Annotated in this window: 50 protein-coding genes, 1 tRNA gene and 3 pseudogenes (2 of these 54 cut by a window edge); 31 read left to right on the top strand and 23 right to left on the bottom strand. The window is 45.5% G+C overall.

The window, feature by feature from the left end:
• Positions 1-263 carry the start of an L-fucose:H+ symporter permease gene (gene fucP / locus F0261_RS10105; RefSeq protein WP_171337878.1) on the bottom strand. Its footprint begins 1,021 nt before the window's first position, so the window shows 263 of its 1,284 coding nt (coding positions 1-263); its start codon is at positions 261-263; its stop codon lies beyond the left edge, outside the window.
• Between the two features lie 499 nt (positions 264-762).
• On the opposite strand from fucP, the gene F0261_RS10100 reads away from it, so the two are divergent.
• Positions 763-2,082, top strand: coding sequence for a carbohydrate porin (locus tag F0261_RS10100; protein WP_171337877.1), 1,320 nt, complete (start codon positions 763-765; stop codon positions 2,080-2,082).
• Between the two features lie 211 nt (positions 2,083-2,293).
• On the top strand, positions 2,294-3,415 hold the full coding sequence (locus tag F0261_RS10095; protein WP_171337876.1) for an alkene reductase: 1,122 nt from the start codon (positions 2,294-2,296) through the stop codon (positions 3,413-3,415).
• A gap of 100 nt (positions 3,416-3,515) precedes the next feature.
• Here the strand turns inward: F0261_RS10095 and F0261_RS10090 are convergent, their stop codons facing one another.
• On the bottom strand, positions 3,516-3,962 hold the full coding sequence (locus F0261_RS10090; protein ID WP_014950566.1) for an SRPBCC domain-containing protein: 447 nt from the start codon (positions 3,960-3,962) through the stop codon (positions 3,516-3,518).
• Positions 3,963-4,163: 201 nt separating this feature from the next.
• Positions 4,164-5,975 carry a PLP-dependent aspartate aminotransferase family protein gene (locus F0261_RS10085; protein ID WP_171337875.1) on the bottom strand — a complete coding sequence of 604 codons (1,812 nt, stop codon included), beginning with the start codon at positions 5,973-5,975 and terminating at the stop codon, positions 4,164-4,166.
• 155 nt (positions 5,976-6,130) lie between these two features.
• On the opposite strand from F0261_RS10085, the gene F0261_RS10080 reads away from it, so the two are divergent.
• The gene (locus F0261_RS10080) at positions 6,131-7,123 is read left to right on the top strand and encodes a D-2-hydroxyacid dehydrogenase (protein ID WP_171337874.1); all 993 of its coding nucleotides are present in this window, start codon (positions 6,131-6,133) and stop codon (positions 7,121-7,123) included.
• A gap of 72 nt (positions 7,124-7,195) precedes the next feature.
• Here the strand turns inward: F0261_RS10080 and F0261_RS10075 are convergent, their stop codons facing one another.
• Both F0261_RS10075 and erpA read right to left on the bottom strand, forming a co-directional pair.
• Complete coding sequence (locus tag F0261_RS10075; protein ID WP_014980166.1) at positions 7,196-7,768, bottom strand: glutathione S-transferase family protein; 573 nt, start codon at positions 7,766-7,768, stop codon at positions 7,196-7,198.
• A gap of 191 nt (positions 7,769-7,959) precedes the next feature.
• Positions 7,960-8,304, bottom strand: a complete 345-nt coding sequence (gene erpA / locus F0261_RS10070; RefSeq protein WP_014950570.1) for an iron-sulfur cluster insertion protein ErpA — start codon at positions 8,302-8,304, stop codon at positions 7,960-7,962.
• A 248-nt stretch (positions 8,305-8,552) separates the two neighbouring features.
• Between erpA and F0261_RS10065 the strand changes: the two genes are divergently transcribed.
• Positions 8,553-9,386: a polyphosphate kinase 2 family protein gene (locus F0261_RS10065; RefSeq protein WP_171337873.1), complete on the top strand. Its 834-nt coding sequence runs from the start codon at positions 8,553-8,555 to the stop codon at positions 9,384-9,386.
• Positions 9,387-9,434: 48 nt separating this feature from the next.
• Here F0261_RS10065 and minE read toward each other — a convergent pair whose 3' ends face one another.
• The 5 genes from minE to F0261_RS10040 form a co-directional block, all read right to left on the bottom strand.
• Entirely contained in the window at positions 9,435-9,695 is a 261-nt protein-coding gene (gene minE / locus F0261_RS10060) for a cell division topological specificity factor MinE (RefSeq protein ID WP_014950572.1), read from the bottom strand.
• Complete coding sequence (gene minD, locus F0261_RS10055) at positions 9,695-10,504, bottom strand: septum site-determining protein MinD (protein WP_014977272.1); 810 nt, start codon at positions 10,502-10,504, stop codon at positions 9,695-9,697. The genes minE and minD overlap by 1 nt, the downstream gene beginning before the upstream one ends.
• 30 nt (positions 10,505-10,534) lie before the next feature.
• Positions 10,535-11,317, bottom strand: coding sequence for a septum site-determining protein MinC (minC, locus tag F0261_RS10050; RefSeq protein ID WP_039226158.1), 783 nt, complete (start codon positions 11,315-11,317; stop codon positions 10,535-10,537).
• 353 nt (positions 11,318-11,670) lie between these two features.
• Positions 11,671-13,044: an aspartate ammonia-lyase gene (locus F0261_RS10045; protein WP_075176833.1), complete on the bottom strand. Its 1,374-nt coding sequence runs from the start codon at positions 13,042-13,044 to the stop codon at positions 11,671-11,673.
• A 153-nt stretch (positions 13,045-13,197) separates the two neighbouring features.
• Positions 13,198-13,536: a hypothetical protein gene (locus F0261_RS10040; protein WP_171337872.1), complete on the bottom strand. Its 339-nt coding sequence runs from the start codon at positions 13,534-13,536 to the stop codon at positions 13,198-13,200.
• 190 nt (positions 13,537-13,726) lie between these two features.
• Between F0261_RS10040 and azu the strand changes: the two genes are divergently transcribed.
• Together azu and F0261_RS10030 are read left to right on the top strand one after the other, a co-directional pair.
• On the top strand, positions 13,727-14,149 hold the full coding sequence (gene azu, locus F0261_RS10035; protein ID WP_171337871.1) for an azurin: 423 nt from the start codon (positions 13,727-13,729) through the stop codon (positions 14,147-14,149).
• A gap of 129 nt (positions 14,150-14,278) precedes the next feature.
• Positions 14,279-15,514 carry a putative manganese transporter gene (locus tag F0261_RS10030; protein WP_156086867.1) on the top strand — a complete coding sequence of 412 codons (1,236 nt, stop codon included), beginning with the start codon at positions 14,279-14,281 and terminating at the stop codon, positions 15,512-15,514.
• Between the two features lie 58 nt (positions 15,515-15,572).
• On the opposite strand, the gene F0261_RS10025 is transcribed toward F0261_RS10030, so the two are convergent.
• On the bottom strand, positions 15,573-16,280 hold the full coding sequence (locus F0261_RS10025) for a DUF6776 family protein (RefSeq protein WP_171337870.1): 708 nt from the start codon (positions 16,278-16,280) through the stop codon (positions 15,573-15,575).
• 106 nt (positions 16,281-16,386) lie between these two features.
• On the opposite strand from F0261_RS10025, the gene F0261_RS10020 reads away from it, so the two are divergent.
• From F0261_RS10020 to F0261_RS10010, 3 genes are all read left to right on the top strand, one after another.
• On the top strand, positions 16,387-18,063 hold the full coding sequence (locus F0261_RS10020; protein ID WP_014980173.1) for a chloride channel protein: 1,677 nt from the start codon (positions 16,387-16,389) through the stop codon (positions 18,061-18,063).
• A 1-nt stretch (position 18,064) separates the two neighbouring features.
• Positions 18,065-18,493, top strand: coding sequence for a CopD family protein (locus F0261_RS10015; protein ID WP_014950581.1), 429 nt, complete (start codon positions 18,065-18,067; stop codon positions 18,491-18,493).
• Between the two features lie 196 nt (positions 18,494-18,689).
• Positions 18,690-18,881, top strand: a complete 192-nt coding sequence (locus tag F0261_RS10010) for a hypothetical protein (protein WP_014950582.1) — start codon at positions 18,690-18,692, stop codon at positions 18,879-18,881.
• A 60-nt stretch (positions 18,882-18,941) separates the two neighbouring features.
• On the opposite strand, the gene F0261_RS10005 is transcribed toward F0261_RS10010, so the two are convergent.
• Positions 18,942-19,643: a UPF0149 family protein gene (locus tag F0261_RS10005; RefSeq protein WP_039226366.1), complete on the bottom strand. Its 702-nt coding sequence runs from the start codon at positions 19,641-19,643 to the stop codon at positions 18,942-18,944.
• 253 nt (positions 19,644-19,896) lie between these two features.
• On the opposite strand from F0261_RS10005, the gene F0261_RS10000 reads away from it, so the two are divergent.
• A complete protein-coding gene (locus tag F0261_RS10000) occupies positions 19,897-21,093 on the top strand; it encodes an Nramp family divalent metal transporter (RefSeq protein ID WP_014980175.1) in 1,197 nt (398 codons plus the stop codon).
• A gap of 206 nt (positions 21,094-21,299) precedes the next feature.
• Here the strand turns inward: F0261_RS10000 and F0261_RS09995 are convergent, their stop codons facing one another.
• The 3 genes from F0261_RS09995 to typA all read right to left on the bottom strand — a co-directional run bounded on the left by F0261_RS09995 (position 21,300) and on the right by typA (position 25,310).
• Entirely contained in the window at positions 21,300-22,475 is a 1,176-nt protein-coding gene (locus tag F0261_RS09995) for a MalY/PatB family protein (RefSeq protein ID WP_039226147.1), read from the bottom strand.
• 263 nt (positions 22,476-22,738) lie between these two features.
• A complete protein-coding gene (locus F0261_RS09990; RefSeq protein WP_014950586.1) occupies positions 22,739-23,116 on the bottom strand; it encodes a response regulator in 378 nt (125 codons plus the stop codon).
• 361 nt (positions 23,117-23,477) lie between these two features.
• Positions 23,478-25,310 carry a translational GTPase TypA gene (typA, locus tag F0261_RS09985; RefSeq protein WP_049588246.1) on the bottom strand — a complete coding sequence of 611 codons (1,833 nt, stop codon included), beginning with the start codon at positions 25,308-25,310 and terminating at the stop codon, positions 23,478-23,480.
• A 457-nt stretch (positions 25,311-25,767) separates the two neighbouring features.
• Between typA and glnA the strand changes: the two genes are divergently transcribed.
• The 4 genes from glnA (at position 25,768) to glnG (ending at position 30,658) form a co-directional block, all read left to right on the top strand.
• Positions 25,768-27,177 carry a glutamate--ammonia ligase gene (gene glnA, locus F0261_RS09980; protein WP_014980177.1) on the top strand — a complete coding sequence of 470 codons (1,410 nt, stop codon included), beginning with the start codon at positions 25,768-25,770 and terminating at the stop codon, positions 27,175-27,177.
• Between the two features lie 248 nt (positions 27,178-27,425).
• Positions 27,426-28,043 carry a DUF4124 domain-containing protein gene (locus F0261_RS09975; RefSeq protein ID WP_216600771.1) on the top strand — a complete coding sequence of 206 codons (618 nt, stop codon included), beginning with the start codon at positions 27,426-27,428 and terminating at the stop codon, positions 28,041-28,043.
• Positions 28,044-28,173: 130 nt separating this feature from the next.
• Positions 28,174-29,259, top strand: coding sequence for a nitrogen regulation protein NR(II) (glnL, locus tag F0261_RS09970; RefSeq protein ID WP_014950590.1), 1,086 nt, complete (start codon positions 28,174-28,176; stop codon positions 29,257-29,259).
• Complete coding sequence (glnG, locus tag F0261_RS09965; RefSeq protein ID WP_014977284.1) at positions 29,249-30,658, top strand: nitrogen regulation protein NR(I); 1,410 nt, start codon at positions 29,249-29,251, stop codon at positions 30,656-30,658. The genes glnL and glnG overlap by 11 nt, the downstream gene beginning before the upstream one ends.
• Before the next feature lie 62 nt (positions 30,659-30,720).
• Here glnG and F0261_RS09960 read toward each other — a convergent pair whose 3' ends face one another.
• Complete coding sequence (locus F0261_RS09960; RefSeq protein ID WP_014950592.1) at positions 30,721-31,860, bottom strand: HD-GYP domain-containing protein; 1,140 nt, start codon at positions 31,858-31,860, stop codon at positions 30,721-30,723.
• 205 nt (positions 31,861-32,065) lie between these two features.
• On the opposite strand from F0261_RS09960, the gene F0261_RS09955 reads away from it, so the two are divergent.
• From F0261_RS09955 to F0261_RS09945, 3 genes are all read left to right on the top strand, one after another.
• Positions 32,066-32,791: a 1-acylglycerol-3-phosphate O-acyltransferase gene (locus F0261_RS09955; protein WP_014950593.1), complete on the top strand. Its 726-nt coding sequence runs from the start codon at positions 32,066-32,068 to the stop codon at positions 32,789-32,791.
• 32 nt (positions 32,792-32,823) lie between these two features.
• Positions 32,824-33,222: a ribonuclease E inhibitor RraB gene (gene rraB / locus F0261_RS09950; RefSeq protein ID WP_014980184.1), complete on the top strand. Its 399-nt coding sequence runs from the start codon at positions 32,824-32,826 to the stop codon at positions 33,220-33,222.
• Between the two features lie 116 nt (positions 33,223-33,338).
• A complete protein-coding gene (locus tag F0261_RS09945; protein WP_171337869.1) occupies positions 33,339-34,151 on the top strand; it encodes a choice-of-anchor H family protein in 813 nt (270 codons plus the stop codon).
• Between the two features lie 56 nt (positions 34,152-34,207).
• Here F0261_RS09945 and F0261_RS09940 read toward each other — a convergent pair whose 3' ends face one another.
• Positions 34,208-34,414 carry a hypothetical protein gene (locus tag F0261_RS09940; protein WP_014980186.1) on the bottom strand — a complete coding sequence of 69 codons (207 nt, stop codon included), beginning with the start codon at positions 34,412-34,414 and terminating at the stop codon, positions 34,208-34,210.
• Between the two features lie 71 nt (positions 34,415-34,485).
• Complete coding sequence (locus F0261_RS09935) at positions 34,486-35,334, bottom strand: SPFH domain-containing protein (RefSeq protein WP_014980187.1); 849 nt, start codon at positions 35,332-35,334, stop codon at positions 34,486-34,488.
• A 187-nt stretch (positions 35,335-35,521) separates the two neighbouring features.
• Here F0261_RS09935 and F0261_RS09930 point away from each other — a divergent pair, with 187 nt between their 5' ends.
• A complete protein-coding gene (locus F0261_RS09930) occupies positions 35,522-36,805 on the top strand; it encodes a PotD/PotF family extracellular solute-binding protein (RefSeq protein ID WP_171337868.1) in 1,284 nt (427 codons plus the stop codon).
• A gap of 54 nt (positions 36,806-36,859) precedes the next feature.
• On the top strand, positions 36,860-39,532 hold the full coding sequence (locus F0261_RS09925; RefSeq protein ID WP_171337867.1) for an ATP-binding protein: 2,673 nt from the start codon (positions 36,860-36,862) through the stop codon (positions 39,530-39,532).
• Between the two features lie 213 nt (positions 39,533-39,745).
• On the opposite strand, the gene F0261_RS09920 is transcribed toward F0261_RS09925, so the two are convergent.
• Genes F0261_RS09920 through pepA form a run of 3 tightly spaced genes read right to left on the bottom strand, consistent with a single transcriptional unit; the run spans position 39,746 to position 44,490 of the window.
• The gene (locus F0261_RS09920; protein WP_171337866.1) at positions 39,746-42,520 is read right to left on the bottom strand and encodes a valine--tRNA ligase; all 2,775 of its coding nucleotides are present in this window, start codon (positions 42,518-42,520) and stop codon (positions 39,746-39,748) included.
• Positions 42,521-42,555: 35 nt separating this feature from the next.
• Positions 42,556-42,978: a DNA polymerase III subunit chi gene (locus F0261_RS09915; protein WP_012519633.1), complete on the bottom strand. Its 423-nt coding sequence runs from the start codon at positions 42,976-42,978 to the stop codon at positions 42,556-42,558.
• Between the two features lie 6 nt (positions 42,979-42,984).
• Positions 42,985-44,490 (bottom strand): leucyl aminopeptidase, encoded by a 1,506-nt coding sequence (gene pepA / locus F0261_RS09910; RefSeq protein WP_014950602.1) that lies wholly within the window; start codon positions 44,488-44,490, stop codon positions 42,985-42,987.
• A 263-nt stretch (positions 44,491-44,753) separates the two neighbouring features.
• On the opposite strand from pepA, the gene lptF reads away from it, so the two are divergent.
• Both lptF and lptG read left to right on the top strand, forming a co-directional pair.
• Positions 44,754-45,854 (top strand): LPS export ABC transporter permease LptF, encoded by a 1,101-nt coding sequence (gene lptF / locus F0261_RS09905; RefSeq protein WP_049588260.1) that lies wholly within the window; start codon positions 44,754-44,756, stop codon positions 45,852-45,854.
• Positions 45,855-46,916, top strand: a complete 1,062-nt coding sequence (gene lptG / locus F0261_RS09900) for an LPS export ABC transporter permease LptG (RefSeq protein WP_168463472.1) — start codon at positions 45,855-45,857, stop codon at positions 46,914-46,916.
• 100 nt (positions 46,917-47,016) lie between these two features.
• Here lptG and F0261_RS09895 read toward each other — a convergent pair whose 3' ends face one another.
• Positions 47,017-47,601 carry an RDD family protein gene (locus F0261_RS09895; protein ID WP_171337865.1) on the bottom strand — a complete coding sequence of 195 codons (585 nt, stop codon included), beginning with the start codon at positions 47,599-47,601 and terminating at the stop codon, positions 47,017-47,019.
• Between the two features lie 174 nt (positions 47,602-47,775).
• Here F0261_RS09895 and F0261_RS09890 point away from each other — a divergent pair, with 174 nt between their 5' ends.
• The 10 genes and pseudogenes from F0261_RS09890 to F0261_RS09845 all read left to right on the top strand — a co-directional run bounded on the left by F0261_RS09890 (position 47,776) and on the right by F0261_RS09845 (position 57,314).
• Positions 47,776-49,851, top strand: coding sequence for a TonB-dependent receptor (locus tag F0261_RS09890; RefSeq protein WP_171337906.1), 2,076 nt, complete (start codon positions 47,776-47,778; stop codon positions 49,849-49,851).
• Between the two features lie 152 nt (positions 49,852-50,003).
• A complete protein-coding gene (locus tag F0261_RS09885; protein WP_069944842.1) occupies positions 50,004-50,537 on the top strand; it encodes a sigma-70 family RNA polymerase sigma factor in 534 nt (177 codons plus the stop codon).
• Positions 50,534-51,271 carry an anti-sigma factor gene (locus F0261_RS09880; protein WP_171337864.1) on the top strand — a complete coding sequence of 246 codons (738 nt, stop codon included), beginning with the start codon at positions 50,534-50,536 and terminating at the stop codon, positions 51,269-51,271. Before F0261_RS09885 ends, F0261_RS09880 begins: the two co-directional genes overlap by 4 nt.
• Before the next feature lie 153 nt (positions 51,272-51,424).
• Positions 51,425-53,017 (top strand): DUF4331 domain-containing protein, encoded by a 1,593-nt coding sequence (locus tag F0261_RS09875; RefSeq protein WP_171337863.1) that lies wholly within the window; start codon positions 51,425-51,427, stop codon positions 53,015-53,017.
• An 11-nt stretch (positions 53,018-53,028) separates the two neighbouring features.
• Positions 53,029-53,607: an Ig-like domain-containing protein gene (locus F0261_RS09870; protein ID WP_171337862.1), complete on the top strand. Its 579-nt coding sequence runs from the start codon at positions 53,029-53,031 to the stop codon at positions 53,605-53,607.
• Between the two features lie 62 nt (positions 53,608-53,669).
• Entirely contained in the window at positions 53,670-54,740 is a 1,071-nt protein-coding gene (locus tag F0261_RS09865; protein WP_171337861.1) for a hypothetical protein, read from the top strand.
• 28 nt (positions 54,741-54,768) lie between these two features.
• The gene (locus F0261_RS09860) at positions 54,769-55,866 is read left to right on the top strand and encodes a HupE/UreJ family protein (RefSeq protein WP_171337860.1); all 1,098 of its coding nucleotides are present in this window, start codon (positions 54,769-54,771) and stop codon (positions 55,864-55,866) included.
• 160 nt (positions 55,867-56,026) lie between these two features.
• Positions 56,027-56,113 (top strand) — tRNA-Leu (locus tag F0261_RS09855).
• Positions 56,114-56,180: 67 nt separating this feature from the next.
• Positions 56,181-56,354 (top strand): annotated as a pseudogene (locus F0261_RS09850) (IS5/IS1182 family transposase); the annotation flags it as partial.
• A 156-nt stretch (positions 56,355-56,510) separates the two neighbouring features.
• Positions 56,511-57,314: pseudogene (locus tag F0261_RS09845) on the top strand (cytochrome d ubiquinol oxidase subunit II).
• A 189-nt stretch (positions 57,315-57,503) separates the two neighbouring features.
• Here the strand turns inward: F0261_RS09845 and gdhA are convergent.
• Positions 57,504-57,671, bottom strand: a pseudogene (gene gdhA, locus F0261_RS09840) (NADP-specific glutamate dehydrogenase) (it continues 1,184 nt past the right edge of the window).

Below are 57,671 nucleotides of genomic sequence, written 5' to 3'. Positions count from 1 at the left end.
CAGCCCAGTCCGGTCAATACACCTGTTTTATAAGAAAAGCGCTTGTTGATAAAAGCAGCAGGAATGGCTAAGCAAAAATACGCGCCATAATAGGCAAATTGAACCAATGCCGATTGCAAAGACGACATGGTAAATATTTTACTAAATACCTTTACCAAAGGGTCTGTCATGTTCGCAGCCACACCCCATGCAGCAAAGCAAATCGTTAACAATACAAAGGGAATCAATGTGTCTTTGGAAACCAAAGGGGCGTTGTTTTTCATAAGAACGGCCTTTCGCTTGTAAAAAATTAGTTAACCAATTTAAGCATTGCTCTTTACCCCTGTCAATAAATCAATTTGATTTACTTATTTCAAATTGCGTTAAAAATTAGACTTTATATGTAGACGACCGTTAACAGAAAATGCGTGACTGTTATTAAACGGATAAAACGTCCTTTGAAAATTTCTTAATAGACAATAACATAACCAAGATAGAAAGCCTCACTGAGCGCTTTCTATTCACCTTGAAATATTGCCATCGCATCTCCCCACTATTAACGAAAAACACACAAATGTAGCAAAAGAAATAAATAAACAAGGTTGATTTAATAACAAAGGTTAGTTAGATTTCGTTCAAAATAAGCATATGTTAACGCGTTGTAACGTTAGCTAACTCTGATTTATCTCGCGTCAACAAGGAGTTAGCAACAAATGCATAGATGTCATCAGTCACACGCTCATAACAAGCTGCGGTTGATAAACATTTTTAATTGAGAGAATAATGATGAAAACACCTACAATTACCCGTCGCTTTTCTGGATGTAAGACAGGCTTGCAAACAGCGCTCCTCGCAAGCACCGCCATTGTTGCCGCCACTGCGTCAGCATCACAAAGTAAGTTTCAAGACGCGTTTGACTTTCAAGCTAGTTATACGGGTGAGTCAGCCACCAATATTGACGGTGGTGAACGCAGAGGCAGTGCCTATGCTGGTCAGCTCTTTGTAGGTGGGGAATTAGATTTAAATACGCTAGCGGGCTGGAAAGACACCAAAATCCATATTGCCATGACAAACCGACACGGCAAAAACTTAGCCGAGCACTACATTGGGAACAGTACGTCCGTACAAGAAATATTTGGCGGCCAAAATACCCGTCTTGCACGGTTTACGATTTCTTCCTCGTTTTTAGATGGCGATTTAGAACTGGAAGGTGGCCGCACAGTAGCGAATATCAGCTTTTTAGGCTCTGAACTTTGTCAGTACTTTCAAACCAATGCTGCTTGTGGGAACCCAACCTTTGTATTTAGAACCAGTAACTTTACTTGGTGGCCGGTTTCGAGTTGGGGTGGCCATGCGAAATACTGGCTTTCGCCAAAAACATATTTTCATACCGGCGTCTATGAAGATAACACCAGTCATCAAGACTTAGGCGATCACGGCTTCGATTGGGCGACTAATGAGGCTACAGGTGTTGTTGTGCCCTTCACTCTGGGCTATCAAACTACGTGGGACAATGACGAACTTCCAAGACGCTACGAAATTGGCGGTTGGTACGATGGCGCAGACTACACCGACCCAGTCTTTGATGAGGACGGCAACTATGCGGCGCAGTCAGGCAATGATTACGCTGTTAGAAACGGTCGTTCGGGTATATTCGCACGTTTTGAACAAACTGTTACTCGTCCTAACCCACTTACGAAAGAAGGGTTAACACTATTCGGTGCCGTGCTAACCGGTACTTCGGGCGAGCTGATTGAAGACTACTATATAAAAGCGGGCTTTGTATTGCGAGGCACACTGGCCTCACGCCCTGACGATACCATTGGCTTCGTATTTACCCGTCAACAGTACAGTGACGAAGCGCTAGAGGATCAGCGTATATTAAGAAGCATAAACGGCGGGGTTGGTACACCAGCAAGCAGCCAAACCATGTTAGAGCTAAGTTATGGTTATCAACTCAATGACCACGTAAGAATTCAGCCGAACGTTCACTACATTATCAACCCCGACCAATTCGCACAGCGCGACAGAGTCATGGCACTTGATGATGCGATTGTTCTGGGCCTAAGGTTCGACGTAAACCTAGCGGCTTTGATACTTTAAATCTCCCTGCAATACACTTTACAGCGCCTTCGGGCGCTTTTTTTCAAACCGATGCCATTCCCTGCCGTTGTGTTTAATTAGTTTCAAGGACAACTTTCCACAAATCCAACTTCTCGCTATCTCTGTATTCACTACTATCTTATAGCGTTTTGAGCACCAATACGCTTAGCGCTTCAACATCAATCTATTCTACGTTGAATAAGGAATAAGAATGACAGACTCAGTACTTTTTAGCTCGTTTGATTGGGCAGAGAATACATTGCAAAACCGCATGGTATTAGCCCCTATGACGAGAGGTAGAGCTGGCGCCGACCGCATACCCAATAAAATTATGGGCGATCACTATGTACAACGCGCAGATGCAGGGCTCATTATTACTGAAGCAACGGCCATTTCAGAAGAAGGCATAGGCTGGGTTGATACCCCTGGAATTTATACCGACAAAATGGTCGAGGGCTGGCGCTCGGTGGTCAATAGAGTGCACGAGGCAGGGGGAAAAATCGTTTTGCAGCTCTGGCATACTGGACGCGCATCACACAGCGATTTCCACAATGGAAATTTGCCCCTGTCTGCATCAGCAATAAAAATTGAAGGGGACGAAATTCACACGCCTAAAGGCAAGAAGCCCTACGAAGTGCCGAAGGCGATGACCTTTGACGATATAAAACGCACAGTGCAAGACTACAAAGAAGCGGCCGTTAACGCCAAGGCAGCCGGATTCGACGGTGTGGAAGTTCATGCTGCAAATGGCTATCTCATCAATCAATTTTTGGATAGCCGCAGCAATCAGCGCACCGATAATTATGGTGGTAGTGTCGATAACCGCTACCGCTTTTTGGCCGAGGTGATGGACGCAGTATTGAGCGTGTGGGATAAAGAGCACGTTGGCGTGAGATTATCGCCAAACGGGGTGTTTAACGATATGGGGGCCGATGATTTTCGTGAAACCTTTACCTTTGTTGCCCAACAGCTAAACAAATTGGAGATAGGTTATTTACACGTAATGGATGGCTTGGCCTTTGGCTTCCATGAACGAGGCGAAGCCATGACCCTTGCTGAATTTAGAGCGCTTTTCGACGGTATGATCATTGGAAACTGTGGCTACACCAAAGAAGAAGCCGAGAAACGTTTATCTGACGGCGATGGTGACATGATTGCGTTCGGAAGACCTTGGATCACGAATCCAGATCTTCCGACACGATTTAAGCATAATTACCCTCTCGAGTCCTTTGACGATCCATCATCGTGGTACGGAGGTGGCGCAGAAGGCTACAACGATTTTGAAACCTACCGAGAGAAGAGTGGGAAGGACGCGATGACTTCGCTGACCTGATTGTCTTAGGGCAGAGCCTAGCGCTCTGCCCTTTTCAAAAGCGTTATTTGAAATAACACGATGCGTAATGCTAACGCGTTCTCACTATTTAAATATGGCCTTAGTTAAACGACTTTTTCTTAGCGGCTAATACGGCAAGTTTTTCTAGACACGACATCCACGCGTAGTTGTGCTGATCGCACTCTTGCTTATTGAGAAAGCCCTGCTGAATGAGAACCAACCTGACATTCCCCTCTTCAGTCTTTTCGAAGTGAATGTCCACTGATGTCATCACCGACTCTTCCATATCATCTTCCCACGCCCAAGAGAACGACAGCTGTTCGTTCGCTAAAATAGTCACATACTCACCAGTTAATGACATTTCAATACCGCTGGGATCCATCATCTTTATGCGATAGCGACCGCCTTCCTTGAAATCACTCATGATTTGTGTGACCGAACAATCGCCCGGTGCAAACCACTCACTAAGATATTCAGGCTCGTGAAATGCTGCAAAAACAAAGGGCAATGATGCATCTAGCGTTACATCAATTTTAAACTCGTGCATAAGGCTGCCTTAGATATTCTTTGACGTTAAAGATCTGTGTCTATCTTACCTTATAACAAAAGTTAGGCGCTCTAGCGTCATTTACCTTTGCTATAAATAAAAAAATCCCGAGCCCGCGTAAGGAAAGGCCCGGGAGAAGGAGAACATCCTCAATATTTTTTATCGACAGCTCAAAGCAACTTCTTGAGCTAAAAAATGAACCTATGCACCTTTCATCAGTGAATCCATACTGGCCTTGCTGCCAAAGTGCTGTGAACTTACTCTTTCACTTACCGACAAATACAGATTGTCGATGTCGGCATTTGCCATAAACTTCTCACAAAATCCTGGAGCATGAGGCTCGATAAAATGTTTGGCGGCTAGCATAAAGTGGGCAATGAGCTGTTTAACGTTGTCGGTACCCATGGCAATACGCATAGTCGTCAGTTCTATCCCTGCTTTCTTCTGCTCGTCTGAGCTGAGCTCAGAGTGAGAGGTCAGCGCCGGGCATAAAATTATCGTATTATTCTGGCCAATACTCACTTGGTGGCTGAATGCAGGCTCTAGGGCATCGAAGAACCGCACAAATACATCGCGAGGCAGGTTTGCCGGCGCCATATCAACCGTGAATAAAGTACACGGCCAGCCGTGTGTATGCTGCTTTTCACGCAAACCGGCATTACTGTGTTCAGGCAGTGCGTGACAGTTAACGCGAATTTGATCGTGGGCATTCAAAAATGCAGTAAACACTTGCGTATTGATGACCTTGGTCATCATGCGCTGCTCTAAGGTCTTCATGCCGTTTAATACGTCAAAGGCCTTTTCAGAGTCTAAGAACGCACCTTTGATGTAGTACACATCCCAAAACATGGTCTGTGACCAATCAACACCATTTGCTGAACTGCCTTTTGGCTGGAACATACGGTGCCCTTCGCCAATAACTACGCCTGCTGTGGTAGCACCGCTACCACACAAATCTTTGGTGTAGCTGTGAATGACATAGTCGGGTCGCGCAGCTTTGTTTTTATGCTGAAGTGGCTGGTGCAGTACAGGTGTAGCAAGGGTGGAGTCCAACATTACCAACGCATCTTGTGCATGCGCTAATTCACAGATCCCAGGCACATCCAATACGTAACCATGTGGGTTACAAGGCGACTCTAAATACACGTGCATTTTCGCACCATTGCTTAAACGCGACGCATGTTCAGTTTTAGTTTGCTGCATGAACTCTGCAAAGCTCTGTGCGTCATAACCGTCAAACCACGCAATCTGTATGTCCATTCGGTTGCTGCGGGCGAAATAATCATGAAGTAGCTGGTACACTCCGCCGTACACGTTCCTCGAAACAATCAGTACATCGCCATGACTAAGAACATTTGATAAACACGCGTCAATGGCAGCCATGCCCGAGTTGAAGTTCCAGGCTAGATATTCGGCAGCGTAAGGACCCGCTTCCATATCCACAATGGCGTTAGCAAGTGAAATATTCGTTGGGTTCAACAGACGTGAATAAATTTGGTGAGTAAATTCTTTGCCTTGAAACGCGTCGTCGACCCATTCAGTACAGGCATACACATAAGTCGCTGTTCTTACCACCACGGGTGTTGCAGAAAAAAGTGCCGTGACATTGTCGAACAGTGGATAGTGCCCTTGCGAGCCATTGCCACTCGACAAACTTTGGTACGTGGCACGAAATGGGTTTTGCAACGTATCCAGTATCTTCGCAATTTGAAAAGACAGAAACTTTTTAGCGTTGAAATAAGCCAGTCTGTCTTCTTTATCAAGTCCTTGTAGCGTATTACTCGTAATATCCCATAGCTGCATAACGCTTGCTTGAGCACCATATAGGTGATGAGCGGTGTTGGCGAGTGCCCTACCGTAGTCGCTCTCAGCATTTATACCGAAATGAGATAATTGTTCCTCAACTAAAGCCTGCGTTGTTTCGGCTTGGGTCGTGTTACGCTTAGGTGAAAGCACCTTAGCGTGCGTTACATCAACATCTGTTGAGTTTTGGAATTTATTTTCTGACTGCATAGCGATTCCGTTGCAAATTGACTTCAGGTGCATGTACATGACACCAACACTGTTTACAAAAATGTAAAACTTAAATCACATTTTTAGAACAATTAGCGTTACGATTGTGCAGTCAGACAGAGGAAAGAAAAGTTTACTTTAGGAGTGTTAAGCAAATGACAGCAAGGAGTTCAAAGAGGATTGAACTGACCATTTTAAGCGATGAGGCGAATGATATTGCCGAAGCGATTCGTCAAAGAATAGCAGATAATAACGACTTCATAGGCGCTGATGGTCTCCCGCTTTTAACGCTTAAACAAATTGCTCAATGCCCTGAAGATGTAAATTCAGAAACCGTTACGGTACTGCTTGCAGACCCCGACCTTGCGTCTCGAATTATTGATACATGTTCAGCACTCACCTGGTGTCAGTCTACCTGGGCAGGCAATGCTCCCCTTCTAAATGCCGATAAGAAGAACTACATACTTACCGGACTAAAGGGAATTTTTGGTAAGCTAATGCGGGAATATGTTTTTGCTTACTTGCTTGGGCATGCCAGAAACGTAAAGGCTTTTGAGCAAAACCAGCGTGCCGCTCCGCCAATATGGGAAGCATCAAAGCGAATGCCGCTAAATGGTCAAACGCTTGGCATTGCTGGACTGGGCAGTATTGGGCAAGCATTGATCCCCGTTGCTCACGCATTGGGTATGAGCGTTGTGGGTTTAACCCGAAGCGGGCAAGCAGTGGAAGGTTCCGATGCTGTTTATACACCCGACACTATCGAAGCGTTTGCCAGAGCATGTGACCACGTGGTGAATTTAATGCCCGACACGTCATCTACGCAAAACATGCTTTCTCACGAATTTTTTAGTGCGCTGAAACCCCACAGTGTATTTATTAACGCAGGGCGAGGCAGTGCGGTTGACGACGATGCGCTCTTGCAAGCTTTAGACAACGGCGCATTGGCCCATGCAGTATTGGACGTCTTTCGTAACGAGCCTCTCGACCCAGCTCATCCATTTTGGCAGCACCCGCGTATTTCGGTGACCGCTCATACTGCCGCGGAATCTCAACCGAGCGATGTAGCTGACGTGTTTTTAGAAAATGTACTGCGTTACATCAATGGTGAATCGCTCAATTACCAGTTTGATTTTGCAAAGGGCTATTAGCGTTCAAATAGCCCTTCTCGTCATCCATTCAAGACTAAAATACAGCCTGTCTGTAGCTGGTTACGCTGACGCTTAAATTCTAGGGTCAGTTGCCGTTATCTCAATGCGATCATGGTGCTTTTCATGAAATGATAACAGCTGAGGATAATCCTTCATGCTGTGTAGCTCACGGAAAAGTACCCAGTCAATCATGCTGTACAAACAGATTTCGGGATAAGTCCAACCACTAAATCCACCCGCATCAAGCTGGTTTGACAGCGCATCTAACACAGCTTCAATTCGCTCGTTTTGAAGACGGTAATACATTTTGTCTTCGCTAATATCAAAGTCTGAACGTTTCAGCAGCATAAGCTGAACAAAGGAGTCGTTAGCTGCATCAATCAGGGTTAGTTGATTCTCTTCTTCCCAACTTAACCCTTCGTGATCAAGCTTATCGGCAAGGTAGTTATAAATAATGCGAGAGTCGAAAATCATTTGGCCGTCATCTTCAAGACAAGGCACTTTAAGCGTAGGGTTGCGAGAGGCGAGCAACTCGCGATCTTCACCTGAAAAAATTTGAAGATTAAGAAATTTATGTTCTGTAGACGCAAGTACGATGCGAATGCGGCGCACGTAGGGAGAAGTGGTGGAGCCATATAATTTCATAAACGCTGTCCTAAACCGTAGTCGTTCTATGAAATCAGTGTAGCCGGAATTTGAAAATAAAAGGAAGTGTTGAGAACAAGACAACCGACAGGCATACAAAATGATGCGATGTATGCCTATCGTATTAACATCAAGCGCTCAAAGCTGAACGTTCAACGCTTAAAAAGCGTAGTAGTGTATAGCTTAAGCCCTTAAACGCTAAAGCTTGCACCACAGCCACAGGTCGTCGTGGCATTTGGGTTTTGAACTAAAAACCGTGAACCTTCCAGACCATCTACATAATCGACAATGCCACCGACCAAGTATTGTAAGCTCATCGGGTCGACAACCATAGTTACGCTGTCTTTTTCAATGGTCATATCGCCTTCGTTCACCTTCTCATCAAACGTGAAACCATATTGGAAGCCAGAACAACCACCACCTGTTACGTATACACGTAATTTCAAATCAGGATTTTCTTCTTCTGAAACAAGGGCTTTCACTTTCGCTGCTGCAGCGTCTGAAAACTCAATTGGCAACGCCGTTTCTACAGACATACCCACCTCTACATTAACCTCGTGCTTTCGCACTTTGTGCTTGGTCGCAATTATCTAATACTTGCGGATAGTTAGCAATTATTGGGGCAAAACTTAACGATTCAAGTTACTGCACATTAACGGCATTTCTGTTAAGTGGCACGTTGAGATAGAAAAGTTAAGTAAACTAGTTAACACTAACAGATAGAAAATAGCAGTGTGGTCAACGTATCTAAAATATTGGCGATACACGAATAAAGGGGCGGCATATGAGTACAACCGACAACTCCCAATTACCTTCTTCTCCCCCAGTGCTGTTTGACGATTTCGGACAGTCTTGCTTTACGAGCAAAGAAGAATACAAAGACGCGTTAGTAAAACAGCAAGAAAAACTCTTTCACGTTCAGCAATCTTACTTTCATCAGAAAAAACGAGCACTCATTGTGTTTGAAGGATGGGATGCGTCAGGGAAAGGCGGCGTTATAAGGCGTATTACTGAGAAATTAGACCCTCGTGGCGTGAGCGTATTTCCTGTGGCAAAGCCCGCAAAAGAAGACCAAGACAAACACTTTCTCTATCGCTTTTGGCAACACATCCCCTCCCCTGGCACACTTAAAATATTTGACCGCTCACATTACGGAAGAGTGCTTGTAGAAAGAGTAGATAAACTGGTAGATGAAGAGGTATGGCAGCGCGGTTATGAAGAAATAAACGCATTTGAGAAAACGCTCAGTGACAGCGGGGTTCGTATTATCAAACTCTTTATGCATATTTCGTCAAGCGAGCAGCGGGAGCGGTTTGAAGAGCGGCTGCACAATCCTTTCAAGCGCTGGAAGTTAACCGAAGAAGACTTGCATAACCGCAAGATGCGAAACGCCTACGTAGAAGCTACAAATGACATGTTCAAGCACACCCACACGTGTTATGCGCCATGGCATGTAATTAACGGGGAGTTTAAGTGGCAAGCAAGGGTTAACGTACTTGACGCCGTTATCGCCAAACTCAGTGAAGGCGTAGATATCTCTCCGCCTCCACTTGATGAGCGTTTAATCGCGCTTGCCTCCAAACAACTAGATGTCGATGAGGATCTAATGAGCGACTAAGGTGAAAGAACGCTGGCAGGCAGCCATAACTAATTAAGCGATTAAGCCTTAGTTATTGCTGTCTGGCAAAGTGACGTTCAATTCAAGTACGCTGCAATCATCGTTATTGTCTAGCTGTACTGATACTTGATCGTCAGCAATCGTCACGTATTTGCGAATTACCTGAATAATTTCCTGCTGCATCATTGGCAAGTAATCAGGCTCTGTTCGCTTTTTACGTTCGTGTGCAACAATGATTTGTAACCGCTCTTTGGCGACCGCTGCGGTGCTTGGCTTTTGCTTCTTTTTGAGCAGGTCGAAAATTCCCATTACTTCCCTCCTAGCAGACGCTTAAAGAACCCTTTCTTTTCTGCTTCTAGGAAACGATGTGGAACAGTTTCGCCTAGCAGACGTTTTACAGCGTCAGCATAAGCTTGTCCTGCATTAGCTTCTTCGTCAAGAATAACCGGCTGACCTTGGTTAGATGCTTTCAGCACCGATTCAGACTCTGGAATAACACCCAATAGTGGAATCGCCAATATTTCTTCAACGTCTGCAACACTTAGCATTTCAGCACTTTCAACACGACTTGGGTTGTAACGGGTTAATAAAAGGTGTTCTTTAACCGGTTCGCCTTTTTCTGCGCGCATCGATTTACTTTGAAGAATACCCAAAATACGATCTGAATCACGTACAGAAGACACTTCAGGGTTAGTAACCACAATGGCTTCATCAGCGAAATACAACGCCATCTGTGCGCCTTGCTCAATCCCCGCTGGCGAATCACAGATAATAAACTCAAAGTCTTTCTTAAGCTCGTCTAATACGGCCTGCACACCATCAACGGTAAGCGCGTCTTTATCGCGAGTTTGTGATGCCGGAAGAATGAAAAGGTTTTCCGTTCTTTTGTCTTTAATTAGTGCCTGTTTAAGTGAGGCCTCTTTATTAATGACGTTTACAAAATCGTAAACAACACGGCGTTCACATCCCATGATAAGGTCAAGGTTTCGCAAGCCCACATCGAAGTCGATCACTACCGTTTTATGGCCTGCTAACGCAAGTCCCGTACTTATTGCTGCACTCGATGTAGTTTTGCCTACACCACCTTTTCCTGAGGTTACTACGATAATCTTTGCCATCTATTCTTTCCTATTAGTGCGTACAAAGCATTAAGCCAACGGCTCTATACGTAATGTTTCGTCTTCTAAATATACTTGTGCAGGTTTCTTCCAACATTCACCTTTCACGGTTTCGTGCATAATGAATTGCCCTGCAATTGAAATAAGTTCCGCGTCTAACGACTGGCAAAATACACGGGCTCCCGTATTGCCTTTTACGCCTGCCAACGCGCGGCCGCGCAGGGTGCCGTAAACATGAATATTACCATCGGCAAGCAGCTCAGCCCCCTCGCTTACAGAAGCCGTTACCACCAAGTCTCCGCCTTCGGCATAGACTTGCTGACCAGAACGTACCGGACGGTTAATTACTTTGGCAGGTTTGAGCGTGGTTGCGGCTGCAGGAGCCGGTTCACTTTTTGGCGGCGCTGAAACGGTTTGATCTTGTTGTGCGGTTTGAGACGGGTTTTCGCCGCTTCCGTTATTGTTTTCACTACCATTCGCTTTGTTCGAACGAAGTGCGCTGTCTGTAAATTTGCTTTGGCTTACATCGGCTAACCCCAAGTCATTGATGGTAGGCTTCAGCTCTGCCACCTCACCTTTCACGGCCATGGGCTGTAATTGCAATCGACGACATAGCGCCACCAGCAGCTCGAACTCTGTAGCAGATAAAGGCTTTATCAAATGTAAAATCAGTGAGGAACGGGTAAAGAACTGCGGCGCGCTCGCGACCTTCTGAGATAACTGAGCTTCAAAATTATCTGGCTCAAAATCTATTACTTCTAACACAATACTGGTGAGCGTAGTGCCCTTCATGCGAAAGCAAGTTTCTGTCATTTTTTCTTCCCGAAAAGGCGTCACTTTCCTCATAGCAATTAGCCATGACAATAAGCAAAACCTATTAGCGCTAGTGTCTGTTGCTGTCTTACGCAGCTATACAATTTATTTATTGCGTCACTGTATCAAAAATCCCGTTCGCATACAGCAACTGTATACCGGTTAAAACACGTTTTACCCTGATAATAACCTTAGAACAAGCCAAGAACGTGCCAATCGTTGAGCAGTTTTTAATCAAGCGTGGATCATGCGAGTTTTTAGTGCGTCCTGTTTGTATACAAACATCTCTTTCACCACAAAAAAAGTGCGATCACAGATCGCACTTTTTATCATCTTCGTTCTCTCACAGCGCTTTAAGGTGTGGTAAGTTTTTTCGGGTCTAGTAGTGATTCTAGCTCGCCTCTGGGGATATCTGTCATCGCTTCAGCCACATCAATAACAGGCTTGTTTTCTTTGTAGGCTGTTTTTGCTATTTCTGCGGCTTTAGCATAGCCAATAACAGGGTTGAGCGCGGTGACGAGCACGGGGTTTCTGTAAAGCGCAGCTTCAATGTTATCTTGATTTACAGTAAAGCCCTCGATCGCCTGCTCGCCGATTAGCGTCGCACTGTTGGTCATTAGCGACAGACTTGAAAGCAAATTGCTGGCAATCATTGGTAGCATTACATTTAGCTCAAAATTCCCAGACTGCCCACCTACGGTAATCGCCGTATCGTTACCTATTACCTGTGCTGAAGCCATCGCCACTGCTTCCGGAATAACCGGGTTTACCTTGCCGGGCATAATCGATGAACCTGGCTGTAGCGCAGGCAGCGCAATCTCACCTAAACCAGCCAAAGGCCCAGAATTCATCCAGCGCAAGTCATTAGCAATTTTCATGAGGGTGACGGCTAAACTTTTTGTCGCACCGGAAAGCGTCACTGCTGTGTCTTGAGAGCCAATCAATGCAAAGAAATTGTCAGCGGGCTTAAACGCAATGTCGGTCAGCTCCCCTAGCGCATCTGAAAATGTCGTAGCAAAATCCGCATGGGCGTTTACACCTGTTCCCACGGCAGTGCCTCCTTGGGCAAGGGTTTGAATAGCTGGCTGCACAGCGCGCAGGGTTTTAATCTGCTGCTTAAGCTGAGAAGCCCAAGCCAGTAAGCTTTGATCCATGCCTACAGGCATCGCATCCATGAGATGAGTGCGTCCGGTTTTGCAGTATTGCGCTACCGACTTTGCTTTAACTTCAATAGTACGAACTAAACTTTCAACGGCCGGTATAAGCTCGTTTGACAATGCAATAGCCGCGCTAACATGAATGGTGGTAGGGATCACATCATTTGAACTTTGCCCGTAATTTACATGATCATTCGGATGAACCTCTTCGCTAGAATAACGAGAGGCTAAGCGAGCAATGACCTCGTTGGCGTTCATGTTTGTGCTCGTGCCTGAACCAGTCTGAAATATATCAACGGGAAAATGCTGCATCACATCATCAAGTGCCAACAGCTCATCACAGGCTTTAACTATCGCTTGGCCGCGATCTTTATCCAGCACTTTGAGTTTCATGTTGGCTTGTGCTGCGGCTTTTTTTACTGTAATCAACGCGCGTACGAAGGCTTCGGGCATGCGCTGCCCGCTTACAGGGAAGTTTTGAATGGCACGCTGAGTTTGCGCGCCGTAGAGTGCATTTTCGGGGACCTGTAGCTCGCCCATACTGTCGCGTTCTGTGCGTGTTGCTGTCATGACTTGTATCCTTGTGTTGATATAGCTAGTTTTTCGGCGTGGTTGCCACGCTTTTATCAGAATCCTATTAGGGCTAGTGGCATTAGAAAACTAGGCCCTAGTAAGTGAATTATAAAAAATGGTGCACTAGCGCTTGCAGACCTTTGCTGTACATCAAAGATCAACAGGCTCTCTGGTGTTCATGTCTATTTTTATTCTCGCAAGCGCAATTCGATCACTCTCGTTACACGCGTAGCGCTCAGCTTTAAGTAACGGCTTGTACAAATGCTCTAAACAACTATGCCGCCATTGCTGACTGACCTGCGGATCGCACAGGGTTTCATAAAGCACCTCAACCGCATTTTTATAGATAGAAAATTTGTCTCTATCACTTGGCAATAAGTTGGCAACGAAAGTTACGCCATCTAGATAATTTCTTAAAAGCGCTGAGTTCAGCTCATTGTCGTTGTATCCAAATCGAACGTGTTGAACTGCATTTCGTATCGAAGACATGTGCATCCCTTGTGCGTGAAAAAACAAAAAAGCTCGATGTACATAAAAGCGCTTTCTTTATATACCACTCAATATAAATGATAATCGTTAGCATTTACAATGATCCAGTGCTATTCTTTTTCGTAAAGAAAATTGGATCTTCCAATTCCACCGATAGGTGAAGTTAACCAAAATTCAAAGGACATTATTTATGATCAAGAAGTTACTTGGTGGCACAGCCCTTTTTCTTATGGCCTCTGGTGCATTTGCTAACGAATGCGAAGTGACTGTGGAATCAAACGACGCCATGCAATTCAATACGTCGAACGTTGTTATCCCGGCGAGTTGTAGCGAGTTTACCGTGACTTTGAAGCACACAGGTCAGTTACCTAAACAAGCCATGGGCCATAACTGGGTGATGACAACAAAAGCCAACGGACAAGCAGTGGCAACAGACGGTATGAGTGCGGGTTTAGACAACAATTACGTTAAGCCAGACGATGAGCGTGTAATTGGCGCGACTGACATTATTGGCGGCGGTGAACAGACTTCTACGACCTTTTCTGTTGAAGGGTTAAGCAAAGATGAAGAATACATGTTTTTCTTTACTCTTTGTCACAGTCCTTTAACTTAGCCCGCTAGGCTTGCAGGACTGTTTCGCGATTAAAAGGCTTCCATTTAGACCAAAATTCGTACACCAAAGGTCAACAGCCCCTAGGCACGCCTTAAACATGGATAACAGTAGGTCGAGGGTGTAGTTGTAATGGATACGGCGTCTCACACATCAAAAAGCGCTAAGGCGGTGGTCCGGTATAAGCACTTACCTTCTTTTACTAGCGCCCTATTAAGAAACGTTTTTTTTCCTCACTTAACCAATAAGCGGCTGTTGATGCCGCTGTTTATAGCCATTCTTCTTACTTATAACAGCACCCGTGCGATTACCTTATCGGTGTTGTCAGATGCATTTTTTCAAGTGGCAGCGTTTGTATATGCATCGCTTGCGCTTTATTACGTCGCCACGTTACGCGTTTCGGCCGAAGCCATTGGTAATTATATGAAAGCGCACCCTGTACATGAGGTAGGATTATCTGCCCTACTTGGTGCTCTGCCAGGCTGCGGCGGTGCTATTATCGTTGTCACTCAGTACACGCGAGGTGTGACAAGCTTTGGAGCCGTGGTAGCAGTGCTAACCAGCACTATGGGCGATGCTGCATTTCTGTTACTCGCCCAAGCACCGTTAGATGCCTTAACCGTAATGGCCGTCAGCGTCACGGTGGGTGCAATGACGGGGCTAGTGGTCAATAAATTTCATAATTACCAGGCTCCTGAAGCCGATGGTGCGCTCCAACAATCGCAAAACTGTGATAAACCCAAAACAGTAAGCCACAAAGCCATATCACTTTCTAAAGTATTCTGGATGATTGCGAGCTTACCCTCGTTGGCGATTGCGCTTGGTTTGGCCTTTCAACTTCCCGTACACAGTTACCTTGCTATCAGTGAAAGTACACTAACGCTGATTGGTGCCGCGTTATGTATTTCGAGCCTTGGACTATGGTCTTTGTGTGGTTCGGGAAGCGGATACGCTTCGATTACGAAAGAGGATTTAATTCCGCCTCCGCCTAAATGGCAAGAGAAAGCCGCACTAGACACACAGTTTGTATTGGCATGGGTAGTACTCGCGTTTCTTATGTTCGAGCTGTCTGTTGTCTGGTTTGGGCTAGACATTGCAGGGCTGCTTCAATCCATGGGCCCCGGCTTAGTTGGCCTGGCGATCATCATCGGGTTCTTACCTGGTTGCGGTCCGCAGATATTGGTAACCAGCTTATACCTTAATGGCGCAGTTCCGTTTTCAGCACAACTTGGCAATGCAATAAGTAATGACGGCGACGCGTTGTTTCCCGCCATTGCGCTCTCACCCAAAGCAGCGCTTATTGCCACAGTGTACTCTGCTATTCCTGCATTTCTTGTGGGTTATGGCTACTGGTATTTGTTTGAATAAAGCTTTCGATGCGTTAAAAGGTTGAATTAACGGATAGGCTAGCGCTGCCCCACAGCGATTACTCTATTTCGACAGAAAGCGCTTCATTCCACGGCACGCTTATCTCATAGTTGCCTTTACGGGTTTTGTATTGATAGACCGTTGTAGAAAAAGCAATGGATTCGGGGTTTATATCTTCCTCGATAGTGAGAGTTACGTTAACGGCTTGGAAAAAGCGAAAGCGATATTTGATATCTTCTGCCAGCAGGCTCGATTCGCCCGATTTCAGCGTGAACGCTTCACCGTTTCGCTGACCGACTACGGCAATATCTAAACTGCCATTTATCACTGCTTTTTGCTGTTTAGACTGCAGCAGAACCAACCTAAGTTGATAGGTATTGTCACTTAACTTAAAAACTTCTACCCCTTCAATGGCAAAACCTTCGTCGGTTTTCTCAGGCGCCACGACGCGTTCATAGAAACTCAGTAATTCTTGTTGCGCCTCTAGTTCTTTTTTCTGTTCGCCTAACGTATTGGTAATGCTCTCCGTCTCGAGCGTGGCAAGCTCCATGGCGACTTCCAGCTGATTCACTTTGGTAGTAAGCGCATGATTTTCTTCAGACAAAATAGCAATAGTTTCTTGCTGAGCCTGTACTTTCTTGCTGTCGCCTTCGTCAATAATTCGCGCTAGCTTATAGCCGAACCCAACCATGGCAAACATAATAAGCGCCACTAACAGTGTCCACTTGTAGTTGCCTAAAACTTCTTTTAACTGATCTGTCGTCATGATATCTACATCAACAAAAAACACCGTGCGCTAAGGCGCTCTAAACATTATGAATTTTAGGTGTTTATGGTAAGCTTCTTTTTACGTTAATCTACTGTACCACAACATGCGCTTGCAGGCTTTAAGAGAGGAAGTAGCTCATCCACGCACATCCATTCAGTTGTGCATGCTGGGCATTGTAGGGGGAACCTGCGCGGCGCTTATCATTATACTGTTTCGGCTGTGCGTGGAATGGCTACAAGAAACAGGCGTTTCGTCGCTTCAGTCGGTGCTTACCTATGACTGGTTGGTTTGGCTTATCATGCCATTTACCAGTGTAGGATTAATTCTGTTTATCGCCTTTCTTACGGGCTTCAAGCACTACCGTTTAGGTATTCCCTTCGTTATTCATCGAGTGAAGTACTATTACGGTCATATTCCATTTAGAACCACCATTAACCAGTTCTTTGGGGGCATGCTAGCCCTGGCCGGCGGTTTCGTTGTCGGTCGAGAAGGCCCTTCCGTTCATTTAGGCGCGTCAGGCAGTAGTTTCTTAGGGCAATGGCTTCGCTTGCCCTACAACAGTATTCGAATACTTGCAGGCTGCGGCATTGCGGCAGGGATCTCCGCATCCTTCAACACCCCGTTTGCTGCCGTAATATTCGTGATGGAAGTGGTACTTAGGGAATACAAAATACATATTTTTGTTCCTGTCATGCTGGCTGCTGCCTGTGGCTCGGTGCTCACTCGCATTGTATTTGGAGAAGTAAACGAGCTTTCGTTTTTATCGTTTAATGCATTTAGCCAGTGGATGTATTTTTACTTGGTGCTGCTAGGCATTCTGTTGGGCATGCTGGCCGTTTTATTCAATAGCCAGCTTATGCGGGTGATGACGTGGTTCAGGCCGGTTTCCATGGTGTGGCGTTTAATACTTGCTGCGCTAATTACCGGTACCATTGGTATGTTTATACCTGAAGCCCTTGGCGCCAACTTTATCGATGTTGAGCACTTATTTGATAGCTCCCCCGGCGCGCTGCTGTTGGTTTCTACTTTGGTGTTTAAAGTTATCTTGGCGGTATTTGCTATTGGCCTCGGTATTCCAGGAGGGATCATTGGCCCAGTGATGGTTATTGGCATGCTCGCTGGCGCCGTACTTTTATTGCCACTGTCGTACTTTATTGACGTACCCGAATTTACCAACAGCTTCGCCCTGTTAGGCATAGCAGGCATGTTGACCGCAGTATTGCACGCGCCTCTTGCAGCGCTTTCCGCGGTTATGGAACTATCGTACAGCCCGCAAATTATTCTACCAGCCATGTTGGTAATTGTGCCTGCTTACGTGACTTCTACGCAGTTCTTTGGCAACCGCTCTATTTTCATACGCCAGCTTGATTATCAAAATCTCCCTTACGCTATCTCGTCTATTCGTGAAGCACTTGAGAAAACGGGCGTACTTGCAGCGATGAATACCGAGTACAAGCTATTTCACGATGCGCCGGAGCAAGCGTTAATTAACTACTTAGAAAGCGATCCAACAAAAATTGTCATTCAGAAGTTAAAATTTGAAATAGATGTGCAGTATAAGCTGGTCCAATACAATGTGAGTTTGGAACACGATGCAACAGCGTTAAACTATTACGAAATGGAAGGTATTAGCGCGCAGTCTACGCTGCACGAAGTATACGAACACCTTAAAAACTCGCGCTCTGGCGCAGTTTATATTTACGATCAGGAGCTAAACGATATTATTGGCGTAGTAACGTGGAATATCTTACAAAGCTTCTTACAAAAGGCTCATTATTAGTATGTACATTTTATGGTTTAAAGCGCTGCACATCTTTTTCATGCTGGCTTGGATGGCAGGACTTTTCTATTTACCGCGACTTTTCGTTTATCACGCGACCACGAAATCTCAAGTGGTAAAAGACGAATTTAAGGTCATGGAGCGCCGCCTGTGGTTCTTTGTTACTCCATTCGCCTTGTTAACTCTGGCATTCGGCGTTGCGCTTATTGTCAGCTATGGTGGAACTTGGTTTAAAATGTCGGGGTGGCTTCATATAAAGTTGCTGCTGCTTCTTGCTATTTACGGCTATCACTTCTATTTGTTTAAGTTAATGAAGCAATTTGCACGCGACGAAAATAGACACTCTCCGCGCTTTTATCGCTTTTTAAATGAAGCGCCGGTGCTTATCATTCTCGCCATCGTTTGCCTGGCTGTGGTAAAACCTTTATAAAAGTTTAAGCCAAACTAAATAGTAAAGGCGCACGTACAAAGTTATTGAAAAGTCAGTACTCAAGGAACCAGTACTGCTGTGTAGTGTGAGAAGTAATTTTAAGCTTGTTGTTGAGAGTGTTGTAAGCATTGCACATAGTCGCCCAGAACCTGTTGTTTCTCGGGTTTAACGAATTGTTTTTATCGGAATGCTATACATGGATGACAGTAATCAACACCTCAAGCATTTGCTCAAACAGACAGATATTGCCTTTAAGGCGCTTATGAGGGAGCCTGCTTCACGGCTTCTTAACGAGCAATACGAAAAGGCAAAACTTGAACTAGACAGCTATACCGCTTCGCTTAAACACACGTTGAATCAACGGCATCAACAACAAAGACAGCGCTAATTTTGAATTAGCGTTTTTGTTTTTTGCTTCTCCTGCAGCTCCCAGTTATCAAGTTTTCCCCTAGGTTACTTTGTTGAAGGTTTCAAATTGATTGGGTAACGCGCCTGCTAGCTCCCCTGACAACTTAGTGTAATCTGCCAGCACCGAAGGAAGCTGTTTAACAAGCATGTTTATATTACTTTCAAGCTGAGCAGCTTGTTTGTCGTTTCTGTAAGACAAAGCTAATTCAATATTAGCAAGCGTTGAGAAAAGCTTTAAACATCGAGACAGGCGAGCTTCTGCAGGTTCTGTTTTCTCAGGCTCGTTATCGTCACAGTCTTTCTTGTTCGCCTTACTTTTTTCTAAATGCTTTTCCCAATGGTTCCACGCATTTTGCCACACAGGTTCTAATTGCTTGTGCACGTGTAAAAGCCCATTTAGCCAGCTTTCGAGTTCTTTCGAAGGCCTCGTCGTTCCTTGCACCTCTATCGCAACGTTCAATTCACTAGGCATGGGCGACTTTTCCTGACGCATAAAATCCAAATGCGCCCGCAGGCCATTCATTAATGTATCAGCAAGCTTATCTACATCTTTGTCTACAAGGTGGCTGTCACTAGACTGTATGAGCCACGGCATCCACTGTTCGGGCATGGGAATTTCTGGTGCGGAGGCAACGGCAAAGATCATTCCATCTACGTAATAAGCATCCGGAAGCACATTTTCGAAACTGGGAAGCGAAACAATATCGCTGATTGTGTTTATTGGAAACCCATCTTTCACCATTACCATCCTATTTTAATTTGCGTTCTCTTTTATGAAACGGTAGTCTGCGCGGCCACTTTGTAGAGGGCATGTTTTGTAACCTTTTATCTACCCAAAACAATGGGAAATAAGGTAAAGAGTAAACAACAAACTTCTACACTGGGTACGCGACAATAGGTTTAAAACCAATCTGTTACTGTATTGGTTTAGCGGTACTGTTGCGTGCTCGCCTACCTATTGTCATGATAGCAAAACTTAACTAAGAGTCGTTGCAATGGCAAAAGATAAATCAGGATACATCATCGCGGCCGCCTTTATTGGCCCTGGAACAGTAACTACGGCAAGTCTGGCAGGTGCAAACTTTGGCTTTCACCTAGTATGGGCGCTCCTCTTCTCCATATTCGCAACCATAGTATTGCAAGACATGGCAGCGCGTTTAGGTGTGGCCAGCGGCCAAGGCCTAGCCAGTGCAATGAAAAACATGGCTTACAAGCCATGGCTAAAGAATCTTTTTATCGTGCTTATTGTCAGTGCTATCGGCATTGGCAACGCAGCCTATGAATCGGGCAACCTAACCGGCGCTGCAATCGGGCTAGACGCATTTATCAGTATAGGCATTGGCCCCTGGGCCAGTATTTTGGGCACGATCGCTATAGTTTTACTCTGGTCGGGCAGCTACAAGTGGATAGAGACAGTACTGGTTTATCTCGTCTTTATTATGGCTGGCGTATTTCTTATCACGCTGTTGGTAGCCAAACCTGATATCGCCGCGATGTTTAGTCAGTTAATGTCTCCGCGACTAGACGCTGACGCCATTACCACGGTGCTGGCGCTTATTGGTACCACCATCGTGCCTTACAACTTGTTTCTTCACGCGAGCCTAGTTGCAAAATCATCGAAAGGCCAAGATAAACAAGAAGCGGTCGTCGCGTGCCGAAACCAGTCTGCTAGAGCTATTAGTATGGGTGGGCTTATTACGCTTATCGTAATGGCAACAGCAATGATGGCGTTCTTCAATCAAGCTGCCACTATGGACGCTTCGAACATGGGCGAGCAGCTTAAACCGGTTTTAGGTGACAAAGCTCAGTGGTTTTTTGCATTAGGGTTATTCGCCGCAGGCTTAACCAGTGCTATCACTGCGCCGCTAGCAGCCGCTTATGCGGTAACAGGAGCACTAGGGCTTTCTGACGATATGCAAAGCAAGAGCTTTAAAGCGGTATGGTTTATCATCATTGTAGTGGGTGTCAGTGTTGCAGCACTTGGCTTTAAACCCCTCCCCGCCATCTTGTTTGCTCAAGCGACTAATGCTCTTTTACTGCCAATTATTGCCATATTTCTATTGGTCGTTATGAATAAAAGCACCGCACTGGGGGAATTTAGAAACACATGGAAAAGTAACCTGGCAGGCTTTCTAGTAGTGGGTACTGTGATTGGTTTAGGCCTGTATAAACTAATCGGCGTATTTAGCTAGCTGCAAAAATGGGGTCAGAGTAACTTTCTCCCTTTGTATGTCATTATAGTGTGCACTCGCAGGTAACAGTGAAATTACGTGACTAACAAAATAACTGCATATGAGAAGGGCCAAGGTAATACTTTGGCCCTTTTTAATAGAGAGCGTAATTACAAAAAGTACTCTGACCCCATTTTGGGACTGAAAAAGTACTCTGACCCCAATTTTTAGCTGGCGAGGCGTTGCAGAATATCCTGGAGCATCGCTTTGCTGCAGCCAAAGTTAATTCTGAAATGGTCCGCCTTGTGAAAATCGATGCCTGGTGACGGGCCTACGCCTTTCTCTTCGGCCCACTGCTGGACGTTCTCTACACCTAGTCCACTGGCGTCTACCCACGCAAGGAACGTCGCATCGGCTTTGAGCATTTTAAGCCCGTCAATGCTGTTTACTGTGTTAAACACCATATCTCTGTTTTCACGCAAGTAGGTAAGTTGCTGCTGATGCCACTCATCACATTGAGTGAATGCTGCTTCTGTAGCCGCTAAGCCCAATACAGTAACCCAAGGTACGATGCCCGCTGCGGCATTGGTAAATGCCTGACGCAGCTGGCGATTAGGGATGATGGCAAAAGACGTTCCCAAACCAGCAATATTAAATGTTTTACTGGCAGCCATTAGCGTAACGCTATTTTCAGCAAGGTTGGACTCGCGGCCCGCCGGTATGTGCTGCTTGCCATCTTCTAGAATAAGGTCGCAGTGGATTTCATCAGAACATAGCTTAACGTTGTTCGCGTTACAGATCTCGGCAATGCGATCTAATTCAGCTTTAGTAAGCACCGAACCTACCGGGTTCATTGGGTTACAAAGAATAAACAGCTTACATTTAGGATCAGCCGCTTCTCTTTCTAATGCTTCAAAATCTAACGTATAGCGCGCACCTTCAACACTCGAGATAGTTTCAGAACTTGTGCCGTCGTCATTTTGCACTACCGTGCCTATATCTACCCGTTCGAGACCATTTAGCTTTGGGGCAGCCAGTAGAGGCGGATAATTGGGTGTTTGAATAAGTACTTTATCACCGGGTTCACAATAGGCTTTACACGCTACGTTAAACGCTGGCACAACGCCTGGTGTCCACACTAGCCACTCGGGTTGAATTTCCCAATTATGCTTATCTTTAAGCCATCTCACTACAGCCTGAATGGCGCCTTCGTGATGTGCAGGCAGTATGTAACCCATGTTGCCATGCTCAACCTGACCCGAAATGGCGTCTAGAATTGGCTGCGCGCAACGAAACTCAGTATCGGCAACCCACGCAGGAATGATGTCTTTCCCTTTGTACTTTTGCCATTTGAACGAAAACGTGTCTTTTCTGGGAGGGGTGTTATCGAATAAGGCGCTCACATTACATCCTGTTGCATAAAAACTTATGCCACCAGTGTAGAATTTTAGCGCCTCATAAACTAGGGGCGTGAGATGAATTAACCCGAATTTTCTATATCGAAATGTACTTTAATAGAGATAAATTAACACGTTAAAGCCAAAGGTAAATTGCGCTTTGCTGTCCTAACCTGTTTTACGTTGTCATCGTTAACCACGAAGTAGATTTTTGGCTCTCATGCACACCTTTAGCGTGCGATACATAAAATGAAAAACAACCTACAGGCTTAGCTGGCCTGCGACACCGCCTCTCTCGATTTTTGAACTAGCTCTTCCATATTGAGTGGCTTAGCAAGAAAACCGGTAACCTGAAGTTTACGCGCTTCTATCACTAACTCTTTGTTAGGGTCGGCAGTAATGAGTAAAAATGGAACGTCCAACCCCGAAGACTGACAGGTTTTTAGAAGACTTAGTCCATCATAATCCGGCATTACTTGGTCACTGATGATCAAGCTGATAGATTCTGCGGTTTGTTGCAGCAAAAAATCCCTTGCAAATTTACTACGTGTAAATGGATACACGGTGGCGTCTAACTGCGTTTCCAACGCGTCAGTAATAAGGTCAAGCGTGATAGGATCATCTTCAACTACTGCTACAGAAAACACTACCCTTCCCCTTTTTGTTAGGTCATTAGCCGTAAATATTACAACGACTTAGCTCACGTGTTAAGGCATCAGTCTATTGTACCAATCCGCATAGATTAATGCTCGCTGGGTATTGATCTATGCGGACTGATTTTCCAAGCATAGAATCTCTGAACGCTTTTGACCACTAACCTTTGGTCGATATTTAAACTTTTTCTAACGTTTTAGTGATAATGCTAGAAAGCAGCTTTTTTGATGGGAAGTGACGGTGTGTAAGTTGAGACACGAGTTGAAAGATTGCAGGCCAAACTCATCGGCAAAATGGAAAAAAAATGCCAGCTGACGCTGGCATTTTCAAAATCAATGTAAGTCTTAGAAGCTATTAAGACTTAGGTGCACGTGATGCACGCTTACGCTCGTTTTCTGTAAGAAGCTTCTTACGAATACGGATAGATTCAGGCGTTACTTCTACTAGTTCGTCGTCATCGATGAACTCAAGCGCTTGCTCAAGTGACATTCTGATTGGTGGAACTAGTGTTTGCGCTTCGTCAGTACCTGATGCACGAACGTTAGTAAGCTGCTTACCTTTAAGGGCGTTTACAGTAAGGTCGTTGTCACGGCTGTGAATACCGATAACCATACCTTCGTACACTTCAACACCGTGACCGATGAATAGACGACCGCGTTCTTGAAGGTTAAACAGAGCGTTAGTTAGTGCTTTACCGTTTGCATTAGCGATTAGAACACCGTTCTTACGCTTACCGATGATACCGCCTTTGTACGGACCATAGTGATCGAACGTGTGATATAGCAAGCCAGAACCCGACGTTAACGTCATGAACTCTGTTTGGAAACCAATTAGGCCACGGCTTGGAATGATAAAGTCGATACGTACACGACCTTTACCATCTGGAGACATGTCAGTCATTTCTGCTTTACGCAGACCAAGCTGTTCCATGATTGAACCCTGGTGCTGTTCTTCACAGTCGATAGTCAGGGTTTCGTATGGTTCTTGCGTTGCGCCGTCAACTTCTTTCAGAATTACTTCTGGACGTGACACTGCAAGCTCGTAACCTTCACGACGCATGTTTTCGATAAGAATACCTAGGTGAAGTTCACCACGACCAGATACGCGGAACTTGTCCGGATCAGGCATTTCTTCAACGCGCAGTGCAACGTTGTGTACTAGTTCGTCTTTAAGGCGCTCTAGAATGTTACGTGACGTTACATACTTACCTTCTTTACCTGCAAACGGCGAGGTGTTTACCTGGAACGTCATGGTTACTGTAGGCTCGTCAACCGTAAGTGGAGGAAGTGCTTCTACAGTGTTGACGTCACAAATGGTGTCAGAGATCTTAAGTTCGCCAAGACCTGTGATTGCAATGATGTCGCCCGCGTGCGCAGATTCAACTTCGTGACGAGCAAGGCCAAGGTAGCCGTAAACTAAGCCTACTTTGCCGTTGCGCTTTTTGCCATCAGCAGTAACAACCGTTACTTGTTGATTTGGCTTAACAGAACCACGCTTAACACGACCTACGCCGATAACACCCACGTATGAGTTGTAGTCAAGCTGAGAGATCTGCATTTGGAATGCGCCGTCGATATCTGCATCAGGAGGAGAAACCTGGTCAACGATAGTTTGGAACAATGCCGTCATATCGTCTTCTTTAGTATCTGCATCTAGTGATGCCCAACCGTTAAGTGCAGACGCATAAACAACTTGGAAATCTAGCTGTTCGTCAGTTGCACCTAGGTTGTCGAATAGGTCGAAAACTTGATCCATAACCCAATCAGGACGCGCACCAGGCTTGTCGATTTTGTTGATAACAACAATTGGCTTAAGACCTTGAGCAAATGCCTTTTGCGTAACGAAACGGGTTTGTGGCATCGGGCCTTCTTGCGCATCTACAAGTAGAAGTACAGAGTCAGCCATCGACATTACACGCTCTACTTCACCACCGAAGTCAGCGTGTCCTGGAGTGTCTACGATGTTGATACGGTAGTCGTTCCAGTTAATCGCTGTGTTCTTAGCTAGGATGGTAATGCCACGTTCTTTCTCGATGTCGTTCGAGTCCATTACGCGCTCTTCTTGCTCGCCTCGAGATTCAAGGGTGCCAGACTGCTGTAACAGTTTGTCTACCAGGGTGGTCTTACCGTGGTCAACGTGGGCGATGATTGCGATGTTACGCAATTTATTAATATCAGTGGTATTCATGCTTATATAGAGCCTGTGTAAATCAACGTCTACTTCAATTCAGTGGAAAGGAGTATGCGTTAGATTTGTTGCAAAAAAATGCAGATAGAAAAATTTGCGCGGATTGTACAGAAAAACCACGACGTTTGCGCATCTTTTTTTTGATGGAAACGAGTTTTATTGGTTTTCAAACACTTGTTCAACAAATAACCAGCCCCGTTGCACCTAATTGATCATATTTGGTGGCTATACGTTACAAAGTAATCTAGGCTGATTGACGTATAAATGAGCACAAGGCGCCATATTGGTGCAATGCTGCATCAATATAGTGCAATTTAATTCAAACGGAAGTGATAGATGCCCGTCTATGCCACAGAAATCGGCACACATATAGATGGCATGATAATCGCTTTCACTTTTGCCACTGTTGGAGTGAAGCTGATCATTCCGCATTTTTACATTAAACCTGGAGGACACGATGTCAGTAGAAAAGGCATTAGAGCTGATTAAAGAAAGTGAAGCGAAGTTTGTAGATTTACGTTTTACCGATACAAAGGGTAAAGAACAACACGTATCTATTCCTGCGAGCGTTGTAGATGAAGAGTTTTTCGAAGAAGGTAAAATGTTCGATGGTTCTTCAATCGCTGGCTGGAAAGGCATCAACGAATCAGACATGGTTCTTCTTCCAGACGCAACAAGCTGCGTAGTTGACCCTTTCGCTGAGGAAACACAAGTAAACATCCGTTGTGACATCGTTGAACCTTCAACAATGGAAGGTTATGAGCGTGACCCTCGTTCAGTTGCTCGTCGTGCAGAAGAATTCCTAAAATCAACTGGCATCGGTGACACATGTTTCTTCGGCCCAGAGCCAGAGTTTTTCCTTTTTGATGACGTACGCTTCCACACTGACATGGCGGGCTCTTTCTACAAGATTGACTCTTCTGAAGCTAAGTGGAACTCTGGCGAAGAGTTTGAAGGCGGCAACATGGCACACCGCCCAGGCGTTAAAGGCGGTTACTTCCCAGTACCACCAGTGGACTCTGCGCACGATATCCGTGCTGCAATGTGCCTAGTTATGGAAGAAATGGGCCTTGTTATCGAAGCGCACCACCACGAAGTGGCAACTGCTGGCCAAAACGAAATTGCTTGCGAATTTAACACGCTAGTTAAGAAAGCTGACGAAATTCAAGTTTACAAGTATGTAGTTCACAACGTTGCACACGCATACGGACAAACCGCTACCTTTATGCCTAAGCCGCTTGTTGGCGACAATGGTTCTGGTATGCACTGCCACCAATCTATCTCTAAAGATGGCGTAAACATCTTCGCGGGTGACAAGTACGCAGGCCTTTCTGAAGAAGCACTTTACTACATCGGTGGTATTATCAAGCACGCGCGTGCAATCAACGCGTTTGCTAACGCTTCAACTAACTCATACAAGCGTCTAGTTCCTGGATTCGAAGCACCGGTAATGCTTGCATACTCTGCACGTAACCGTTCTGCGTCTATTCGTATTCCTCACGTAACTAGCGATAAAGCGCGTCGTATCGAAGTACGTTTCCCTGATCCAACAGCCAACCCATACCTAGCGTTCACCGCTATGCTTATGGCCGGTATCGACGGTATTAAGAACAAGATCCATCCTGGTGATTCAATGGATAAAGACTTGTACGACCTACCGCCAGAAGAAGCTGCTGAAATTCCAACAGTTGCAAGCTCGCTAGAAATGGCGCTTGAAGCCCTTGATAACGACCGCGACTTCCTTAAAGCAGGTGGCGTTATGACTGACGACATGATTGATGCATACATCGACCTTAAGTCTGAAGAAGTAACCAAACTTAACATGACTACTCACCCAGTTGAGTTCGACATGTACTACAGCGTGTAAATTCGCACTGTATAGCAATTTATACTAAAGCCCGCTCTGCGGGCTTTTTTTATGCGTACGATTTATCTACTATGTTTTTATAGCTATGCTAACGAATACTCTTTCATGCTACATCAACTGCGCACAGGGCTTTGCCCCGCTGCACTTGCATACATCTAAAGAGGTTATCAATAAGCCAGACGTAGCAAGCTATGTAAATTAGCCAGCTAGCCAAAACCACATTAATTAGGTAACGACACGTGCACAACATGACGCGACACATTTGCTTAATTTCGCTATTACTAAGTAGCGGCAACGGCTTACTGCCTGTGCAAGCGGAAATGCTGAGCCAACAAAGTACCCAGCAAGAAGCACAAGAAAGCGAAACCGAACAAAGCGGCAATGCAACATCAGCTGCAGCTACCTCTCCAATGACCATATACAAGGTGGTAGGTAAAGACGGCTCTGTGACTTACACTGACAAGCCGCAGCAAAACGCAGAACCCCTAGCGTTCGATGTAAAAACGCAAAACGTAGTAACCGCGGCAAAGGTTACTCCACCTCCCCCTGCGAAGCCGGCTGCCCCCAAGCCCAACTATCGCGTAGTCATTAAGTCACCTGCACCAGAAGCGACAATTCGCAATAACTTGGGAGAATTCACTATCTCTGCCGCACAACCTGGTGCACCCAAAGCGCCAATCTACCGATTAATCTTTGACGACGCCCCATTAGCTAGCAATAGTTCAGGCGTCTTTAAGCTTTCTGGTATCCATCGTGGGGCACATACTTATAAAGTTGAACTCACGAACAATACGGGCAAGACTCTTGCATCGTCTCCATTACAAACCCTTTACCTGCATCAGGCATCGGCGTTAATTAATAACTAATAGCGTGCAACCATTGTTATGTATGCGCACCATAGAGGTTCAGTGAACATTTCTTCTTGAGCTCTTTATTCGCGCAACGCATCATTGCAAGCTACAATGCACAATTATGGTGCAAAGGAGACGAGCTCGGATGCATTCCACCGAGTTAGAAACACAACAGCTAATCAATAGCCTAAATACCGCACTGGTAATGGTAGACAACAAACTTACGATCGTTTATGCCAACCACGCTGGTGAAGCTTTGTTTGAGACTGGATTAAAACAACTTATTGGACATCCACTTCAAGATTTTTTCTTGCCGGGCACAATAGAAACCACCCGACTCAAAGCTGCCATCAGAAAAGGTGAAGATTTCACCGAAAACGAAATTAAGTTGGCTTTTCGAGATAACCGCTATGTATCTGCCGACCTAACCGTTACCAACTTGCACTTCGAAGACGGCCCACGACTGCTATTTGAAGTTAAAAAGATTGACCAGCAAAAGCGAATTTCTCGAGAAACTTTACAAAACGCGCAACATTACGCAGCACGGGAATTGGTTCGCGGCCTTGCACACGAAATCAAAAATCCTCTTGGTGGTATTCGCGGTGCAGCACAGCTATTAGAAAAAGAGCTGATTGACGAGCATAAAGAATTTACAAGCATGATCATTGAGCAGTCTGATCGTCTGCGAAACTTAGTTGATCGTTTGCTTGGACCTAATTCACTACCTCGATTTGAAGAAAGCAACGTGCATCAAGCGCTTGAAAAAATACGCAGCTTAATGCGCTTTGACTCAGACAATCCCATTACCATAGTTCGCGACTATGACCCCAGCATTCCACCGCTTATGTTAGACCCTGACATGATTCAGCAAGCGGTGCTCAATATTGTGCGCAACAGCGTTCAGGCATTAACCGAGAGTCAAACCCCCAACCCACAAATTAGGTTAATTACGCGAATAGAGCGCCAAATGACAATTCAAACGAAGCGTCACGCGCTGGTAGCAAAAATAAAAATTATTGATAACGGCCCGGGTATTCCGGCTGAAGTAAAAGACACACTTTTCTACCCCATGGTCACAAGCAAGCAAAATGGCTCTGGGTTGGGTTTGTCTATTTCACAGACCCTTATAAACCACCACGGCGGCAAAATAGATGTAGATAGCTACCCTGGTCACACTGAGTTCGTAATTTACATACCAATAGATCGTAAGGAGACAGACGATGACGAATGAGTCTGTGTGGATTGTCGATGATGACAGTTCTATTCGTTGGGTGCTGCAAAAGGCCTTACAAGCAGCAGATATCAGCTGCTTAAGTTTTGAAAACCCTGAAGATTTATTGCTTCAACTTCAAAGCGGCCAAGCCCCTGAAGTCATCATTTCAGACATAAGAATGCCACAAATGGACGGCATGACGTTACTGAACGAGGTGCATGCCTCGCACCCTATGCTCCCCGTTATCATTATGACGGCGCATTCGGATTTAGACAGCGCAGTTAATGCATATCAAAAAGGCGCCTTTGAATATTTGCCAAAGCCATTTGATATCGACGAGGCAGTAACCTTAACCCAGCGGGCGCTGGCACATGCCAGAGAGCAGTCCACCGTATCTAAAGCGCAAGTTGAAGACGTAGTAACGGAAATTATTGGCGAAGCACCTGCCATGCAGGAAGTGTTTCGTGCCATAGGTCGCTTGTCTCGCTCTTCAATTAGCGTGCTAATTAACGGGCAATCAGGAACGGGTAAAGAACTTGTGGCGCACGCCCTTCATAGGCACAGCCCAAGAGCAAGTAAACCTTTCATCGCCCTTAATATGGCCGCCATTCCTGCCGACCTTGTAGAGTCAGAGCTATTTGGCCATGAGAAGGGCGCGTTTACCGGAGCCCAGGCAGCTCGCCAAGGCCGCTTCGAACAAGCCGACGGCGGTACACTGTTCTTAGATGAAATAGGCGATATGCCGTTAGATGTACAAACCCGCCTTTTACGTGTGCTTGCAGACGGCCAGTTTTATCGTGTGGGTGGTCACCAGTCAGTAAGTGTGGACGTACGCATCATCGCTGCAACTCACCAGAATTTAGAACAAAGGGTTGCTGAAGGTAAGTTTAGGGAAGATTTGTTCCACCGCTTAAACGTTATCCGAGTGCACCTTCCTTCACTTAACGAGCGCCGCGAAGATATTCCATTACTAACCCGTCACTTCTTGCGCCGAGCAGCCAAAGAACTTGATGTAGAAGCTAAAAGCATATCGAAAGACGCTGAGCGCGTAATGTCTCAGCTACCATGGCCTGGAAACGTAAGGCAGCTAGAAAACGTGTGTCGCTGGTTAACGGTAATGGCGAGTGGTCAAGAAGTGCTGCCCAGCGATCTGCCACCGGAAATTCACAGCGATAGCAGTATTGAAAAACCTAGCGCTGAATCGGGTGAGTGGCCAGATTTGTTGGCAAGCTGGACCGATAAACAGCTTCGCGACGGCCATCACAATATTCTTAACGACGCGATGCTGACGTTTGAGCGTATTATGCTTGAGCGAGCACTTCAGCACACTCATGGCCACAAACAAGATGCGGCTAAACGCTTGGGTTGGGGAAGAAATACCCTAACAAGAAAGTTAAAAGAACTGGGTGTGAACTAACCCTAATGACTACGCCGTAAGCTAGCAGGGAACTCGCTGCTAGCTTATAAGCGGCTTGCGACCTAATGTCCTTTCGTCAGTAGCGCCGTCATTCCCTGATTGAAATGCCTTACCCACTTCATACTAAACTGGCCTTTGGCGCTTCGATTTATTTCTATCACCGCCTCTTTTTTGGAAAGTACGTTATCTTCATTGTGCGCTCTTGGGTGTGTCATTGCATCGTAGGTATCAACAATGGCTAGTAACTTCGCACCTTCACATATATCGTCTTCTTTTAGCCCCAATGGATAACCTGTTCCATCAGTGCGTTCATGGTGCTGCATCACGATTTTGCGCGCCATATCCCATTGGTCTAGGTGCTCTAACAAACGGGCACTTTTATACACATGAGAGCGCATAAGATTAAATTCGATATCGCTTAGCGCATCGCCTTTGTGCAAAAGCTTCAATGGCATGAAGGCCATTCCGAAGTCATGTACATAGCTGGCTACGGCAAGCTGATCTTCGTCTATAGGGTTTTCGGCCACGTCGTTAATATACATAGCCAGTTTGGCAATGCGATCACCACGACCAGACCAGTAGTTAGAGCGGCGTTCAATGGTTTGCATTAAGTCGCGGAAAAATAGAATATCTTGCTTCTTTTCACTACTAATATCTTTAGGAATACCTGTAGCCGCTAACGTAGGGGGCTTTATCTGAACGTTTTGTGGGTCGTCTTCATCCGCAACAATATCTAACGCTGGGTTAAGTAATAAGACCGCTTCGGTAAGGCGTTTTTCATGCTCAGCAGTATTTTCAGGTGTCACACGACCGATAGCTAAAACCAGCTGATTGTGAAGATTGTCATCGTATTCGGCTTTCCCACTGGCCATTACAGCCTCTACGAAGGCTTTTACTCTGTCCATGGTAAGCAATACCAAGTCACTCATAGTACTTGTGTACGCCACCTGCCCTTTGCGCAAATAATCTAGCAAGTCCTCTACATGCTGCAAAAGCGGGATCATGGGAGAGAAGTTAACCAGGCCTAAATCACCTTTAATGGTGTGGATTGAGCGAAACAGAGCACGCTGCAATTCGTTGTCTTCCGGACGAAGCTCTAGTTCAATCAAGGTTTGTTCACTTGATTCATAGAGTTCGTTTATTTCCTCCATAAGGTCAGCAAGAATATCTTCTTCTAGGTCGTCTGGAGTAAATGTCTGCATATAGTGGTTACCGAGTTAGGTTCGATTGCGCTTTTTATTATTGTAATTGGGTATCGGCAAAATTTCCTCATACTAAAGGTGAGAAACATAGCCACTTTTGCAACTTATTGCTCAACTATACCTTCCGCACTGTAAAAACTCATCGGACAAGTGTACGCTGAAACTTCATCTATACTGCGCGCGTCAATTGTATCTAGGAGTTGTTTTGATCGCTTTATTCCGCATTCCGGCACTTTTTATCGCTTTTTTACTCATTAACATCGTTCTGCTAATTGTTTGTATCGCACGACCTTTTCACAAAGATAACGTGCATATTGCGGGTAGTATGTATTCACTTATGGCTAAGGTCGTAGGTCTCAAAATTATTATAAAGAAAGATCCTGCGGTTAAAATAAACGAGCCCTACGTCTACATCGCCAATCATCAAAACAGTTTCGACGTTATCACTATCTGTAAAGCTGCACTGCCTGGCGTGGTAACCATTGGCAAAAAGAGCTTAAAGTGGATCCCTATTTTCGGCCAAATCTATTGGTTGTCAGGCAATATCATGATTGATAGAAAGAATTCAGGTAAAGCCCGTAATACACTCGATATTGCTGCAAAACGCATTGCGAAAAAGAAAACGTCGGTATGGCTATTCCCAGAAGGTACACGAAGCTATGGCAGAGGCATATTACCTTTTAAGCAAGGTGCATTTCGCCTAGCTAAGACCACCAACGAACCGGTTGTTATGGTAACCGCCAGCAATTTGCACAATAAAGTAAAATGGAACCGTTGGAATAACGGCATTGTGCTTATTGATATTGCTGCCCCTCAGGCTTTGAGCGAGGACAAGACAATTAAAGAGTGGATGGTGCATTTTAACGATGAAATGAAACAAAAGTTTGATGCGCTTAATACACAGGTCGATGAACTGGAAAAAAGCAGGTAAACTTGCGTCAAAATTGCTAACGAGTGTTTATTATGACCCAGTTCGATGAAAGAGAAGAGTGGTACGAGTTTAACCAAGAAACTATTGATGCCCTTCTAGAAGACGGCAGCCAAGCCGATGCCGAATATACCATTGAGCACCACTTCGCCAGCACTGACTTCGACGTGCTAGAAAAGGCAGCTGTTGATGCGTTTAAAGCTGGTTTTGAAGTCACCGACGCAGAAGAGCTTATTCTTGACGATGGCGAAACCATTTTCTGCTTCGACGCGGTTGCAGAGAGAAAGCTAGATATTGAAAAACTTAATGCGGACTCTGACGCCTTGCTTAAAATTGCCGACAAGCATGATGTAACCTACGACGGTTGGGGTACTTACTTCGAGCCGCGTGAAGAAGGTGAATACGAAGAAGAAGATCACTACTTCGACGACTGATCTCTAAGGCACCCTCACCGTTTTAACTGAGAAGGCGTTAAGTTACCCTTCAGCTTTTGTTCATCTTTTTCCGTCAACAATGACACTGTCATTATCGATTGGAAAAGGATGGACAGATGAAAAAGCTACTTTTCTCACTTACTACATATTCTGCTATTGCAACAATACAGCTTGCGCTTATGTCACCTGTGCATGCCAGTACCGAAAATAGCGCACAAAACAAAAATGTTACCTCTAACGAATACCGTTACGACAAACCATTTGTTGCCGCTGAATCGCTGCTGCCTAAAACCTCAGGTGCATTGACAAGCGAAGAAACAATCTCTCAATCTGTTGATGACGTTGAGACTGATCAACAGTCCCTTCCCAAGGCGGGTAAGCATCAACAGCATTTAGCCGTGAGTAAGTCCTCTAGCGATATCGTAGTCAGCAGTATTAATGAGTTTTGGATTTATGAAAGCTGGGTAACGCTTGAGCAGGACGTTGATTACGATGGTTATCACTCTACGTTTTCGATTGAGTTTGACGCCGACACCATTTTCACTCGCGCGCCAGTATACGCGGTCCTGTATTTGGGAAAAAACGACGTGTACGAGTCGATTCACGTGTCGTCTGAATTTTACATCTACTCAGAAGACTCAACAGATACCTTTACTATTGAAAGCACATTAGTTTCTGGCTATCCGGCCGGTGAGTACGACATTCTATTAGAGCTTTATGATGCAGATACCGAAATGCTTGTGGCGTATACCGATGCCTATGATGACAGTGCACTCGCCTATCTTCCCCTTGAAAGTGAAAATAATGAATATGTGGTTGAAGATACGGTAGTCATAGTAGAAGAGCATGGCGGAGCATGGTCTTTACTCCCACTGTGTCTATTAGGTGGCATTGTACTTGTTAGACGCAGAATCAAGCGGAATATCTAAGCCTTAGCTAGTGACGATCGTATCGAAAAGATAGCTGATACCCTGCTATTTCGCGTTCAGTTATCTTTTTGATTGGAGTCTATTTCTTCAACCTCTACTACAACTTTTTCTACCAGCTTCACTCTTCCCTGCTTCACTAGCGCTTGTCTTAATACATACTCTATTTGCGCATTTACACTGCGCAAGTCATCGGCAGCCCATCGCTCCATGGCGGCAAGTACATTTTCATTTATCCTAAGTGGATACGCTTTTTTCTTTGCCAAAATCACAAACCTTATGTGCCGCAGTGCATCGCTGCGGCACTACAATTTCAAACTTAAATTAAAAAAACGAGCTAGTAGATTGTACCTGTATTAATAACCGGTTGCGTCGACTTATCACCACAAAGCACAACTAATAAATTACTGATCATCGTCGCTTTACGCTCTTCATCAAGCTCTACTACACCCTTTTCATTTAATCGCTGAAGTGCCATTTCTACCGTTCCCACAGCACCATCTACAATTTGCTTCCGGGCAGCCACAATAGCTGATGCCTGTTGACGCTGTAGCATGGCACTAGCGATTTCTTGCGCGTAGGCAAGGTGGCTGATACGAGACTCCAAAATTGTGATCCCAGCTTTCGCAAGGCGAGCCTGGATCTCTTCTTGTAAACGCGCTGATATCTCTATCGGGTGGCTACGAAGTGCAACTTCCGCTTGCTCGTCGTCACGAGGATCGTAAGGAAAGCTACTTGCCATATTGCGGATTGCGGACTCACTTTGAATTCGCACAAAACTTTCGTAATCGTCTACGTCAAACATTGCTTCAGCAGTATCGCTCACTTTCCACACGACAATAGAGGCGATTTCAATGGGGTTTCCTTGATTGTCGTTAACTTTAATTCTGGCACTTTCAAAGTTTCTTATGCGCAAAGAAATATTAGCTCTACGGAACAAAGGAATTGTCCAGCGTAATCCAACATCAGAGACAGTACCTACATAGCTGCCGAAAAACGTCATGACCTTAGCTTGGTTGGGTTGCACCATGAAATAGCCCAACCACAAACTTCCCACTAAAACGCTTAGAATTAAACCAGCTTCGGGGTTACCCGACACTGCATAGAAAAACGTAGCAGCCTGTGCGACTAGCAAAATACAGATCATCAAATAACCGTTTACCGAAAACCCTTTCTTTTCTTTCATATCACTCACCTTTGATATCATTTTGATATCTTTATAATACAAAATTTAACTACTCGCTAATTTTGATGTGTTACCAAATATGTCAAAGCAGCGTTTTATTTTTAACTATGAGGTAACATTTTTTGGTAACTCTATGAAATAGATGCCAGAATGATGGAGGGTCATCGTTTACTATGGACGTACGTTAATGCCTTCAAACTCAGATAAAAACGTCGCTTCTTCTTTCCAGCGCCGTACCTTATTAAAGGGCGGTCTCGCTTTTGGCCTTACTGCGGGCATTACCCCTTTTTCAATCGGAAAAGAAAAACCGACGCTGCGCGTATTAGGCACTCATGTCACGCTTCAAGAAGCCATTCGTCAGCGCGCCATGGAAGACTTAGGCATTAATATTGAGTTCGAGCCGGGTGGCAGTGCAACCGTTCTTCAAAAGGCGTCGATGAACCCCACGTCATTCGACCTTTATGAGCAGTGGTCTAATAGTATTACTGTATTGTGGCGTGCTCATGCTATTCAGCCCATAGAGAAAAAACGCCTTCAGTATTGGGAAGAAATAAACGATTTAAGCAAGACCGGAAAACTTACCGAGAACGCGCGAATGGGCGCTGGCGACGCACCGCATAAAATTATTAATGTTCAGGACGACGGCACTCTGGGCGCCAACCATACTGACACAATTAGTTTTTTACCTTATGTGCACAATGTTGACTCTTTTGGCTATGACACATCAAAGTTACCCAAAGAACTGCAAGGGCAAGAAGAAAGCTGGGGCTGGCTTTTAGACAGTCGCTATTCAGGAAAAGTGGGCATAGTCAACGACCCCACTATCGGACTTTTCGATTTAGCACTTGCCGCACAAGCTAAAGGATTCATTCAATTCCAAGATATCGGTGCCATGACCGAGTATGAACTTGATGATTTGTTTAGCTTACTTATAGAGTTGACTCAGTTAAACCATTTCAATGGATTCTGGACCTCGGTCCCTGAGTCTGTTGAGTTCATGAAAAGTGGACGGGTTGCAATCGAAAGCATGTTCTCGCCTGCGGTCTCTGCACTGAACGGTCAAGATATTCCGGTTACGTTTGCAGCACCGAAAGAAGGCTACCGCGGATGGCACGGTGTAATGTGCATGTCCTCTGCCACACAAGGTAGAATAAAGGACGTGGCTTATGAGTATATGACCTGGTGGCTGTCGGGGTGGCCTGGCGCATTTATTGCCAGACAAGGCTACTATATTTCCAACCCTAAACGTTCAGCTCAATATCTTTCAGACGCCGAATGGAATTACTGGTACAAAGGGCAAGTAGCATCAGAGCCGCTAAAAGGGCCCGACGGAAATATTAGTGTTAGACAAGGCGCCCAGCGCACTGGTGGGAGTTATGAAGAGCGTTTTAGTAATGTTGCCGTATGGAATACCGTCATGCCAACCTACGAATACAGTTTGCAGAAGTGGTACGAATTCATCACTGCATAATGTTGCGTTAAGTAAAACCCATAACGTTAATGGAATAAGGCTTTTTTAGTTCACATGTTATCGTCAATTCGAATTCAGCTTATCACCGTGCTACTCGCTCTTATAGCGCTTATATTGGCACAGGGGTTTATTGCTAGAGAAAACCAAGAAGTCCTAAACAAAGGCGTGGCATCAGCGTCAAAGGCAGTAGTTGATGTTGCACTTGTTAAGGAACTTGAACGGGATGTGGTGGACTTACAGCGCAACGTGCTCATATTCAAAGAGAATGCGAGTAAATCAGCCATTACTCGCTTCAGTCGACTCATGGTGACCATTAACACCAAACTCGACAAGTTAGCCCTGGTAGACGAAGACAAGGAAATACAGGAAGACAACCATATCCTTTCAAGAATGAAGGAGCACCTTAACGCCTATCAGGAGAATTTTACTCAAGTTGTCGATGCGCGCTCTGAAAAGGATAACCTTATAGCAAGAGGCACTCTATCTGATATTACGTTACTGGAAAAGATACTGAGTGACGCTAGAACAAACGGAGATATCTCTGCTGCCTCAGAAGAACAGGCAAAGACGCTTCTTATTCGGGCAGAAAATGCGATGCTGAAATATCTGATGAAACCCGACATGGGTTTTATTCGAGCATTCAACGAAGCCGCAGATTCACTACGAAAATTAACGCTAACGAAAAATACATCTCTTCAGGAAAGAGTAGAGCGATTGTCGGAAAAAATTAAAGCCGATTTCGTTAAGCTAACCCAGATAACCCAAGGTAATTTATTCTTGGTTAACGTGGTCATGGCGGGTTCTGCCAATGAATTTCTCTATTTAAGCGGTGAGCTGGCCAAAAAAGTAACCGCAGACTCTGAAATCGCGACTCAACGCACCTACACACTGGCTGAAAGTACGCAGCGTAACGGAGAATTATTTTCTCTTTTTGCCATTCTACTCGCCCTCTCAGCCGCGCTGTTTGCCATGTTTCGAATATTGGGCCCTATTCGTTCTATCACTCAAGTTTTCAATAAACTTGCCCAAGGCGTACAAATTTCCAATATTCCTGGCAGCAGTCGAAAAGATGAGATTGGCAAGCTAGCAAAAGCGGCGCTTGTTTTTAGCGATAAAAACCGTGAGACAGAAAAACTGCTAGATGAAGCAAGAACCATGAACTCTCAGCTTGAAAGCTTAAATAAAGCGATTACTGAGGCGAAAATAAAAGCGGAGCAAGCAACCGCGTCAAAGAGTATGTTTTTAGCCAATATGAGTCATGAAATCCGCACGCCGATGAATGGCATTATCGGGCTAATAGAACTGGCGCAACAGCAAGAGCTGTCCACTACTGTTAAAGGGTATCTCGACAAGGCAGCGTATTCTGGGCAAATATTACTGAGCGTAATTAACGATATTCTCGACTTCTCAAAAATTGAAGCGGGTAAATTGAAGATTGAGGAAGTGAGCTTTTCTTTGCATTCACTGTTCGACAACCTCATTGCAGTCATTGCACTACGCGCAAAAGAAAAGAACTTATCGGTGCACTTTACGGTAAACCCAAAGATACCTCCGCAAGTAATTGGCGACCCACTGCGTATTGCCCAAATAATTATGAATATAGGCAACAATGCTGTGAAGTTCACCGAGCAAGGGCGTATAGATATTGAGTTTGATGGCAGCCTGAATGAAAAAGGGAACGTGTTAAACCTTACCATGCGAATCACCGATTCCGGCATAGGTATGAGTGCAGCCCAGCTAGATAGAATATTTAAGCCTTTCACTCAAGCAGACGGTTCAACCAATAGAAAATACGGCGGTACCGGCCTAGGCCTTGCGATTGTAAGCCAGCTTACTGAACTTATGAACGGCCGCCTTGATGCCACTTCTACTATGGGAAAAGGCAGTACGTTTGAAGTTGAACTGCCGCTGAAAGCATTTAAAAACCAACCAGGCGTGCTTGAACAAACACCTCAGCTACCTGTTGATAGCCTTTATATTACTGAAGCAGCATTGCTGCCTGCGGCTTATTGCAACCAGATACAGCTGCCGACTAAATCAACGCCATCAATAGAAGATGCCAAAAATATCGCCGCTTTACCTGAACATATCATTGTAGATATCCATGAGTTTAGTGAATTCAGACAGAATATTGCTTGGTTAAACGCCTTATTAGAAGAAGGGAAGTCGGTAGGCCTGGTAATGGAAAGTGCAGGCAGCGCGCTACAAGCTAAATATGACACGCTATGGAAAGGCCCACTTATCATGCATCCATTCACACCTGCGCAATTTGAGCGTTTTGTTCATCAGGTGATATCTAAAGATGCAAGTTATGATGGACATCATTTTAGTGAAGAAGCGGAAGCAACATCACTAGAAGGCCACGTGCTTTTAGTAGAAGACAATAATATAAATCAACTCGTCACCGGAGAAATGCTTACCAATCTTGGACTTACTTTCGATATTGCAGAAGACGGCAAGCAAGCCGTGCAAAAAGTAGAAAATGCCCCGCAGTACGACCTAATATTGATGGATGTACAAATGCCGGTGATGGACGGTTATGAGGCAACCAAACAACTCCGCGAAAAAGGCTTTACTGGCGTACCTATTATCGGCCTTTCGGCTAATGCAATGAAGGAAGATAAACAAAGCGCGATAGACGCCGGTATGAACGACTACCTCACCAAGCCAATAAAGCAAAAATCATTGATAGGCATGTTAAAACAGTACTTAGGCAAACAGCTCTAAACGCCAACGTAAAGATAGGTTCGTATACCAATTCGCATAAATAGTTACCCACTCAATAGGCGCTGGCAAGCTTCCTAGCGAAGTGTGAGAATGCAGGAACGGCTTTCGAACAAACGCGCTATGTTTAGGGCCTGTTAAATCGCTAATAAAAAAGGGCTACCTTTCGGTAACCCTTCTAATTTGTATCGATAACCCCCGTTCTAGGGGCTGCACTTAAAGCGCTTTAATGGTCTCGAACTGCTCTTTAAGTTTGGCTAGGGCTTTTTCACCCTCTTCCAACTTAGCGCGTTCCTTTTCAATTACTGCTTCTGGCGCATTACTTACGAACTTCTCGTTACCCAACTTGCCACGAGTACGAGATACGTCTTTCTCGATTTTCTCCATGGCTTTAGTAATACGGGCAAGCTCTGCGTCTTTGTCGATAAGCCCTGCCATCGGGATAAGAATTTCCATCTCACCCACAAGCGCTGTCGCGCTGGCTGGCGCTTCTTCACCGTCTTTCAATATAGTCACGGTTTCAAGCTTGGAAAGCTTATCTAGGAATGCCTTAGCCGCATCAAGACGACGCGCGTCTTCGTCGCTTACGTTTTTAAGTAGCGCATTAAGCGGTTTGTTTGGCGAGATATCCATTTCACCACGGATATTACGAATACCCACGATAAACTTCTTCACCCACTCGATATCAGCAAGTACTTTGTCATCTTGTTTCGCTGCATCAACTTCAGGGAATGCCTGAACCATAATGCTTGCGCCCTCTTCCACTTTAAGTGCACTTAGTGGCACAACGCGCTGCCAAATAGTGTCGGTGATAAATGGCATAAGCGGGTGCAACAAGCGAAGCAAGCTTTCAAGCACGTTAATAAGCGTATGACGGGTACCACGCTTTTCAGCTTCGGTGCTGGCGTCATTGTTAAGCACAGGTTTGGTAAGTTCTAGATACCAGTCACAGAACTGGTTCCAAGTGAACTCGTAAACGGTTTGCGCAGCAATGTCGAAACGGTAGTCTTCAAGCGCTTTTTCGAACTCGACCAGCGTTTGTTGGAACTTAGCCCAAATCCAGCGATCGGCCATGCTAAGGACCATTTCACCACCGTCGCGACCTGTATCGTGCTCTTCTGTGTTCATCAATACGAAACGCGATGCATTCCAAATTTTGTTACAGAAGTTGCGGTAGCCTTCAACACGGGCCATATCAAAGTTGATATCGCGGCTGGTTGACGCCATAGCCGCAAAGGTAAAGCGCAATGCGTCTGTACCGTAGGCCTGAATACCATCAGGGAACTGTTTACGGGTACGCTTGGCAATCTTTTCAGCAAGCTGAGGCTGCATCATGCCCGCAGTGCGTTTGGTCACAAGCGATTCAATATCAATACCGTCAATCAAGTCGATTGGGTCAAGCACGTTGCCCTTCGACTTTGACATTTTATCGCCGTTCTCATCGCGGATAAGACCAGTAATGTAGATGTCTTTAAACGGAATTTTGCCCGTGAACTTCTTGGTCATCATGATCATTCTGGCAACCCAGAAGAAAATGATGTCAAAGCCGGTTACTAGCACTGAAGACGGCACGAAGGTTTCTAGATCAGGCGTTTCTTCTGGCCAACCCATGGTGGCGAACGGCCATAGTGCACTTGAGAACCAGGTATCCAGTACATCGTCGTCTTGAGAAAGTGTTACGTCACTGCCAAGGCCGTGTTTTTCACGCACTTCTTCTTCGGTGCGCCCAACAAAAACGTTGCCGTTTTCGTCGTACCACGCCGGAATGCGGTGTCCCCACCACAGCTGACGTGAAATACACCAGTCTTGAATGTTGTGCATCCACTGGTAGTAAGTCTTGTTCCAGTTCTCTGGCACAAAACGAATTTCGCCGCTTTCAACCGCTTCAATCGCAGGTTTAGCAAGAGACTCAACGGCTACATACCACTGGTCAGTTAGGTATGGTTCGATAACTGCGCCAGTTCTGTCGCCACGTGGAACTTTAAGCTTGTGCGGCTCAATCTTAACCAATGCGCCTTGTGCGTCTAAATCAGCAACAATTTGCTTACGGGCGTCGAAGCGATCTAAACCGCGATACGCTTCTGGCGCTTCGTCGTTAATTTTCGCATCGTCGGTAAGAATGTTGATCATAGGCAGGTTATGACGCTTACCCATATCGTAGTCGTTGAAGTCGTGAGCAGGCGTGATTTTAACGCAGCCTGTACCGAATTCTTGGTCGACATAGTCATCGGCGATAACCGGAATTAAACGGCCAGTAATCGGTAGCTTAATCTCTTTGCCGATAAAGCCTTGGTAACGCTCGTCATCCGGGTGTACCGCAACGGCAGTGTCACCAAGCATGGTTTCTGGGCGCGTTGTCGCAACTACTAATTCACCACTACCATCTGCAAGTGGGTAGCGCATGTGCCACATGTGGCCATCTTCTTCTTCGTTCAGCACTTCAAGATCAGATACTGCAGTGTGAAGCACTGGGTCCCAGTTAACCAAACGCTTACCACGGTAAATAAGGCCTTCTTCGTGTAGCTTAACGAATACTTCAGTTACGGCTTTAGACAGGTCTTCGTCCATGGTGAACACTTCGCGAGACCAGTCAGGAGACGTACCTAGACGGCGCATTTGACCGGTGATCGTTCCGCCGCTGTGCTCTTTCCATTCCCACACTTTTTTGATGAAGTCTTCGCGACCTAAATCGTGGCGCGTCTTGCCTTGTGCGTTAAGTTGGCGTTCTACCACCATTTGGGTAGCAATACCGGCGTGGTCAGTACCCACTTGCCATAGTGTATTGTCGCCCTTCATGCGGTGATAACGGGTTAAGGCGTCCATAATGGTTTGTTGGAAACCATGGCCCATGTGAAGGCTACCGGTAACGTTTGGTGGCGGAAGCAAAATACAATAGGGGTCGCCGCTACCTGAAGCTTTAAATAAACCCGCCTCTTCCCATGACTTGTAGCATTGCTGCTCGATGGACTGCGGTTCGAAGGTTTTATCCATTACACACTCTCAAATTTAAGCTAAACGCGAATGACTTATGCAGATTTGAACTGCATGTTGCATCCAGCTTGCTGATAGTTTTTGTATCTTACCCGCGCGGCCTGTTTGGCGTTCTCGTCCACGGGTACAAAATCGATGATTTGACGATGCTGGTTGGGTGAAGGCACCATACCGGACCCCACATTAACCACCATTTGTCGTCGGGCTACCTGCTCTGGCCGCCAACAAATTTCCACCGGCGTTCCCGATTGCGGCCCTTCACCGTAAAGGTTATGGGGAACAAAGCGGTCAGCCGGCAGCTGCCACAACAATTCATCAACTTCTTCAGCCTGCGCCTGTGTATCACACAGCACGCTAATTTTTTGCTTATTAGCAAACGCTGAGGCAATGACTTCACTGGCGCGGCCTGCCACACCATTGTCACTGCTGGTAAGTTGATAAAATATCACTTGTGGCATAAATGATTAGTCCTCTAACTTGATATCAGCGCGGTTCATTAGGAACTGAGAAAGCATGGGCACTGGACGGCCTGTTGCGCCTTTGTTCTTACCACTGCGCCATGCCGTACCGGCAATATCAAGGTGAGCCCAGTTGTACTTCTTAGTGAAGCGCGACAAGAAACAACCTGCGGTAATTGAGCCTGCTGGGCGACCACCAAGGTTGGTCATGTCGGCAAACGGGCTTTCAAGCTGTTCTTGGTAATCGTCCCATAGCGGTAAACGCCATGCGCGATCTGAGCTTTGCTCTGATGCATTAAGTAGTTCGTGAGCAAGCGGGTTGTGCGTGCTCATTACAGCTGTCGCATGGTGACCAAGTGCAATAATCGCTGCGCCAGTTAGCGTGGCTACGTCAATCACTAGCTCTGGGTCGAAGCGCTCTACGTAAGTTAGCGCGTCACACAATACCAAACGGCCTTCGGCATCAGTATTTAGTACTTCAACGGTTTGACCCGACATAGTCGTTAGAATGTCACCCGGGCGGTACGCTTTGCCATCTGGCATGTTTTCACAGCCTGCCAATACGCCAATAACGTTAATGGGCAGGTTAAGCGCCGCGATAGTGTGCATAGTACCAAGTACGCCTGCAGCACCACCCATGTCGTACTTCATCTCATCCATGGCTTCGCCAGGCTTAATTGAAATACCGCCTGAATCGAACGTAAGGCCTTTACCTACAAGTACAATTGGGGCTTGATCAGCTGGGCCACCGCGATGATGCATAATACTCATCATGCTTTCGTTGTCTGAACCACGACCTACAGCCAAATACGCTTGCATACCAAGCTCGGCCATTTGGGTTTCATCAACGACTTCAGCGGTTACGCTGTCGTACTGGCTGGCAAGCTCCTGCGCTTGCTGCCACAGATACGCTGGGTTACAGATGTTTGGCGGCATGTTAGCCACGTCTTTGGTCACTTTCGCACCGCGAGCAACCGCTAAACCGTGTTCAACTGCACGTTCACCCACAGTAAGTTCACGGCGTGTTGGTACGTTAAATACAATTTTACGCAGTGGGCGACGTGGTTCGCCTTTCTTGGTTTTAAGCTGCATAAAGGTGTAAAGCGTGTCTTCAGTTGCTTCTACTGCCTGACGTACTTTCCAGTAGGTATCGCGACCTTTAACGTGAAGTTCGGTAAGGAAACATACCGCTTCCATTGAGCCTGTTTCATTCAAAGTTTGAATGGTTTTGGCAATAATGTTTTTGTACTGACGCTCGTCTAATTCGCGCTCTTTACCACAACCGACTAGAAGCACGCGCTCGCTTAGTACATTTGGCACATTGTGTAGCAACAACATTTGGCCGGCTTTACCTTCAAGGTCGCCACGGCGTAACAAGTTGCTGATATAACCTTCACTGATTTCGTCTAGCTGTTCAGCCACTGCCGTTAGGCGGCGCGGCTCGAAGACACCCACAACAATACATGCGCTGCGTTGCTTTTCAGGACTGCCACTTTTTACACTAAACTCCACGATATCACCTCGCTTTTCGTCGTTTATGGTTTGCACGATGACTAAAATCACGTAACGTTTCGCGCTGCTTTATGTTTTAATACGCAGCATAACTTTTTAGTTCGCTGCAATTTACGCTTAAAGACCTATTGAATATAGGTTAAATTTGCGTCAAAACACCATGCAAACGGTTTATGATTGCAGGCAAAACTTGTAAAAACGGTAAGTTTAAACAAAATTGTGCTTTCTTTCACTAAAATTCCTAATTTTCCGGAAGGGCTGAGATGCTGATATTCCGCTATTTACTTAAGGAAACGCTGAAATCTCAGTTAGCGATTTTCTTTATCCTAATGGCAATTTTTGTCACCTTGCGATTTGTGCGCGTTTTGGGCGACGCCTCGGACGGTGATATTCCCGCTGGGCTAGTGCTAGGCTTCCTAGGTTTATATGCCCCTATCCTCTCTTCATTAGTGCTGCCTATCAGCGCCTATTTGGGCATTATGCTGGCACATGGCAGGCTGTATGTAGACAGTGAAATGACCGTAATGCGAGCCTGTGGTATCAGTGAATGGTATGTAACGCGGGTAATGCTGTTCTTGTCTGTACTTATCATGATAGTCACAGGCGCAATTACCCTTTATTTCGCGCCAATGGCTGCAGAGAACGAATATCAGCTGCGAGAAAAAGCCAGAAATGAGGCGGGAATTTCGGCGTTAATGCCAGGTAGATTCCAGCAAACCGGTAACGAAAAAGCGGTTATTTTTGTTCACGATGTAGACAACAACGATAAGCTACAACGTGTGTTTTTATCGCAAAATCAAACAGACGATAGCGAAGGCGACGTGCGCGTTGTGTATGCGCAAACTGGTGAAGTGGCAAATAACCCTGACGGCACGCGAAACCTTGTACTGAAAGAAGGGGTACAGTACGAAGGAAAGCAATCTGAAAAGGCTTTCCGCAAAGTAGAATTTGACGAATACCAAATTCAGATTGCCGATAAACCTGCCGACGAAACTCGTCGTAAGGTAAGCGTACTGCCTACTAACGAACTGTGGGAAGACGACAGTATTGAAGCCAGAGCAGAACTTCAGTGGCGTATTGCCATACCGCTTTCCATTCCGTTTTTAGTACTGATTGCTGTGCCGCTAAGCGCAGTCGACCCGCGTCAGGGGCGCTTTGGTAAAATGTTCCCTGCCATTCTGCTTTACTTGGGATACTTCTTGTTGCTACTGGCAAGTAGACGAGTGCTTGAAGACGGCAAAATGCCACCTCAGCTTGGCTTATGGTGGGTGCATACCATCATGCTGATTATTGGTGTCATGTTGATTGTGCGAGACAGAAAAACCGGCACTGAGCTTCGCGCTTGGATATTGGGGAAAAAGTAGATGTTTAAGATCCTCGATTTATATATCGCCCGTACGCTGTTAGGCACTATTACCGTTACGCTTAGCGTACTTATTGGCTTAAGCGCGCTTATTAAATTTGTAGAACAGCTGCGAAAAATTGGCGAAGGCGACTATGACATGCTGGTCGCTTTTATCTACGTATTGCTAAGCTTGCCTCGCGACTTAGAGCAGTTCTTCCCTATGGCAACATTGCTAGGCGGCCTTATTGGCATGGGCGTACTGGCTAGCAATAGCGAATTGGTAGTGATGCAGGCCGCAGGTATGAGCCGCTGGAACATCATAAACTCAGCCATGAAGTCGACCCTTGTAATGATCTTATTAGTGATGGCCGTTGGCGAGTGGGTAACACCGTACAGTGAAACCAAGGCAAAACAGATAAGAACTGAAGCTATTTCAGGCGGTAGTTTATTTTCTTCCGATAAGCTGGTGTGGGCAAAGGATGGCGACCGATTTGTAAGCATAGGTCAGGTGTTAAGCCAAGACTCTCTCAAAGATGTGAGCATATTTAGCTTTAACCCTGACTTGTCGCTAGAGAGCATTACTCACGCTAAAAATGGGGCCTTCGACGGCGACGGTTGGTGGCTAAGCGACGTTGAAGTAACCAAGTTTACTGAAACGAATGTTACGGTAGATGAAAATAACCGCATGCGTTGGAATTCAACACTGACACCAGACAAACTAGGCATTGTTGCGGTTAAGCCAGAGGCTTTATCTATTACTGGGCTGCTGGATTACGTGAACTACCTAGACAACAACGACCAAGACCCTTCTCGTTATCAACTCGCCTTGTGGCGCAAGGTATTCCAACCTATTTCGGTAGGCGTAATGCTGTTAATGGCATTGTCGTTCATCTTTGGCCCGCTGCGTAGCGTTACAATGGGCGCACGCGTGATCATGGGCGTACTGACAGGCTTCGGTTTCTTTATTCTCAATGAAGTATTTGGTCCAGTGAGTTTAGTCTATCAACTGCCTCCGTTCTTAGGGGCTCTGCTACCAAGCTTGCTGTTCGCGGCCATTGCAGGGGTAATGTTGAGGCGTTGATCACCTATCAGCATTCATCTAATTCAATAGTCAAAACTAATAAAAAAAGAGGCCTTACAGCCTCTTTTTTTGCGATTTTTTAGCGCCTTACAAAGCACCTTTACCAGCTCTTGTGGTCGTTCGCTTCTTTGGTCAGCTTCAACACTTCAGTCTTTGCCAGTCGGTCTTGCAGTGATTGTTTATTTTTAAGATCAAACAAAACAAGTAAGGTGCCTAGACCTCCCAACGATGCTATCAGGCGAATGAACAAGCGCGGCCAGGTCATTGGTTCTTCAACCGTGCTATAAATTCGCAAACGCCACGCACGCATACCTAGGGTTTGCCCGCCCCTGCGCCAGAACCATAGGAAAAAGCCAGCTATCCACAAACCTACCCACGTTTGAATAAGCAGTTTATAGCCAAAAGAAGCCTGAATAAGATCGGCAGGTTCTGCATAGCCTTGTAGGTCAAGGGCCCCGTTTTTTAGCATAACCACCAGCGTTACGATCATGACCATGGCCGCACACATGCCTACAGCAGTAGCTACTAGTGTATCGTAAATCATTGCCAATAAGCGTCGCACAAACCCCGCTCGCTCAAGTGATGAACTGCCTGATTCTGAGTTGGGCGTGTTTTTATCATCCTTCGTTTTTAGAGGACTTGATGATGGGGACTTCTTCTTGGCTTTTTTGTCGTGTCTCGCCACGGGCTTCTCTTCGCTTCATTAACAACAGCGTTTATTTTGACACAAGCACCAGATAGCTTAAACAACATAAGCCTTAGTTAACGGCATTTAATAGTGCAATAAGCAAAGAAAATGATTTCCACCTTTTTGCATCCATTAACCATTGTTAATCGTTATTGCTATTACAAACGGATAATGGACGTAAATACGGTGACAGCAAAAACTCTGGTAACAACACTTCTCGCTAGCTCATTTTCGCTCGGTATAGGCGCTGCAATGGCGTTAGACGACCCCGAAGGTGATATTGAGCATATTCGAGTACGTGGTGACTCATCTGTAAAAGACGGAGAGTTTATCTCGGCTTCGCAGGGATGGGTGTCTGGTGACACCTTGATTGAACGCCCAATGTTGCGCGCCGGTGAAATACTCGAATTCATCCCAGGCATGATGGTGACCCAACACAGCGGTTCGGGAAAAGCCAACCAGTACTTTTTGCGTGGATTTAACCTAGACCATGGCACTGATTTCACGGTGAGTGTAGACGGTATGCCAGTGAACATGCGAAGCCACGGACATGGCCAAGGCTACAGTGACCTTAACTTTATTATCCCCGAATTTATCGACAATCTAAGCTACTTCAAAGGCACCTATTATGCCAACATCGGCGATTTTTCTAGCGCTGGCGGGGCGTTCTTCAATTTAAGAGATTCACTTGAGCAAAACCAGTTGTTCTTAGGCTTAGGAGAATATGGGTTCAAGCGCGCTGTTGCATTAAATCACTTTGAAGCAGGAGAGAGCCGCGTTGTTACAGCGCTGGAATATCAAACCTATGACGGCCCGTGGACTGACGTTGACGAAGATGTAAAAAAGAAAAACGCCCATATTCGTTATATTACGCCTTTGTTAGACGGTCAACTCGCCATTACAGGAATGGCCTACGATAATAGCTGGAACGGTGCTGACCAAGTGCCTGAGCGCGCTATTGAAAGCGGCTTAATAGACCGTCTTGGCTCTATCGATACTCAAGTTGGCGGCGATTCGTCTCGCTATAGTCTCTCCGCAAACTATACCAGTGATACATGGAATGCTTCACTGTATGCCATAGATACAACGCTGAGCCTTTTTTCTAACTTTACTTACTTCCTTGATAACCCTACGACTGGCGATCAATTCGAACAGGCCGACGACCGAAAAATTTACGGTGGTGAAATATTCACTACCCTTCCCATGGCGCTTACGGATGGAAGCAGTATTACCTTAGGCGGCCAGTGGCGTTTCGACGATATTGAAAACGTGGGTTTGTATCGCACCCAAAACTTAACCCGCTTTGGCACTATCCGAGAAGACGAGATTAACAGCAACAGCTATGCACTTTTTGCTCAATCAAACATCGTGCTAAGTGACGCATTAAGCCTTTCATTAGGAGGCAGATACGATTACTTAGATGTGGACGTTACCAGCAGTCTTGGGGCCAATTCAGGTAGCGAAAGTGACGGTTTATTTACCCTTAAAGCAGGCTTGAAGTACGGTGTATCAGACCAACTCACCGCATTTGCCAACATTGGGCAGGGCTTTCACTCTAACGATGCGCGAGGAGCAACAATTAGCATAGACCCGGTAAGTGGTGACGCCACCGAAGCAGCTCCCTTATTGGTAAAGAGCCTTGGCTATGAAGCGGGCGTTAACTATACCGATAATAAAACCTATAACCTGTCTGCTGCCCTGTGGCGCCTAGAGCTTGATAGCGAGCTGGTATATGTTGGTGATGCAGGCTTTACTGAAGCCAGTCGCCCCTCCGAGAGACACGGCATTGAAGTGAGTGCCTACTACTGGATAAGCCATCACCTAACAACAGACATTGAAGCTGCGTGGACCAAGGCACGATTTAGCGACAGCGTTGAAGGCGAAGGCCGTCACATTGATGGCACCGTGCCAGGTGTGGTGAGTGCAGGGCTAACCTACTATCAAAGAAGTAACCAACTAGGGTTCAGCTATACCCTACGAGGCCGCTACTTAAGCTCTCGCACCGTAGAAAGTTTCGATGAAATTTCACCGCCATCAACATTTTTGATTAATGCTCAAATTGCCTATCGCCAGCCAACTTGGGACGTAACACTAGAAGTACTCAATGCCCTAGACAGTGACGATCACGATATTGATTATTTTTACGCATCTAGGCTGCCCGGAGAGCCAGAAGAAGGGATTGAGGATTTGCATTATCACCCGGTAGAGCCAAGAAATGTTCGCCTTACCTTTTCAATAAAGTATTAATACATAAACGCTTTACTGTTTGGGGAGCTGTCTATTGATTAGGTAACCATTCAGGCAGTTGTATATAAAACATGCTACTTTAAGAAGTAGCCGCCAAACCGTTAAAACAATAAACACATGGCCGCGCCATAACGATAAAAATAGGAGCAACAATGGAACACGAAACTCTGTTTCCTCTGCTGTGTAAAACCGCAGACGGCGACAAAAAAGCGTTCGCAGAGCTTTATAATATAACAAGTCCACAGCTCTACGCTGTTGCTTTGAGGCTTTTGAAACGCCCTGAACTCGCTGACGAAGCAACACAAGACGCCTATATAAAAATTTGGCATAACGCCGGTAATTATCAACGAGGCAAAGGTACGGTACTTACCTGGATGGTCAGTATAGCTCGCTATCGTGCGCTCGATTTAATCCGCTATCACAACGTAAGAAATGAAGTCGAATTAAATGATGACGCACCGTCAGGTATGGAAACCACACAATCAATAAAGTTAGAGGCAGAGCAAGCAAAGTTGGCCTCTTGTTTAGATGAACTTGATGGACCGCAGCGTCAGGCTATCCATTTAGCCTATGTGAATGGCATGTCGCATCAAGAGGTGGTAACTCACTTGGCGTCACCACTTGGAACAATTAAAAGCTGGATAAGACGAGGCTTGCAAAGCTTGCAGAGGTGCCTATCACTATGAATTATTTAAAAGAAGAGCGATTAAACGCCCTCGCCGCTGAGTATGTAGTTGGAACGCTGCGCGGCAAAGCGCGTACGCGCTATCAAAAGTTAATGATGCAGTATCAGGCTGTTAGCGATGCAACCGCACAATGGGAGCAATACCTTACTGGATTTGCTGAAACCTTGCCTCCGGTGACACCACCTGACAGCGTGTGGGAGAGCATACAGGTGAAGCTTGGCCACAAAGCGGCCAACGATACAGAGTTTGTCGATCAAACGACTAACGCAAAACCAAGTAGCGACAATGTAGTTGATCTTGAAAAAGAAAAGCAGAAACGCTGGAAGAACTTATCGTTCATATCCACCGCAGCTGCAATGGTGTTAGCCGTATTGCTTTTCGTCATGCAACCTGTGCCTACCCCAGAGGTTTCCCATATCGCCGTCGTCAACAATGCTGATAGCACGCCATTGTGGGTAATAGAAGTTTCTGACACGACAATGAACGTTAAGGTCACCGATGCATTTGTGGCGTTAGCAGACAAAGACTATGAGCTTTGGATGGTGCCGGCAAACGGCGAAGCACCAATTTCTCTCGGCTTGATGCCTGAAGTTAATGGCGACACGCGCGTGACACCAGATATCTTGCTAGATCAAAGTATCGCGGCGTTAGCAGTGAGCTTAGAAGCACCAGGCGGCTCGGTAACAGGCGCACCAACGGAAGTGCTATATATAGCGCCGATTGTTTCAGTGTAATTTTACGCACAAAGCAGCACACCAAAAGGCCACGAAACGTGGCCTTTTACTTTTTATAAAAACTTTATTTTAATTTTTTAAATATTTTTGCATCTAAGGTGAAACCTCAGTCGTTTGGTCTCTTGAACTCATAAAAAAACAGAGAGACTCGACATGATCCAATTCAAACGCAAAACTTTGTCACTGGCTGTCGCCGTGACATGTGCAGCTGTAACTGCGGGCGCACTAGCATCAAGTCACCGAGAAGCACCGAATATCACTCGCCACCCAGCGTTAGATAGCACCGACTTTTATGCTTTCAATAGCTATGAACAAGGCCGTGAAGATTATGTGACTTTCATAGCAAATTATATTCCACTGCAAGATGCCTATGGTGGCCCTAACTACTTTGCAATGGACCCGAATGCGCACTACGCCATTCATATTGATAGCGATGGCGACGCGGTTGAAGACTTAAGCTTTGTTTTTAAGTTTAACAATATGCTTGCTGCCGATAACGAAGGTATTGCCCTACCAATAGGCCCTGAAGGCGAGCAAAAAATGGTGAAAGTGCCGCTTAAAAATGTAGGCGGTATCAGCGCAGATGACTCAAGCGCAGCAAACTTCTCAGAAATGTACAGCCTTACTATGGTAAGTGGCGACATGCAGACAGGCACGCGCACTACTCTTACTCCCGCCATGGGCGATATGTTTAAAAAGCCGCTTGATTACATTGGTAATAAAACCTTTACCAGTGAAGCGGAATACGCACGATATGCTGAAAGCTTCATTTATTCGTTCAGTATCCCTGGGTGCGATGACATGGCCAAAGTATTTGTTGGTCAGCGTAAAGACCCCTTCGTTGTTAACTTAGGCAAAACATTCGACTTGGTAAATTATGTACCTGTTGAGGGCGACAGCGCACCGGGCGCAGGCGATGGTGAAGGTTTTCCTGGCGGTATAACGCAAAGTGCCATGAATGATGACTTAGCCGATAAAAACGTAACAGCGTTATCTATTGAAGTACCCAAGGCGTGTGTTACAGGTGAAGGTAATGGCGTAATTGGTAGCTGGACCACGGCAAGCTTGCCGCAAGCGCGTATCCTAAACCCTGATGCTACTTTTGCGAAACCTGAGACTAATGGTGGTGCGATGACTCAAGTGTCTCGTTTAGGTAGCCCGCTAGTAAATGAGCTTGTTATCGGTATTGGCGATAAAGACAAATTCTCTACTTCTCACCCAAGTGCAGACGGTCAATTCGCTGATTATGTAACCCACCCTTCTTTACCAGAACTACTGAACATCCTGTTTAAAGATGCAGTGAATACTACGCTGGGTACGGATATTGAGACCCTTGCGCCGACGAATTTCCCGCGCATGGACTTAGTGACAGCGTTCCTTACAGGTTTCCCAGGCGTTAACCAGCAAGCAACGGTTACAGCATCAGAAATGCTGCGCCTAAACACAGGGATCCCAGCAACACCAGCCGAATCGCAGTCAGCATTTGGTGTTGCAGGCGATGACTTAGCAGGATTCCCGAATGGTCGCCGCCCAGGTGATGACGTGGTTGATATTGCCCTTCGCGTAGTCATGGGCCGCTTGTGCTACCCCATCCCAGTAGCAGGTGAGGATACAGATCTTGGCCTTTGTACGCCAGAGGACGCCAGCGTGGGTAATGTACCTTTCACTGATGGTGCACCTGTAGATGCAAGCATGATTGATTCATCGTTTCCTTACCTAAAAACACCACTTGCTGGCTCTGAATAAGGAGATCCATCATGTCTATGAAGATTAGGTTATTTAACAAGAATCCAAATGCCCCCGCGTCTATGAAGTCGGCTCAAGCCCCTTTGCAGAAACATAAGTTGTGGGTCATTTCTGGATTGGTGCTAGCGCTAACTGGTTGTTTCGATATTGATGACGATAACGATTATCAAGCGCCAGAAGAAAATGTAGCGCCCGTAGCCGTTGATGAAATGCTAACGACGCAAGCAGATATTGCGTTTGATGGCACGTTGACAGCAACCGATGCCGATGGTGATGCACTTACCTTCGGGCTTGGTGAAAACGGTACGTTAGGTAATGCAGAAGTTAATGCTGATGGCAGCTTTACCTACACACCTAACGCTCAGGTAACGGGTAGCGATAGCTTCACATTCACCGTTTCTGACGGCGTAAATCCAGAAGTTACCGCTACTGTTAGCGTTACGATTGAGGCACAGCAGGTATCGTTCTCTAGCTATACCCGTGACGCCTTTAATCAAGCACCAACCGATGAACCTCTGCCAATTAACGGGCGCGAGTTCACCCAAGATGCTGACGACACCACGTTCGATGATTTATTGATTGGTCAATAACGAACGGTCAGTACACAGTGTCAACCGTAAAGCCAAGGACGGCTTTTATAAAGGAAGTTCTGATGAAGTTGATGAGAAGCAGTACTCTCATACTCCCTATAATGAGCGTATTGTCAGCCCTAACAGTCTGTTCGGTATCTGCTCAGTCTGAAAAACTCAATTATGATACCGTCATCGCAACGTGGCAGCCTCAACAGCTATCCATAGCAAGTATCGACGAAGCGGAAAAAACTTTAACTTCAAGTAGATACCTTCAAGCAAAAGGTGATGAGAGAGAGCGTATTGTTAGGTTCACGAACATAATGCGACAAAAATTCGATTCGTTGAACGCGGGTCAAAAAGAGCGTTTAGTTGTTTTAGAAGCTCGACTACTTCAAGGCATTCATAAGTTCGAACAAGCCAAGCAACACCTTAATCAAATAGCCCGCTTTCGCTCTCCAGCTGCACAGTTATTGTTGGCAGATATAAACGTTCAGCAAGGTAACGCTAAAAAGGCGAAAGAAAACTGTGAAAAGCTGGTAGGGCAAACAAGTTTTTTAATCGCTTTCACGTGTATGGTTAACGCTGATTTTTCACAAAATAAAGACGTAAAATTTTTGAAAAAGCTTAGCGCTTTTGAGACCTACACGAGTACAGTGAGACCTGCGGAGCGCCAGTGGTTTTATGAAGTACTTGCAGACATGTCGCTTCAACTTGGTAACGCTGAAGCCGCGCTTGAGCATTTGTCACAAACAGAATTCAAAAAGCTACCTATAAGCGCAATGTTAGTTTGGGCCGACGCACATTTTGCGTTGAATAACTATAAGGCAGTGAGTTCTGGGTTTAGCAACTCCGTACCCGATATATTGACAGCCGACGATGGCTTGCTACTTAAATGGGCCATTGCGGAACGAGCGCAAGGTATTGTGCGCTCTGAAGTACAAACTCAACTTGCTAAGAACATGGAAATTCGAGTGTGGCGAGAAGACAGTTCTCACGCCGCACAGGTCGCCACTTACTTTTTAGAGATTGAGCCCAATTACCCACTGGCGCTTAAATTTGCCGAAATAAACTGGCAATACGCACAGTCATTAGATGACAAAAACCTCCTAGAGCGCGCTCGCCGTGCTAATGAAGTATCGACCAATGCTTAAAGTTCTCCCGCCCTTCAGTAAACGAGTCATGATTAGATTTATCACACTTTTCATCTTTGCCGCCTTCAGCGTTTTCACGCATTCACACGAACTGAGTAACGGCTACTTAACGCTTAAAAACGATTCAAATAACACTTTGTCTGGCGAGCTTTTGCTAAAGCCTGAAGATATAGGACAAGCAGCAGGGCTAGATAGTAATAATGACGGTAATTTGACCTGGGGTGAAGTCAACAGAAACCACACTATGGCAAACGACTATATCCAAAACCACCTAGTGATTCGAGATAGCGAAACGCGATGTACGGTTAGTATTGCTCCCCCTTCTATACGAGATATATCTGCAGAGTCATTACTGGTATACCCGCTGTCGGTAAACTGCGTATATGTAAACGAAGTATCGATACAATACACTGGCATAGTTAGCGATTTTCCCACCCACAAGCTACTCACAACGGTAACGTTAAACGATCACACACGTGTTTATGTACTAAGCGATGAACGCTCTTTTATCACTGCTTCTGCTACAGGAAACAGCTGGATTTCGCAGTTTGGGGAGATGGTTTATCAGGGAATTTGGCACATTTTCATTGGGCTAGACCATATACTGTTTTTGGTTGCTACGTTGCTCACCGTTAATCTTTACAGGGAGAATAAGAGCTGGGTGAAAGAGCAAAGCAAAAGGCACATTATAAAAAGTACGGTGATATTAGTAAGCACGTTTACGTTAGCGCACTCGATTACATTAACTGCTACAGCACTGGATTTTATTACGCTAGATAGCCGTATTGTTGAGCTAGGCATTGCTATATCAGTGGCTATAACTGCGCTTAACAATGTGTACCCTATCATCATGCGTTTAGGATTTATTACCTTTGGGTTCGGCCTACTCCATGGAATGGGATTTGCGAGCGTGTTTGGCGACCTTAATGCCCAGTCGGGCAGCTTGGTAATGAATGTATTCGCTTTTAATATAGGGGTAGAGCTGGGTCAACTTGCCATAGTCACGCTGCTATTGCCCTTACTTATCTTACTTAGAAACGTAAGGTTATATTCAAAAGCCATAATGCCAATTGCATCGTCAGCAATCGCGGTAGTAGCGATTAATTGGACGCTTCAGCGTTGGTAGAAATGCTCGTTCTGTTGATTAATAAGAAATAGATAAAGCAAAATACGCTTTTGAACAATCTTTCGGCACTTAATCACAAAAAGCTTAAAAAGTTGTTGTATAGGCGCGCCGCATCGCTATAATGCCATGCATCAACACCACGTTGATAACCATACACAATGCCAGTGTGATGGAATTGGTAGACATGACGGATTCAAAATCCGTTGCTAGCGATAGCGTGGCGGTTCAAGTCCGCCCACTGGTACCATCTATTCTTTTTGAAGTAGATACTGAAACCGACCTTTGAGTCGGTTTTTATTTTTTGGGCTCTACGCAGCATCCGGGCGAAAGTGGAGCATCCGTTTCCGATCACCAAATGTCAGTTTGGCTTTATCAAAGCACGCTATAAAGGACTGATGAAAAATGACTCACAGTTAGCCATGTTATTCACCTTGGCAAACCTGTTTAAAGTAGACCAGATGTTAAGGCGACAGCCAAGATCTATCTGAAATCTGGAAATCACCCGGAATAAGGCCGAAATCAGGCCTAAAAATGTAGTATATTGGCCTGAATTGAGAATTTAGCGTTCAAAAGTTAGACGGCGAATGCAAAGGCTGGATCAAGAACTAAATTGCAGGACTTATTCGCAGTTTCTTTAGCTAGCGGTGGGTTTACTTTTAATTGCCTTTCCACAGGCACATAGTGCAATCTTACAAACTTTATATCTGCCCGCCACTTTTATGCTAATGGGGCTTATTTTAAGGGGAGTGTCTTTCGACTTCCGCGCGAAAGTTGCTCAAACGGAAAAGAAAAAGTGGGACACCTGTTTTAAATACGGTTCGCTGTTTACGACGCTCTCTCAGAGATACATGTTAGGAATATGGGTAACCGGCCTGCGTACCGATCTGTATGCGCAGGGTTTTGCTTTGCTATCCGATTTCGGCGTTACCGCAGCTTTTGCGTTTATCGGTGCTTGCTGGCTTATTCTCAAAACAGAGGGTGACTTACAACGAAAAGCCTTCTACTGGGCAAAGCGATGCCTGATGATCCTGGCTGGGGGCATTATTGCCGTAAATTTTTTAAATTTAACGCTGCACGCAGAAGTGAGGGCACTCTGGTTAGAAAGCCCCCTGGGCTTTTTGTTGATGGCTATACCTGTAACGTGTTTTGGTTTACTGGCTTTAAGTAGTGTCGTGCTACAAGGGCTGCCGTAGGCGGACAGGAAAGGTGAACGGCTGCCTTTTGCGTTAGCTCTGCTTGTATTTCTGCTATGTTTTGCTGCGTTTGGGATAAGTTACTATCCCTATATTGTACCGGGTCAGCTCACCATCATGGATGCGCTGGCAGACGCGAATTCTCTTCGCTTTTTGTTGGTAGGTACCGTGATTGTTGTCCCTTGTATTCTCGCTTACACTGTCATGGTATACCGAATATTAGCCGATAAATCGGAAAAACTTTCTTATTATTAAGAACAGTAAACAGGCTGTAGATTTGCCTCATCTGTATTTAATAGTAATTAAAGTGATGTTTATAAAAGTCAGCTGCAGTCCCGTCACCGTGACTAGATGATGATGAGGTTCTGATATTTATTTGTTTCTTGCATTCAGACTAGATTTGACATGAATTTCGAGGCGATCTGAATTCACTTTATGCGTTTTTTAAACTACACCTTGCTCAATCATTGCGTCTGCAACCCGACGAAAGGCAGCAATATTAGCTCCTAATACAAGGTTACCGGGCGCACCGAATTCTCTTGCAGTCTCACTGGCTCGTAGATAAATATCCTTCGTTATTTGTAGTAATTGACAATCGACTTGTTCGAAAGT

Origin of the sequence: Alteromonas sp. 07-89-2 (genome assembly GCF_013113925.1) — a bacterium.
In the GTDB taxonomy this organism is placed as follows: Bacteria; Pseudomonadota; Gammaproteobacteria; order Enterobacterales; family Alteromonadaceae; genus Alteromonas; species Alteromonas macleodii.
Note: the sequence above shows the minus strand (reverse complement) of the source record. Positions and strands in the feature narration are given on the sequence as shown.

Bases quoted from the DNA above. Each gene is read 5' to 3' on its own strand.
- F0261_RS10100 (WP_171337877.1), top strand. From the start codon at position 763: ATGATGAAAACACCTACAATTACCCGTCGCTTTTCTGGATGTAAGACA.
- F0261_RS10095 (WP_171337876.1), top strand. From the start codon at position 2,294: ATGACAGACTCAGTACTTTTTAGCTCGTTTGATTGGGCAGAGAATACA.
- F0261_RS10090 (WP_014950566.1), bottom strand. From the start codon at position 3,962: ATGCACGAGTTTAAAATTGATGTAACGCTAGATGCATCATTGCCCTTT.
- F0261_RS10085 (WP_171337875.1), bottom strand. From the start codon at position 5,975: ATGCAGTCAGAAAATAAATTCCAAAACTCAACAGATGTTGATGTAACG.
- F0261_RS10080 (WP_171337874.1), top strand. From the start codon at position 6,131: ATGACAGCAAGGAGTTCAAAGAGGATTGAACTGACCATTTTAAGCGAT.
- F0261_RS10075 (WP_014980166.1), bottom strand. From the start codon at position 7,768: ATGAAATTATATGGCTCCACCACTTCTCCCTACGTGCGCCGCATTCGC.
- erpA (WP_014950570.1), bottom strand. From the start codon at position 8,304: ATGTCTGTAGAAACGGCGTTGCCAATTGAGTTTTCAGACGCTGCAGCA.
- F0261_RS10065 (WP_171337873.1), top strand. From the start codon at position 8,553: ATGAGTACAACCGACAACTCCCAATTACCTTCTTCTCCCCCAGTGCTG.
- minE (WP_014950572.1), bottom strand. From the start codon at position 9,695: ATGGGAATTTTCGACCTGCTCAAAAAGAAGCAAAAGCCAAGCACCGCA.
- minD (WP_014977272.1), bottom strand. From the start codon at position 10,504: ATGGCAAAGATTATCGTAGTAACCTCAGGAAAAGGTGGTGTAGGCAAA.
- minC (WP_039226158.1), bottom strand. From the start codon at position 11,317: ATGACAGAAACTTGCTTTCGCATGAAGGGCACTACGCTCACCAGTATT.
- F0261_RS10045 (WP_075176833.1), bottom strand. From the start codon at position 13,044: ATGACAGCAACACGCACAGAACGCGACAGTATGGGCGAGCTACAGGTC.
- F0261_RS10040 (WP_171337872.1), bottom strand. From the start codon at position 13,536: ATGTCTTCGATACGAAATGCAGTTCAACACGTTCGATTTGGATACAAC.
- azu (WP_171337871.1), top strand. From the start codon at position 13,727: ATGATCAAGAAGTTACTTGGTGGCACAGCCCTTTTTCTTATGGCCTCT.
- F0261_RS10030 (WP_156086867.1), top strand. From the start codon at position 14,279: ATGGATACGGCGTCTCACACATCAAAAAGCGCTAAGGCGGTGGTCCGG.
- F0261_RS10025 (WP_171337870.1), bottom strand. From the start codon at position 16,280: ATGACGACAGATCAGTTAAAAGAAGTTTTAGGCAACTACAAGTGGACA.
- F0261_RS10020 (WP_014980173.1), top strand. From the start codon at position 16,387: ATGCGCTTGCAGGCTTTAAGAGAGGAAGTAGCTCATCCACGCACATCC.
- F0261_RS10015 (WP_014950581.1), top strand. From the start codon at position 18,065: ATGTACATTTTATGGTTTAAAGCGCTGCACATCTTTTTCATGCTGGCT.
- F0261_RS10010 (WP_014950582.1), top strand. From the start codon at position 18,690: ATGGATGACAGTAATCAACACCTCAAGCATTTGCTCAAACAGACAGAT.
- F0261_RS10005 (WP_039226366.1), bottom strand. From the start codon at position 19,643: ATGGTGAAAGATGGGTTTCCAATAAACACAATCAGCGATATTGTTTCG.
- F0261_RS10000 (WP_014980175.1), top strand. From the start codon at position 19,897: ATGGCAAAAGATAAATCAGGATACATCATCGCGGCCGCCTTTATTGGC.
- typA (WP_049588246.1), bottom strand. From the start codon at position 25,310: ATGAATACCACTGATATTAATAAATTGCGTAACATCGCAATCATCGCC.
- glnA (WP_014980177.1), top strand. From the start codon at position 25,768: ATGTCAGTAGAAAAGGCATTAGAGCTGATTAAAGAAAGTGAAGCGAAG.
- F0261_RS09975 (WP_216600771.1), top strand. From the start codon at position 27,426: ATGACGCGACACATTTGCTTAATTTCGCTATTACTAAGTAGCGGCAAC.
- glnL (WP_014950590.1), top strand. From the start codon at position 28,174: ATGCATTCCACCGAGTTAGAAACACAACAGCTAATCAATAGCCTAAAT.
- glnG (WP_014977284.1), top strand. From the start codon at position 29,249: ATGACGAATGAGTCTGTGTGGATTGTCGATGATGACAGTTCTATTCGT.
- F0261_RS09960 (WP_014950592.1), bottom strand. From the start codon at position 31,860: ATGCAGACATTTACTCCAGACGACCTAGAAGAAGATATTCTTGCTGAC.
- rraB (WP_014980184.1), top strand. From the start codon at position 32,824: ATGACCCAGTTCGATGAAAGAGAAGAGTGGTACGAGTTTAACCAAGAA.
- F0261_RS09945 (WP_171337869.1), top strand. From the start codon at position 33,339: ATGAAAAAGCTACTTTTCTCACTTACTACATATTCTGCTATTGCAACA.
- F0261_RS09935 (WP_014980187.1), bottom strand. From the start codon at position 35,334: ATGAAAGAAAAGAAAGGGTTTTCGGTAAACGGTTATTTGATGATCTGT.
- F0261_RS09930 (WP_171337868.1), top strand. From the start codon at position 35,522: ATGCCTTCAAACTCAGATAAAAACGTCGCTTCTTCTTTCCAGCGCCGT.
- F0261_RS09925 (WP_171337867.1), top strand. From the start codon at position 36,860: ATGTTATCGTCAATTCGAATTCAGCTTATCACCGTGCTACTCGCTCTT.
- F0261_RS09920 (WP_171337866.1), bottom strand. From the start codon at position 42,520: ATGGATAAAACCTTCGAACCGCAGTCCATCGAGCAGCAATGCTACAAG.
- F0261_RS09915 (WP_012519633.1), bottom strand. From the start codon at position 42,978: ATGCCACAAGTGATATTTTATCAACTTACCAGCAGTGACAATGGTGTG.
- lptF (WP_049588260.1), top strand. From the start codon at position 44,754: ATGCTGATATTCCGCTATTTACTTAAGGAAACGCTGAAATCTCAGTTA.
- lptG (WP_168463472.1), top strand. From the start codon at position 45,855: ATGTTTAAGATCCTCGATTTATATATCGCCCGTACGCTGTTAGGCACT.
- F0261_RS09890 (WP_171337906.1), top strand. From the start codon at position 47,776: ATGGACGTAAATACGGTGACAGCAAAAACTCTGGTAACAACACTTCTC.
- F0261_RS09885 (WP_069944842.1), top strand. From the start codon at position 50,004: ATGGAACACGAAACTCTGTTTCCTCTGCTGTGTAAAACCGCAGACGGC.
- F0261_RS09880 (WP_171337864.1), top strand. From the start codon at position 50,534: ATGAATTATTTAAAAGAAGAGCGATTAAACGCCCTCGCCGCTGAGTAT.
- F0261_RS09875 (WP_171337863.1), top strand. From the start codon at position 51,425: ATGATCCAATTCAAACGCAAAACTTTGTCACTGGCTGTCGCCGTGACA.
- F0261_RS09870 (WP_171337862.1), top strand. From the start codon at position 53,029: ATGTCTATGAAGATTAGGTTATTTAACAAGAATCCAAATGCCCCCGCG.
- F0261_RS09865 (WP_171337861.1), top strand. From the start codon at position 53,670: ATGAAGTTGATGAGAAGCAGTACTCTCATACTCCCTATAATGAGCGTA.
- F0261_RS09860 (WP_171337860.1), top strand. From the start codon at position 54,769: ATGATTAGATTTATCACACTTTTCATCTTTGCCGCCTTCAGCGTTTTC.